The following is a 43,609-nucleotide window of genomic DNA, read 5'->3' as shown; positions in this document are numbered from 1 at the left end:
TCATCGGACTGTTCGCCCTGGCCGGCGACGCGGGCTCCTTCCGCGTCACCACGGTCCTCGGCGCCGTCGCGAGCGGCCACCTGCACCACCCGACCCTGGTCGCGCTGCTCCTGCTGGCGGGCGTGGCCGGCCACTCCGCGCGCTTTCCTCCTCCCCACCGGCTGCCCCCCCCCGCGGGCCGGCCCCCCCCCCTCCCCGCGCCGGTCCACCCCCCCCCCGATGGTCCCCCCCGCCGCCTCCCTCGCCCCCCGCGACACCCTGCTCACCGCCGGCCACGTCACCGTCGTCGGCACCGGACAGTCCGGCGCGGAGATCTTCCTCGACCTGCTGCGCCACCGTCCCGCCGGCGCCGAACGCCTCACCTGGATCGGCCGCACCGAAGCCTTCGCCCCCATGGAGTACTCCAAACTCGGCCTGGAACACTTCACCCCCGACTACACCCGCTACTTCCACGCCCTGCCCGAACCCGTCCGCGACCGGCTCCTGCCCACCCAGTGGCAACTGCACAAAGCCGTCGACGCCGACACCCTCGCCGCCATCCACGACGAGCTGTACCACCGCAGCCTGCACGGCGGCTGGCCCGACGCCGTCCTCACCCCCGGCGTCCGCGTCCGCACCGCCGGCCGCCTCGCCTCCCACACCATCGAACTCCACCTCGAACACACCCAGCAGGGCACCCGCAGCCGCCTCACCACCGACGCCGTCGTCCTCGCCACCGGCTACCGGCCCCGCCCCCTGCTGCCCCTCCTCGCCGGCCTCGACCCCTATCTGCGCCGCGATGGCAGCGACCGCCCCCGCATCGACGAGCACTACCGCCTCGTCCTCGACCCCGCCATCACCGCCACCGGCTGCCACGCCTACGTCCAGAACGCCGAACTGCACACCCACGGCGTCGGCACCCCCGACCTCGGCCTCGCCGCCTGGCGCAGCGCCACCATCCTCAACGCCGTCACCGGCACCGACACCTACCCCCTGCCCGCCCGCACCGCCTTCACCACCTTCGGCCTGCACGCACAACGGCCCCAGATCCCGTCCCTGCGCCAGATCAGGGAACTCACCCCCCTGGCCGACGGAATCTGAGGCCGCCCCGGGCCGAACCCGGAACCCCCGCAACCCGAACCGCTAGAACACCGGCACGCCGTCCCGCGTCAGCCGCCAGTCCACCGACGCGAAGTCCTTCGGATCCAGCTCACCCCTCGCCGTCACCCACTCGGCGATCCGGGTCCGGATCTCCGTCGACTCCGACCACACCTCCTTCGCCGACGCCACATACGGGAACGCGCCACCGCCGTTGGCCCGGTAGTTGTTCACCGCCAGCACGAACTGCTGCGCGTCGTCCAACGGCGCACCACCGAACGTCAGGTTCCTGATCCGCGAACCGGCCGGCCGGGCGATGTCGATGTCGTACCGCAGCCCCGACACATAGTCGTAGTTGTAGTCCGGACGGCCGTTCGCGTTCGTCAGCTTCTCCACGTCCACCGGCGCACCCGCGGCCGTCTGCACGAAGTACTCCGCCGAGTACTCCAGATACGCCCGCACCTGCGCACCCGTCAGCACCTTCGCCACCAGCGTGTTGTCGTACACGTACAGCCCCGCCAGATCCCGGATCGTCACGTTCCCCGCCGGGATCTGGGCCGTCCGCGAGACCGGCGCCGCCTGCGCGATCCCCGGCAGCGACGCGTCCGGCGTACCCGCCAGCGCCGCCTTCACCACGTCCTCCTGCACCTTCGTGATCAGGTCGATGATCGGCGCGTCCTTGTAACGGGCCTCCACCGTCGTCAGCGTCTGCGTCGCCCGGCCGACCACCTGATTGACGTACGCCACGACCTTCTTGTGCTCGTCGGTGAGCAGCGCGGTGATCTCCGGGTCGTCCGCGACCTCGTTCGAATTGCGCAGCGAAGCCGAGACCGACTCCACCTGCCACCGCCCCTTGACGAACACCAGCTCGATGTCGAACAACGACAGCCGCTCCGCGAAGCACAACGGCTCCGACAGCACCACCGTCTTCCCGGTCTTGTCGTTGACGACCTTCAGCTCCGGGATCTCCAGATGCGCGTGCCCCACCAGGATCGCGTCGATCCCCGGCACCTGCCGCGCCACGTTCGCGGCGGCATCCTCCACATACGGCAGCTGATCCCCGTAGGAGGACTGACCCGACGTACCCGAGTGCGCCGACACGATCACCACGTCCGCACCCATCGACCGCAGCTTCGGCACCCACTTCGCCGCCTGCTCCTCCAGGCCCGGGAACGCCAGCTTCCCCTGCACATACGCCTTGTCCCAGATCGCGATGCCCGGATTCGTCAGCCCCAGCACCGCCACCTTCACCGGCGGAGCACCGTGCACCCGGAACGTCTTGACCACATACGGCGCGAACGCCGGCCGCTGCGTCGTCGCGTCCACCGCGTTCGCCCCCAGCAGCGGAAAGTCCAGCTGCCGCTCGAACGCCCGCAGCGTCTCGATGCCGTAGTTGAACTCGTGGTTGCCCAGCGCCGCCGCGTCATACCCGATCGCGTTCATCGCCAGCGCCATCGGATGCACCGGACCACCCTCGGCGGTGATCGGATCCACCTTCGCGTAGTAGTACGTCAACGGCGTGCCCTGGATCGTGTCACCCGCGTCCAGCAGCAGCGTGTTCTCCCGGCCCCGCTCCGCACGGACCTGCTTCACCAGAGTCGCGATCCGGGCCAGGCCCTGCGCGTTGCCCGCCGCGTCGGAGTACGTGCCGTCCTTGAAGTAGTCCCAGTTGAAGACGTGCCCGTGCAGGTCGGTGGTGCCCATCACGGTCAGCGCGTACCGCTTCGGATGCCTGCCCGGCCCGTGCGCCGCACCGGCCCCGGCGGCCGGCCCGGCCGCTGCGGCCTGCGCCGCAGGAGCCGCCGCCGCACCCGCCAGCGCCACCCCCGCCCCCGTCACAGCGGACTCCTTCAGGAACTTCCGGCGGTTCAACGCCATGTGTGCTTCTCCTAGCGGAAGGAACGACGACGCGCGAGGACGCGGGCGCGCACAGATGTGGACGCGCGTAGATTCTGACCGGGCCATGCCGAAGCGCAACACCCCCCGCACATTGCGATCCGATCTCCGACCCCGGCACGAACCCCACCCGCCCACGTCGAACACGCGCCTCACCTGCTCGAAAGAGCGCCACCCCGCACACTTCAGCGAATGTCAACCCCCCTTCACCCAAAGGACGTTGAACAGCAACCCGACGCCACGCCCCTACCCGCCGGTAAGCCCTAGGCTCGCTCCATGCGCCGAGCAAAGATCGTCTGTACCCTGGGGCCCGCCACCGCCACGTACGACCGGATCAAGGCACTGGTCGACGCCGGAATGGACGTCGCCCGCTTCAACCTCAGCCACGGCGACGTCGCCGAACACGAGGAGCGCTACCGGCACGTCCGCAGGGCCGCCGACGAAACCGGCCGCAGCGTCGGACTCCTCGCCGACCTCCAGGGCCCCAAGATCCGCCTCGGACGCTTCCGCGAAGGCCCCGTCCTCCTCGAACGCGGCGACACCTTCACCATCACCGTCGAAGAAGGCGTCGAAGGCGACCGCCACCTCTGCGGCACCACCTACGCCGGCCTCGCCGACGACGTCACCCCCGGCGAACGCATCCTCGTCGACGACGGCAAGGTCGCCCTGAAGGTCACCGCCGTCGACGGCCCCCGCGTCCACACCGAGGTCACCGAAGGCGGCATGGTCTCCGACCACAAGGGCCTCAACCTCCCCGGCGTCGCCGTCTCCGTCCCCGCCCTGTCCAAGAAGGACGAGGACGACCTGCGCTGGGCCCTGCACACCGGCTTCGACGTCGTCGCCCTCTCCTTCGTCCGCAGCGGCCGCGACGTCCTCGACGTCCACCGCATCATGGACGACGAGGGCCGCCGCCTCCCCGTCATCGCCAAGATCGAAAAACCCCAGGCGGTCGAGAACCTCGACGACATCGTCGCCGCCTTCGACGGCATCATGGTCGCCCGGGGAGACCTCGGCGTCGAGATGCCCCTCGAACAGGTCCCCATCGTCCAGAAGCGCGCCATCAAGCTGGCCAAGCGCAACGCCAAACCGGTGATCGTCGCCACCCAGATGCTCGACTCCATGATCGACAACTCCCGCCCCACCCGGGCGGAGGCATCCGACGTGGCCAACGCCGTCATCGACGGTACCGACGCGGTGATGCTCTCCGGCGAGACCAGCGTCGGCAAACACCCGATCGCCGCCGTCCGCACCATGGCCAAGATCGTCGCCGCCGCCGAGGAGGACATCCTCGCCAAGGGCCTGCCGCCCCTCACCGAGCGCAACAAACCCCGCACCCAGGGCGGCGCCGTCGCCCGCGCCGCCGCCGAGATCGGCGACTTCCTCGGCGCCAAGTTCCTCGTCGCCTTCACCCAGTCCGGCGACACCGCCCGCCGCCTGTCCCGCTACCGCTCCCCGATCCCCCTGCTCGCCTTCACCCCCGAGCCGGCCACCCGCTCCCAGCTGAGCATGTCCTGGGGTGTGGAGACCTTCCTCGGCCCCCACGTCGACTCCACGGACGCGATGGTCGCCCAGGTGGACGAACTCCTCCTGCGCTACGGCCGCTGCGAGCGGGGCGACGCGGTGGTCATCACGGCGGGCTCCCCTCCGGGCGTGCCGGGCGCCACGAACATGGTCCGCGTGCACCACATCGGGGAGGACGACAGTCCCCGGTAGGGAGCCGTCGCGCCTCTGCGGTCAGTGCTTGGGGCCTACGTGGGCGTCCATGAGGGCCACGGAGGCTTTGCGGGCGATGGATATGGTGACCGCGGCCCGGCTCTGGTTGAGGGACTTCCACTCGACTCCGAGCTTGTCGAGGGTGCCGGTGAAGAGCCGGATGATGTCGGTCGAGGTGTTGGTGAAGAAGTACCGAGGGTATTCGTAGCGCTTGCGCTCACCACCGACGAGACGGGTCGTCCAGTTGGTGATACGGCACCCGTCGGAGTGGATGAGACCCCGGACGAACTCCCAGGGGTGCGCGTCGACGATCTCCTGCTGCCAGGGTTCGAGGGCGATGCGGCGCTCGTGTTTTTTGCCGGGGCCGTGCTGGGGGAAGAGGCAGGGCCAGTGCTTGCTGTAGCAGGTCACGTTCTGACAGTCCTGGCGCTGGACGCGGAACACCTTGTTGTCAGGGCGGATAGTCTGCATCGCGTCGGCGCACTCGTCGATCAGACCTGGCCAGGCGTCGGCGCAGGTGATGCGGAGGAAGTAGACGCCTGCGCGCAGGTAGCTGATGCAGCCGTCGCCGAGGTACAGGCCAAGGAGGTACGCGTAGGCATGGGGTTGGCCGGGCATCTCCGGTGCGTCGCGGCATCGGGGGCAGGGCCGGGCGCGGTTCCAGCGCAGAGGCTCCAGCCGTGTCTGCCATGAACGGATGGCGGCGCGCGAGATGCCGGTCTGCTTGCTGACCGAGTTCAGGCTGCGGCCCTGTGAAACCAGGGCGAGAGCTCGCTTACGTGTGCTGATGTCGTACACATGCTCACTCTGGGCGAGTCGCTGCGGCGACACGCAGCAAAAAGCGGAAGATCACTCGAACGCAATCCTCCGCTTGCGGGCCTGACCTTCGCATCGATGGAAAAGTACCCCGGGTCGGATTCGAACCGACGCTGGATGGTGTTTGAGACCATTGCCTCTACCGCTGGGCTACCGGGGCGCCCTTCAAAACGAAGATCAGCAGTTACCCGCCGTGCCCCCACCTTACCGCAGCTAGGTAGGCTCTTGGGAGCACCATCCAGCCTCCCCCGGAACAAGGAGCGCCCCCGTGACCGCCGAGTCGCCCCAGCCCGTCGACGTGCCCGACGACGACAAGTCGCACGTGCCTCCGCTGACGACCCGTGTCGTCATCGCGGAGGACGAGGCGCTGATCCGGCTGGATCTCAAAGAGATGCTGGAAGAGGAGGGCTACACGGTCGTCGGTGAGGCCGGGGACGGTGAGCGGGCCGTGGAGCTGGCCCGGGAGCACCGTCCTGACCTGGTGATCCTCGATGTGAAGATGCCGAAGCTGGACGGTATCTCCGCGGCGGAGAAGATCGCCGGGGAGCGGATCGCGCCGGTGCTGATGCTGACGGCGTTCTCGCAGCGTGATCTGGTGGAGCGGGCGCGGGACGCCGGTGCGATGGCGTATCTGGTGAAGCCGTTCAGCAAGAGTGATGTCGTTCCGGCGATCGAGATGGCCGTCTCGCGGTTCACCGAGTTGAAGGAGCTGGAGAAGGAGGTCGCGGACCTCTCCCAGCGGCTGGAGACGCGGAAGCTGGTGGACCGGGCGAAGTCGATTCTGCAGACGGAGTACGGGCTGACGGAGCCGGCGGCGTTCCGCTGGATCCAGAAGACGTCGATGGACCGTCGTATGTCGATGCAGCAGGTGGCCGAGGCGGTCATTCAGGACAACGAGGAGAAGAAGGCGGCCAAGGGCGGTAAGGGTGACAAGGCCGACCGGGCCGACAAGGCCGACAAGGGCTGACGTCGGCGCCGCCTTCCCTCCTATGGCAGCAGGGCCCGCGTTCCCCGGTCGGGGAGCGCGGGCCCTTGTCGTGGGTGCGTGCGGTGGAGGGGTCAGTCCTCGCCTAGGTATGCCTTGCGGACGGATTCGTCGTGGAGGAGGTCCTGTCCGGTGCCGGACAGGACGATGCGGCCGATCTCCATGACGTGGCCCTGGTCGGCGAGGGAGAGTGCGGCTTGGGCGTTCTGTTCGACGAGCAGGATGGTGGTGCCCTGGGCTTTCAGCTCGGCGATGGTGGACATGATCTTTTGCATCATGATGGGGGACAGGCCCATGGAAGGCTCGTCGAGCATGAGGAGTTTGGGCTGGGACATGAGGGCGCGGCCCATGGCGAGCATTTGTTGTTCGCCGCCGGAGAGGGTGCCGGCTGCTTGTTTTCTGCGTTCGCCGAGGATGGGGAAGAGGTCGTAGGCGCGCTGGATGTCTTTTTCGATGCCGTCTTTGTCTTTGCGGAGGAAGGCGCCGAGGCGGAGGTTGTCCTCGATGGTCATGCGGGGGAAGATGTGCCGGCCTTCGGGGGAGTGGGCGAGGCCGAGGGAGACGATCTGGTGGGCGGGGATTCGTTTGAGGGATCTGCCGTTGAACTTGATCTGGCCGCCGATGGGTTTGAGGAGGCCGGAGAGGGTGCGCAGGGTGGTGGTCTTTCCGGCGCCGTTGGTGCCGATGAGGGTGACGACCTGGCCGGCCTCGACTTTGAAGGTGATGCCTTTGACGGCTTCGATCTTGCCGTAGGCGACTTTGAGGTCTTCGACTTCGAGGAGTGCGGTCATCGGTCGTTCTCCTTGCCGGGCTCGGCCTCCGTGGGGGTGTCGGCCGGTGCCTCGGTCGGTGCTGGGGCCGGTGCCTCGGTGGGGGCCTGGGCCGGTGGTGCGGCGTGTGCTTCGGCGGCGTGGACTTCTGCGGCTTCTTCGTCTCCGGGGGCGCCTTCGAAGGGTTCGCCGAGGTAGGCGGCGATGACGCGGTCGTCGCCCTGGACGGTGGCGCTGTCGCCTTCGATGAGTTTTTCACCTTGGACGAGGACGGCGACGCGGTCGCAGAGGTTGAAGATGAAGCGCATGTCGTGCTCGATGACGAGGACGGCGATGCCCATGTCGCGGATGGCGAAGACGAGTTCTTCGGTGGCCCGGGTTTCCTGGGGGTTCATGCCGGCGGTGGGTTCGTCGAGCAGGAGGAGGCCGGGTTCGCTGGCGAGGGCGCGAGCGATTTCGAGTTTGCGTTGTTCGCCGTAGGGGAGGTTGCGGGCGAGGTGTTCGGCTTTGGGGGCGAGGCCGACGAATTCGAGGAGTTCCATGGCCCGGGCGCGGGAGGCGTTTTCTGCTTTGTGGAAGCCGGGGCCGCGCAGGACGGCGGACCAGAATCCTTCTTTGGTGCGGGTGTGGCGTCCGACGAGGACGTTCTCCAGGACGGTCATGTTGGAGAACAGCCGGATGTTCTGGAAGGTGCGGGCGATGCCGGCTGCGGTGACCTTGAAGGATTTGGGTGGCAGGAGGGTGCCTTTGTAGCGGACTTCACCTTCGGTGGGGACGTACAGGCCGGTGAGGCAGTTGAAGAAGGTGGTTTTTCCGGCGCCGTTGGGGCCGATGAGTCCGACGATCTCTCCGCTGCGGACGGTGAGGTCGACGCCGCGTACGGCGGTGAGGCCGCCGAAGCGCATGGTGACGCCGCGTGCGTCGAGGACGGTCCGGTCGGGGGTGGTGGCGTCGGGTGCGGTGTCCTTGGTGGTGGTGTCGGTGGTCATGGTGGTCAGGCCCCTGTCTTGCCGAGGGCCGCGGGCGCGTCGGCCTCGTCGTGGAATTCGAGCTGGCGGCGTCGGTTGGGGATGAGGCCTTCGGGGCGGAAGCGCATGAGCAGGATGAGTGCGACGCCGAAGGCGAAGAGCTGGTAGTCGCCGAGGAACTGGAGTTTGTTGGGGATGAGGAAGAGCAGTGCGGCGCCGATGAGGGGGCCGGCGATGGTGCCCATGCCGCCGAGGACGACGGCGGCGAGGAGGAAGGCGGAGTTGGGTGGGATGGCTCCGGCGAAGAGGTACTGCTCGGGTGTGACGGTGTAGGTGACGTGGGCCTGGACGGTGCCGGCGAGTCCGGCGAGGCAGGCGCCGACGGCGAAGGCGATGAGTTTGACGCGGAAGCCGTTGATGCCCATGGCGAGGGCGGCGGTTTCGTCTTCGCGGATGGCGACCCAGGCGCGGCCGATGCGGGAGTTGCCGCTGCGTCGGAAGACGAGGACGACGACGGCGGTGATGAGCAGCATCAGGAAGAAGTAGTTGGCGAAGCGCCCGATGGTGAAGCCGGCGATGTCGTGGGCGGCGCCGAAGTCGAGGCCGAGGACGTCGAGGTTGGGGATGGAGGAGATGCCGTTGGAGCCGTTGGTGAGGTCGGGTCCGGAGGTGCCGTCGAGGTTGTTGGCGGTGATGCGGAAGATCTCTCCGAAGCCGAGGGTGACGATGGCGAGGTAGTCGCCGCGCAGGCGGAGGGTGGGGGCGCCGATGAGGACGCCGAAGACGAGTGAGGCGAGGGCGCCGACGATGACGGCGGCCCAGAAGGGGAAGTGGACGTGGAAGGGGGAGCTGGGGGAGCCGGAGACGAGGGAGGCGGCGTAGGCGCCGACGCCGAGGAAGGCGACGTAGCCGAGGTCGAGGAGGCCGGCGAGGCCGACGACGATGTTCAGGCCGAGGGCGACGGTGGCGAAGATGAGGATGTAGACGCCGAGGGTGGCGTACTGGTCGTCGGTCTGGGTGAAGGGGAAGAGCGCGGCGGCGATGAAGGCGCCGAAGAGGGTGATGTTCTGGTGCCGCGCGGTGATCTGGGAGGCCTGGGCGATGAGGCCGGCTTTGTTGAGGGCGGCGAAGCCGAGGCCGGCGAGGATGAGGAAGCCGACGAAGAGTTCGTCGTAGGAGGTGCCGATGCCGTAGGTGAAGACGACGAGTCCGAGGGCGAGGATGCCGACGATGATGAGGATCTCGGCGTAGGAGGGCAGCTCGCGTACGGGGCGGGGGGTGCCGGAGGCGAAGGCGGCCTTGGTGGTGTGCCAGGCGTGGGTGAGGCGGTGGGGGGATTTCTCCCAGCCGGTGCTGTCGGGGTCGATGGGGTCGGGTTCGGGGCGCCGGAAGGGCAGGGCGAGGGCGCCGAGGAGGGTGGCGAGGCTGGTGGTGGCGACGAGGTAGCCGCCGGGTTCGAGGTTGACGACGCCGCCGAGTTCGACGCTGATGGCGAGGACGGTGTACCAGGCGGTGGCGAAGGTGGCGAGGGCGGCGAGTTTGACGGCTGCGTCGGCGCCGGCGGGGGTGAGCCGGCGCAGGCCCTTGATGTCGTAGGAGGCGAGGGCGAGGAGGGTGGTGAGGGCGCCGCCGATGAGGACGAGGACCTGCAGGCCGCCGGGGTAGCCGTAGACGGTGAGGTCGCCGGGGAAGGCGGAGGTCCAGGTCCAGGCGAGGAAGGTGGCGGCGATGGTGAGCAGGCTGCCGCCGGTGGCCAGGGCGCGGGCGGCGGGTGCGGGGATGCCGAGGAGGCCGGAGGCGCCGGGGGTGGGGGCGCCGGTGGTGTCTGGTGTGGTGGTCTGTGTGGTCATCGGTGTCACGCCCTGTCCGCGACGCGCTCGCCGAGCAGGCCCTGGGGCCTGAGGAGGAGCACGAGGATGAGGAGTACGAACGCCCAGACGTCTGCCCAGGACTGGCTGCCGAACTTGTCCATGCCGGGGATGTCGGCGATGTAGGCGGTGGCGAGGGTTTCGGCGATGCCGAGGACGACGCCGCCGATCATGGCGCCGTAGATGTTGCCGATGCCGCCGAGGACGGCCGCGGTGAAGGCCTTGAGGCCGAGGATGAAGCCCATGCGGAATTCGATCTGGCCGTACTTGAGGCCGTAGGCGGCGCCGCCGACGGCGGCGAAGGCGGCGCCGAGGGCGAAGGCGACGACGATGATGCGGTCGGTGTTGATGCCCATGAGTTTGGCGGTGTCGGGGTCCTGGGCGGTGGCTTGCATGCCGCGTCCGGTGCGGGTCTTCATGACGAAGTAGGCGAGGACGGCCATGCTGAGGGGTGCGGCGCACAGCAGGAAGATGTCGCCGGTCTGGATGGTGACGTTGCCCAGGTGGAAGGGGCCGCCGGGGATCTGGGGGAAGGTGCGGGCGGATTTGGCGTCGGGGTACCAGGCCCATACGGCCTGTTGCAGGGCGAGGGAGAGGCCGATGGCGGTGATGAGGGGGGCCAGGCGGGGGGCGGTGCGCAGGGGCCGGTAGGCGAATCGTTCCGCTCCCATGGCGACGAGGACGGCGACGATGATGGCGCCGATCAGCATGAGGGGCAGGGCGATCCACATGGAGGTGCCGTCGGGCAGGATGTACGCGTAGACGGTCAGGGCGCCGAAGGCGCCGGTCATGAAGATCTCGCCGTGGGCGAAGTTGATGAGCTGGACGATGCCGTAGACCATGGTGTAGCCGATGGCGACCAACCCGTACATGGCTCCCAGAAGCAGGCCGTTGACCAGCTGCTGCGGCAGTTCGTTCACCGCATGTCCTCCGAGCTTTCGGATGTGCGACGGATGTGACCGGATGCGAGTCCGCGCGGGGCGCCTGTGGATCGGCGCCCCGCGCGGCTGGTGGGGTGGTGGGGGCGTGGTCAGCCGGTGAAGGTGCCGGACTTGACCGGCGCGAAGGCGCCGTTCTTGACGGCGTAGACGGTGAGTTGCTTGTTGGTGGCGTCACCGTATTCGTCGAAGGAGACCTTGCCGGTCACACCGTCGAAGGAGACGTTCTGCATGGCCTCGGTGACCTTGGTGCGGGCGTCGGAGGGGAGCTTGCCGCCGTTGTCGTCGACGACCTTCTTGACGGCCTCGATGATGGCCCAGGCGGAGTCGTAGGAGTAGCCGCCGTAGGCGGAGTAGCCGTCCTTGTAGCCGGCGGCCTGGTAGTCGGCGACGAATTGCTTGGCGGAGGGCAGGGTCTCGACGGGGGCGCCGACGGAGGTGGCCAGGTCGCCGGTGGCCTCGGGGCCGGCCAGCTTGCCGTAGGTGGCGTCGTTGATGCCGTCGCCGCCGACCAGCGGGATCTTGGCGCCGGCGGCCTTGATCTGCTTGCTGAGCGGGCCGGCCTGCGGGTATTCGCCGCCGTAGTAGACGACGTCGGCGCCGGATTTCTTGACCTTGGTGGCGACGGCGGAGAAGTCCTTGGTGTCGGGATTGATGTGCTCGGTTCCGACGATCTTGCCGCCGAGCTTCTTGAACTCGTCGCTGAAGGTGGCCGCGAGGCCGGCGCCGTAGGTCTTCTTGTCGTCGATGACGAAGACTTTCCGCTTCTTGGCGTCGTTGTAGACGTACTGGGCGGCGAACGGGCCCTGGATGGCGTCGGTGGTGGCGGTGCGGAAGTAGGACTTGTACGGGCGGACCTTCTTGGTCTGCCAGTCGGGGCCCTGGGTGAGGGAGGGGCCGGTGTTGGCGGGGGAGACCTCGACCAGTTTCGCGTCGTCGAAGACCTTCTGCATGGATTCGGCGACGGAGGAGTTGAGCGGGCCGACCACGCCGAGAACGTTCTTGTCGGCGACGAACTTGGAGGCGTTCTGCTGACCGGCGGACGGCTGTGCCTGGTCGTCCAGGGCTTCGATCTTGAACGTGACGCCCTTGACGTAGTTCTTCTTGTTGGCGTTCTTGGTGGCGAGATCGGCCGAGTTCTTGATGCCGAGGCCCATGGCGGACAGGTCGCCGGTCAGCGGGGCGTCGACGCCGATGATCACGGTGGAGCCACCGCTTCCGGAGCCGGAACCCTTGGTGTCGCCGCCGTCCCGGGAGCCGCAGGCGGTCAGGGTGAGTGCTCCCGCTGCCAGCGCGGTGGTGATGGTGATGAGCGAACGTTGACGCACGGTCAGTCCTTTCCCTCGCACGGCCCTCCCCCCTGGAAGGGGCCGAGTCGCACGCCGGCCCGGAGGGATATTCCGACCGCGCGGTGACTGGCGGTGACTCTAGGCGTGTGTGAGGAACGTGGAGGAGAGCCTGACCGATGCTGTGATGCTCTTGTTATGACACGACGTAATGCAGAGCGGTACTGGGCGGGTGGAACAGTGGAACTCGGGCCGATTCGCCCGGTCCGTATTTCGAGACCTGCAGGACGCGAGGGACCGCGTTCAGGTGTCTCGACTGTTTTGGTGATTACCTGGAATCCCCGTCACAGGCGCCACTCAGGGCCTCGGTGAGCGCCTGGGCATAGCGCGGCCCGAGGATGAAACTCTGCACCTGTATTGCGCGCGCATTACGCAGCGTTACATCCAGGAAAGGGAGTCCGGCATTCAGCGGCACTGTCTCGCATTCTGTGACATGCAGGGTGACGACGATCTTGCGGGCGGACCCCGCCCCGGTCCGGAAAGGCGTGCGGGGCTGTGAGCTGAGGGAAAGTCCTGCGTAGGGCTGGCTTATCCGCATCACGGAAACCGGAGGTCCGGATTCCACACTGATCAGTAGCGCGAAACTGAAGCTCCGGCGCGGCGCGTGGGGAGGCGTGGCCGCCGGATCCAGGTAGGAGACGTCGACCACCTGCGCGGGGAACGGCGGGGCGGGGCGCGGCGGCCGGCTCTCGCCGGGCGGCGGCCCGTGCTCGCGGGTGGCGTACAGCCGGCCGCCGGCCGCGAGAAGGGCGGCGAGGGCGGCGGCCACGAGGACGGTACGGCGGTGGCGGTCGGCGAGCCGGGGCGGACGCCGGCGGCGGGGGCCGGGCCCGGACGTCTCGTCCGGGCCGAGCGCGTCCTGCGCGCGCGTGCCCTCGCCCGGTTCGAGGGGGCCGATGCCGGTCACTGCCACGGCCCCTTGCCCGGGCCGCCGCGGCGGTACCGGTCGGCGCAGCCGGCCCGGGCCCCGCGGTCGATCGACGCCTCGGCGGCCGCGGCGCCCTGACGGCGTTTCACCGTGCGCGCGGTCTCGACGACGCGGCGCAGGATCTCGTACTGCCCGTTCGACAGGCCCATCGACTGGTAGTCGCCGTAGGTGTCGCCGTCCAGCACCGCACGCGACCAGTGCGCGACGATCCGGGCGCACAACTCCTCGGGGGAGGTGGTGCGCGGCGACGGGGGCGCGGTGCCGTGTCCGGGACCGGCGCCGGACGCTCCGCCGCAGCCGGCCGTCAGCGCGCCCGCGAGGCACAGCGGCAGGAGCCAGGACCTGAGCGCCGTCGCCCCGCGCCGCGGGGCCGCCTGCGTTCCCATGCCATGACGCTAGGGCGCGGCCCGCCCGGGGGCAACGACGGTGCGGGCGGCCGGGATTGGGAGCGGGCTGTGGAAGTGGGGGAGTGGGTTGCGGGTGTTGGGTGGGCTCGGCCGGTCGCGGGAGGTTCGGGCCGGTCGTGGGCTCGGCCGGTCGCGGGAGGTTCGGGCCGGCCGTGGGCTCGGTCGGTCCCCGGGGGCGCGCCCGGCCGTGGGCTCAGCCGGCTGCCGGGGGCTGGGCGCCGTCGCCCGGGCGGACGTCGCGCAGCAGGCAGGTCAGGCGGGCGCTGCACACCCGGCGCCCCTCCTCGTCGCTGATGACGATCTCGTACGTGGCCGTGGAGCGTCCCCGGTGCAGGGGCGTGGCCACGCCGGTGACCAGGCCGGAGCGCACCCCGCGGTGGTGGGTGCAGTTCAGGTCCACACCGACGGCGATCTTGGAGGCGCCGCCGTGCAGCATGGAGCCGACGGAGCCCAGGGTCTCGGCCAGGACGGCGGAGGCGCCGCCGTGCAGCAGCCCGTAGGGCTGGGTGTTGCCCTCCACCGGCATGGTGCCCACGACGCGCTCGGCGGACGCCTCGACGATCTGGACGCCCATGCGGGTGCCGAGGTGCCCGGCGGAGAACAGGGCGGGCAGGTCGACGCCGAGCGCGGCGTACTCGTCGATGACCTCCTGCGGGAACTTCACGTGCTGCTGCTCGCCCATGGGACCGGCTCCGTTCGTCGGTGATCGGGTCGTGGCCGGTCCCTGTCGTCGGGCGCGGACCGGCCACCTCGGCTGAGCGAACGCTCAGTCGGCCGCTGATTGTTCCAGACGCACCACGACGGACTTGCTGGCCGGGGTGTTGCTGACGTCGGCGGTGGCGTCCAGCGGCACCAGCACGTTCGTCTCCGGATAGTAGGAGGCCGCGCAGCCGCGGGCGGTCGGGTAGTGCACCACCCGGAAGCCCGGCGCCCGCCGCTCCACGCCGTCCTGCCACTCGCCGACGAGATCGACGTACGACCCGTCGGCCACGCCGAGGCGCCGCGCGTCCTCGGGGTTGACCAGCACCACCCGGCGGCCGTTGCCGATGCCGCGGTAGCGGTCGTCCAGGCCGTAGATCGTGGTGTTGTACTGGTCGTGCGAGCGCAACGTCTGCAGCAGCAGCCGGCCCTCGGGCAGCTTCGGGTACTCCACCGGCGCGGCGGTGAAGTTGGCCTTGCCGGTGGCCGTGGGGAACCGGCGCTCGTCGCGCGGGGCGTGCGGCAGCGCGAACCCGCCGGGCCGGGCCACGCGCGCGTTGAAGTCCTCGAACCCGGGCACCACACGGGCGATCCGGTCCCGGATCGTGGCGTAGTCCTTCTGGAACTCCTCCCATGGCACCACGCTGTTCTCGCCGAGCACCCGGCGCGCCAGGCCGCACACGATGGCCGGCTCCGAGCGCAGGTGCGGGCTCGCCGGCTCCAGCCGGCCGCGGGAGGCGTGCACCATGCCCATCGAGTCCTCGACCGTGACGAACTGCTCGCCGCTCGCCTGCACGTCCCGCTCGGTGCGGCCGAGCGTGGGCAGGATCAGGGCGCGCGCGCCGGTGACCACGTGGGAGCGGTTCAGCTTGGTCGACACGTGGACCGTCAGCCGGGCCCGGCGCATGGCGGCCTCGGTGACCTCGGTGTCGGGGGAGGCGGAGACGAAGTTGCCGCCCATGGCGAAGAACACCTTCGCCTTGCCGTCCCGCAGGGCGCGGATGGCCCGGACGACGTCGTAGCCGTGCTCGCGCGGCGGGGCGAAGCCGAACTCCTTCTCCAGTGCGTCCAGGAACGCCGGGGCCGGCCGCTCGAAGATGCCCATGGTGCGGTCGCCCTGCACGTTGGAGTGGCCGCGCACCGGGCACACGCCCGCGCCGGGGCGGCCGATGTTGCCGCGCAGCAGCAGGAAGTTGACCACCTCGCGGATGGTCGGCACCGCGTGCTTGTGCTGGGTCAGGCCCATCGCCCAGCACACGATGGTGCGCCGGGAGGCCAGGACCATCTCCAGGGCCCGGTCGATCTCCGCGCGCGTCAGGCCGGTCGCGGTGAGCGTCTCGTCCCAGTCGGCGGCGCGGGCGGCGGCGGCGAAGTCCTCGTAGCCGTGGGTGTGTTCGCGGACGAAGTCCTCGTCCACCGCGCCCTCGGTCTCGATGATCAGCTTGTTCAGCAGGCGGAAGAGGGCCTGGTCGCCGCCGATGCGGATCTGCAGGAACAGGTCGGTCAGCGCGGCGCCGGTGGTCAGGCCCTTGGGTGTCTGCGGGTTGTGGAAGCGCTCCAGGCCCGCCTCGGGCAGCGGGTTGACGCTGATGATCTTCGCGCCGCTCGCCTTGGCCTTCTCCAGGGCGGAGAGCATGCGCGGGTGGTTCGTGCCCGGGTTCTGCCCCGCCACGATGATCAGGTCGGCCCGGTACAGGTCCTCCAGCAGGACGCTGCCCTTGCCCACGCCGATGGTCTCCGACAGGGCCGAGCCGGAGGACTCGTGGCACATGTTGGAGCAGTCCGGCAGGTTGTTCGTGCCCAGCTCGCGGGCGAAGAGCTGGTACAGGAACGCCGCCTCGTTGCTGGTGCGGCCCGAGGTGTAGAAGACGGCCTCGTCGGGGGAGTCGAGCGCGGCGATCTCCTCGGCGACGATGTCGAAGGCGCGCTCCCAGGTGACCGGCTCGTAGTGCTGCGCGCCCTCGGGCAGGTACATGGGGTGGGTGAGGCGGCCCTGCTGTCCCAGCCAGTAGCCGCTGCGGCCGGCCAGATCGGCCACGGAGTGCGCGGCGAAGAACTCCGGGGTGACCCGGCGCAGCGTGGCCTCCTCGGCGACGGCCTTGGCGCCGTTCTCGCAGAACTCCGCGGTGTGCCGGTGCTCGGGCTCCGGCCAGGCGCAGCCCGGGCAGTCGAAGCCGTCCTTCTGGTTGACCCGCAGCAGGGTCAGCGCGGTGCGCTTCACACCCATCTGCTGCTGGGCGATGCGCAGCGTGTGCCCGATCGCGGGCAGCCCCGCCGCCGCGTGCTTCGGACCGGCGACCCGCGGCGCGTCCTGCACCGGATCGCCCTTGGGCGGCTTCGTGGCCATCGCGCCCTCCCCTTCGACAGCGCTGTGAAGACGTTCGCTGCCGATCCTCCCACGCGCCACCGACAACGGGGCCGGCCCCTGTGCCGACGGCACGCGATCGCCTTGCGATCGATGGAGCCGCCCCTCCGGACCCGGGGCACGCACCACCCTCGGTCGACGGCGCCGCCCCGGCCCCATGGCACGCACCGCCCCCGGTCGACGGCGCCGCCCCCGGCCGATGGCCGCCGCGGCGGCGCACGTACCGTCGCGGCCGTCGGCACCCGGCGCGCCCCGGGCCGACGCGCCCACCGCCCCTCCAGGCGGCCGGTCGCTGTGACGGCGCTCACGTGCGGCGGGGGCGTGCGGTCCGGACTGTCAGTGGGGCGTGGCAGGATCGAGGGCGTGGCAGAGACAGCATCGAAGAAGACCGACACGACCCAGGGCGGCACCCGTCCCCGGCTGATGCTCATGGACGGGCACTCGCTGGCCTACCGGGCGTTCTTCGCGCTGCCCGCGGAGAACTTCACCACCGCGACGGGCCAGCCGACGAACGCGATCTACGGCTTCGCGTCGATGCTGGCCAACACCCTGCGTGACGAGGCGCCCACGCACTTCGCGGTCGCCTTCGACGTCTCCCGCAAGACCTGGCGCTCGCAGGAGTTCACGGAGTACAAGGCGAACCGCTCCAAGACCCCGGACGAGTTCAAGGGCCAGGTCGAGCTGATCGGCCGGCTGCTGGACGCGATGCACGCCCCGCGCTTCGCCGTCGAGGGGTACGAGGCGGACGACGTCATCGCCACCCTCGCCACCCAGGCCGAGGCCGAGGGCTTCGAGGTGCTGATCGTCACCGGCGACCGCGACTCCTTTCAGCTGGTCTCCGAGCACACCACGGTGCTCTACCCGACCAAGGGCGTCTCCGAGCTGACCCGGTTCACCCCGGAGAAGGTCGTCGAGAAGTACGGGTTGACGCCCGCCCAGTACCCGGACTTCGCGGCGCTGCGCGGCGACCCGTCGGACAACCTGCCGGGCATCCCGGGCGTCGGCGAGAAGACGGCGGCGAAGTGGATCAACCAGTTCGGTTCCTTCGCCGAGCTGGTCGAGCGCGTGGAGGAGGTCAAGGGCAAGGCCGGGCAGAACCTGCGCGACCACCTGGAGGCCGTCAAGCTCAACCGGCGGCTCACCGAGCTGGAGCGCAACGTGCAGCTGCCGAAGGCGGTCACCGACCTCGCCCGCGCGCCCTACGACCGCAAGGCCGTCGCGGCGATCCTGGACGGCCTGGAGATCCGCAACCCCTCGCTGCGCGAGCGGCTCTTCGCCGTCGATCCCGGCGCCGAGGAGGCCGAGGCCACCCCCATCTCGGCGGACGGCGTCGAGCTGGACGGCACCGTGCTGGGCACCGGCGAGCTGGCCGGCTGGCTCGCCGAGCACGGCACCGAGCCCCTGGGCGTGGCCACGGTCGACGCCTGGGCCCTGGGCGCGGGATCGGTCGCCGAGGTCGCGCTCGCCACCGCTGACGGGCCCGCCGCCTGGTTCGACCCCTCCCAGCTGGACGAGGAAGACGAGCGGGCGCTGACCGCCTGGCTGGCCGACGCCGCCCGGCCCAAGACGTTCCACAACGCCAAGGGCGCGATGCGGGTCTTCGCCGAGCACGGCTGGAGCGTCGAGGGCGTGACGATGGACACCGCCCTCGCCGCCTACCTGGTCAAGCCCGGCCGCCGCTCCTTCGACCTGGACGCGCTGTCCCTGGAGTACCTGCACCGCGAGCTGGCGCCCGCCGCGCAGGCCGACGGCCAGCTCGCCTTCGGCACGGACGACGCCGCCCAGGCCGACGCGCTGATGATCCAGGCCCGCGCGATCATCGACCTCGGGACGGCCTTCGAGGCCCGGCTGGAGGAGGTCGGCGCCGCTGACCTGCTGCGCGACATGGAGCTGCCCACCTCCGCGCTGCTCGCCCGCATGGAGCGGCACGGCATCGCCGCCGACCGCGCCCACCTCGAAGCCATGGAACAGATGTTCGCGGGCGCGGTCCAGCAGGCCGTGAAGGAGGCCCACGCGGCCGCCGGGCACGAGTTCAACCTCGGCTCGCCCAAGCAGCTGCAGGAAGTCCTCTTCGGCGAGCTGGCCCTGCCGAAGACCAAGAAGACCAAGACGGGCTACACCACCGACGCCGACGCGCTGGCATGGCTGGCCACGCAGACGGACAACGAGCTTCCGGTGATCATGCTGCGCCACCGCGAGCAGGCCAAGCTCCGCGTCACCGTCGAGGGCCTGATCAAGACCATCGCGGCCGACGGCCGTATCCACACCACGTTCAACCAGACCGTCGCCGCGACCGGCCGGCTGTCCTCCACCGACCCCAACCTGCAGAACATCCCGGTGCGCACCGACGAGGGCCGGGCCATCCGCCGGGGCTTCGTCGTCGGCGAGGGCTACGAGTCCCTGATGACCGCGGACTACAGCCAGATCGAGCTGCGCGTGATGGCCCACCTGTCCGAGGACGAGGGCCTGATCCAGGCGTTCACCTCCGGCGAGGACCTGCACACCACGGCCGCCTCCCAGGTCTTCGGCGTGGCACGCTCGGCGGTGGACGCCGAGATGCGCCGCAAGATCAAGGCGATGTCCTACGGCCTGGCGTACGGGCTGTCGGCCTTCGGCCTGTCCCAGCAGCTGAACATCGAGGCCGCCGAGGCGCGCGCCCTGATGGAGGCCTACTTCGAGCGGTTCGGCGGCGTACGGGACTATCTGCGCCGGGTCGTGGAGGAGGCGCGGGCGACCGGATACACGGCGACGCTCTTCGGCCGCCGCCGCTACCTCCCCGACCTCAACAGCGACAACCGCCAGCGCCGCGAGGCGGCCGAGCGGATGGCGCTGAACGCGCCCATCCAGGGCACGGCCGCGGACATCGTCAAGATCGCGATGCTGAACGTGGACCGGGCGCTGCGCGAGGCCGACCTGCGCTCCCGCATGCTCTTGCAGGTCCACGACGAGATCGTGCTGGAGATCGCCCCCGGCGAGCGTGCGGCGGCCGAGGAGATCGTCCGCCGCGAGATGGGCGCAGCCGTGCAGCTCAGGGCGCCGCTGGACGTCTCGGTGGGCGTCGGCCCGGACTGGGAGTCGGCCGCGCACTGAAGTCCGTCGCCGGGCGGGGGCCGTCACTCCCGTGGCCCCCGCGAAGGCGCACCCGCCACCCGCGCCCGCCAGGATGCGGGCATGGGTATACGCATGCTCAACCACCGGCCGGCGGTGTTCCGGGCAGCCGTCGATGCGGCCCCTGCCGCATCGCCCTCGCCGGTTCCGGCCCTCGCGGCCGACGCAAGCACCGCCCGCATCCCCACCGACCTCGCGGCCGTCCTGCGCCGTGCGGCGACCGGCCTGAGCCGCCGCCTCACCCCCGGCGAACAGCGTCCCTGGCGCCTGTGGACCGACCTGGCCCGGGGCTATGTGGCGCTCGCCCTCGCGCGGCTGCCGCGACCGGCCCCGACGCACACCGTCACCGTCTTCGTCGCGGCCCCGGCCCGCCCCGCCAAGGGCCCGAGCGGCCGGCCCGGGCACGAACCGCGCACGGACCGGCGGGAGCGGCCGGCCTCCGCGGGCCGGCCACCCCAGGACACATCCGCGCCGCACCAGGAACACGGCACGCGCCAGGACCGGCACTCCCGCCGGGACGAGCAGAACCGTCCGCGGCGCCGGGACCGGTAGCCCGAGCCGGCCGGAGTCGGTCGAGGTCGGCCGGAGTCGGGGGGCGGTCGGATTCCGTCCGACGGCTGCGAGCCGGCCGAGGGCGGCCGGCGGGAGGGGCCCGGGGATGGTCACGAGCCCAATTTATTGTCATGAGCGCGTAAATCATCGTCCCCTGGGTGCCGCCACACCCTGTCCGAGCAGCAGAAAGTGCGGTGCCGCGACCGGCAACAAGCGGCCAATCGGTGAAATCCGGGCACGAACGACTCCCCGCGGCAAGGAAGTTGTCGTAGGGTCACGTGCGGCGTACATCCGAAAGCCCCCACGAGGGCAACCAGTACCGCGGGTCAACCGTCACAACAGGGCGAACAGGCAGCACAGAAGGACGCTCGGACGTCCACGGGAGGGGTTCACTCCATGGCGGCGTATTTCGGCAGGAGGCTGTACAAGGGGGCGGCCACCACGGCCGTGGCCGCAGCGGCGGTCGCGGCTCTCACCGCTTCCCAGGCTCCCGGGAACACGGTCGACGGCCAGGACAGACCGACCGCCGCCGGAGCGACGCCCGCCCCCGACGACGACGGCGCCGCCACCGGCAACTCGCCGTACTACACGGACCTGCCGCCACTGAACTCCCCGAGCCCGGCGCCCAGCGCCACCGCGGGCCCCTCGACCCCGCAGACCCCGGCCGAGGCGGGCATACCCGCTACCGTGCTCGACGCCTACAAGAAGGCCGCGGCCGAACTCCGCGCCGACAAGCCCGGTTGCAACCTGCCCTGGGAACTCCTCGCCGCCATCGGCAAGGTGGAGTCCGGTCAGGCACGGGGCGGGCGCGTCAACGCCGAGGGCACCACGCTCACCCCGATCCTCGGCCCGGTCCTCAACGGCAGCGGCTTCGCCCACATCAGCGACACCGACCACGGCGCCTACGACGGCGACGCCACCTACGACCGCGCGATCGGCCCCATGCAGTTCATCCCCTCCACCTGGGCATGGGCGGGCCGCGACGGCAACGGTGACGGCAAGAAGGACCCCAACAACGTCTACGACGCGGCGCTCGCCGCGGGCCACTACCTGTGCCGCAACGGCTGGGACCTGTCGAACGCCGCCGACCTCGACAAGGCGATCCTCAGCTACAACAACTCCCGGGACTACCTCAACACCGTCCGCTCCTGGCTGGAGTACTACCGCAGGGGCACCCACACGATCCCGGACGGCACCGGCACGCTGCCCTCCGGCCGCAGCGACGACACCACCCGCACCCACCGGGCCTCGTCGTCCCCGGCCGCGTCCACGCCGGGGGCGAGCCCCCGGCCCGGGCACAGCGGCAAGGACGGCGACGGCAGTGGCGGCGGCAGCGGCAGGCCGAGCGACTCGGGAACGACCCCCGGCACCGGCAACGGCGGCGGCGGCCCGAGCCGGACGCCGTCCCCCACACCGTCGCGCTCGGCGTCACAGCCCACCATGCCGCCCACTCCCACGGACCGCGTGGACCACCTCGCGGACGCGCACACCGGCAAGCTCACCGCCATGGCCGGCGACACCTTCGCTCAGCGGATCCACACCCGGGCCGAGACCGAGGCCGGCGCGGCCGTCGCCAAGGTCCGGATCCGGTTCACGATCATCGGCGACACCGACACGACCTTCGCCGGCGGCGAGAAGGTCGCCACCGTCCTCACCGACGCCACCGGTGTGGCCGTCGCACCGGCGCTGCGGGCGGGCGAGCAGACCGGCGGCTTCACCGTCCGCGCCCTCGTCGTCGGTCGCACGGTCTCCGGCCTGGAGTACCGGGCCACCGTCACCGAGCGCGCCGCCGACACCCTGACCCGCACCAGCGACACCCCGCTGACCTGCACCCCCGGCGGCGCGTTCGCCGACCGGGTCGAGGTCAGGGCGACCTACGAGGGCGCCGCCGCGGACGGCGGGGCGCCCACCGCCACACTCGTCACCTCGGCCGACGACCCCGCCGAGAACGACAAGGGCCCCTACTTCAAGGACGCCGACGGCAAGCCCGTGCGCACCCTGAAGGACCTGCGCACCGACGACAAGGGCCTGCTGACGCTGCCGAAGCTGTACGCGGACGACACCACCGGCACCTTCCTGCTGCGCATCACCACCACCGGCGGCGCGACGCTGACCGTGGAACTGAAGGTGGCCCCCGCCGACACCTCGGCCGAGCCCTCGCCCGGCAGCTCCGCGGAGCCCTCGCCCAGCACCTCCGCCGACGCCTCGCCCAGCGCCTGAGAGTCGTCGTCCTCGTAGCCGGCGGCGGCCGAGCGGCAGCAGGCCGCCGCCGGGGCGCGAGGAGGCCCGCGGTCGTCGGCCGCCCGCCGCCGGGCCGTGCGTCCGGCGGCGGACGGCGCCTCGGCGCCGGTCAACCGCGCCTGAGCCGGGCGTTGGTGTGCCGGGTCGGTTCCGCGGCCGCCGGGTCCTCGGGCCACGGGTGCTTGGGATACCGCCCGCGCAGCTCGGCCCGTACGGCCCGGTAGCCGTCCCGCCAGAAGGAGGCGAGGTCGGCGGTGACGGCGGCGGGCCGCCCGGCGGGGGAGAGCAGGTGCACCAGCACGGGCACCCCGGCGACGACGGGCGAGTCCTGCAGGCCGAACATCTCCTGCAGCTTCACGGCGAGCACCGGCCGCTCGGGATCGGTGTAGTCCAGGCGGATCCTGGACCCGCTGGGCACGGTGATCCGCTCCGGGGCCAGCTCGTCCAGCCGACGGGCCTCGCCCGAGGCCCAGGGCAGCAGCCGCGCCAGCGCCTGCCCGGCGTCGATCCGGGCCAGGTCCGCGCGCCGCCGGGCCCGGCTCAGCTCCGGTTCCAGCCACTGAGCCACACGGGCGTGCAGCGCCTCGTCGCGCACATCGGGCCAGGGCTCCCCGAGATGCAGGTGCAAAAAGGCCAGCCGCTGCCGCAGCGCCACGGCATCCGCCGTCCACCGCAGCAGCCCGAACCCCTCCTGCCGCAGCCCGTCCAGCAGCGCCTCGCGGACGCGATCGGGCTCGGGTGCGGCCGGCGGACGCCCCGCCAGCCCCCCCGCGCCGAGCCGTTCGACCCGCCGGGCCACGACGCCGCCGTCGGCCCAGCGCCCCTCGTCCCGCTCCTCGTGCAGGGCCCCGGCCGCGAGCCGGGCGATGTCCTCGTCGACGGCCGCGGCGAGCCGCCCGCGCGCGTGCCCCGTGCCCAGCGGCCGGTCGGCCACCGCGACGGCGATCCAGGGGGACCCGCGCAGCGCCGAGTCCTCGGCCGGCTCGGCGCGCGTCCCGGACACCATCAGGTACGACCCGCCGTCGAGCCGGGCCACCCGCTCGGGGAAGGCCAGGGCGGTGACGAGTCCGACGAGCCGGTCGTCGCCGACCGCCGCGCCGGCGCCCCGCCGGGGGGCCGGCCTGCCCGGAGCGCCGGCGCCTTCCCCCTGCCGGTGCGCGTCCCGACCGCCCCGCGGTCCGGCACCGGCCGACACGGCGGCCCGCAACCGCCGCACCTCCGCCCGCCACCGCGCGGCATACGCGTCCCCACCACGCCCATGCGATGAGGCGCCACGCCTGGAGAACCGGCGGGAGGCGGCCGCCGCAGGCTGGGGGGGGGGAGAAGCACCGGCCCGGGCCCCCGGCCCGCCCCCCCCCGCCGGTCCCGGCACGGCGGACACCGCGCAGGGCCGCGGCGAGGTCGTCGCCGTACTCCCGCGGGACCTCCTCGCTGAGCAGGGCGACGACCTCGGCCACCCCATCCGGCCCGCCCAGCACCTCCGAGGCGTCGAGGAGCGCCCGGCCCAGCCGTGGGTGCACGCCCAGACGGGCCATCCGCACGCCGCGCTCGGTGGCCCGCCCGGCGGCGTCCACCGCGCCCACGGCGGTCAGGACCTCCCGCGCCGCCGCCATCGCGCCGCCCGGCGGCGGATCCAGCAGGGCCAGCCCGGAGGCGTCCGGGTCGCCCCAGCAGGCCGCCTGCAGCGCGAACGCGGTCAGGTCGGCCACCTTGATCTCCGGCGCCGGGAACCGCGGCAGCCGGCCGTCCTCGGCCTGCGCCCAGCACCGGTACACCACGCCCGGCGCCTCCCGTCCGGCGCGCCCCGCCCGCTGCCGCGCGGAGGCCTGCGACGCCCGTACCGTCGTCAGCGCGCTCAGCCCGCGGGCGTGGTCCACCCGCGGCTCGCGCGCCAGCCCGGAGTCCACCACCACCCGCACCCCGGGCACGGTCAGCGACGACTCGGCCACGGAGGTGGCGAGCACCACCCGGCGGCGCCGCCCGGGCGCCAGCACGGCGTCCTGCACGGCCGCCGGAGCCCGCCCGTGCCCCTGGAGCACCTCCACGTCACCGAGGTCCCCCAGCCGCGCCGCGACCCGCCCGATCTCGCCCACGCCCGGCAGGAAGCACAGCACGTCCCCCGTCCGCTCGGCGAGCGCCCGGCGCACCACCGACGCCACGTGCGCCAGCAGCGCGGGATCCACCCGCATCCCGTGCGGCGGGCGGACCGGGCGCGTGGGCGGCGCCCACACCACGTCCACCGGGTACGACACCCCGTGCGCCTCGACCACCGGGGCGTCGCCGAGCAGCCGCGCCCAGCCCTGCGCGTCCGTGGTCGCCGACGCGGCGACCAGCCGCAGCTCCGGCCGCAGCGTCTGCCGTACGTCCCACAGGAACGCCGCCGCCGTGTCCGCGTCCAGGTGCCGCTCGTGGCACTCGTCGAGCACCACCACGTCCACGCCCGCCAGCTCTTGGTCGCGCTGCAGGCGCTGCAGCAGCACCCCGGTGGTGACGACCTCCACGCGCGCGTGCCGCCCGACCACCCGCTCCCCGCGGACGCTGTAGCCGACGCTCGCGCCGACCTCCTCGCCCAGCAGCCACGCCATCCGCCGGGCGGCCGCCCGGGCCGCGATCCGCCGCGGCTCGGCCACCACCACCCGCCGTGCCGGTCCCTCCCGCAGCAGGCCGGCCAGGGCGAGCGGCACCAGGGTCGTCTTGCCGGTGCCGGGCGGCGCCACCAGCACGGCGGTCCCGTGGCCGTCCAGGGCGTCGTTCAGGTCGGGCAGGGCGCCGCGCACCGGCAGCGCGTCCAGGGCGTCGTCACGGATCACGCCCTCCAGTGTCCTGTCCCTCCCAGGTACGACGAACGGACCCCCACGCAGGTATGACGAACGGGTCCCCACGCGCGCGTGGGGACCCGTTCGGCGGGTGGTACTCGGGCGGGCCTCAGTCCCGTACGCAGACGAAGATCGCCGTGCCGGGGATCAGGTGGCCGCGCAGCGGGGACCAGCCGCCCCACTCGGAGGTGTTCCAGTCGGGCCACTCCGGCTCCACGAGGTCCACCAGGCGGAACCCCGACGTCACCACGTCCCGGACCCGGTCCCCCAGCGTGCGGTGGTGCTCGACGTAGACGGCGCGGCCCTCCTCGTCCTGCTCCACGTACGGCGTGCGGTCGAAGTAGGAGGCGGACACGCTCAGCCCCTCCGGGCCGGGCTCGTCGGGGAAGGCCCACCGGATCGGGTGCGTCACCGAGAACACGAACCGCCCGCCCGGCCGCAGCACCCGGCGCACCTCCCGCAGCACCAGCCGCGGGTCGGCGACGAACGGCAGCGCGCCGTAGGCCGAGCAGGCCAGGTCGAAGGAGCCGTCCGCGAAGGGCAGCACCGCGGCGTCGGCGCACACCAGGGGGAACGATCCGCCGATGCGCAGCGCGTGCTGCAGCTGGCGGTGCGAGAGGTCCAGGGCCACCGGGCGCGCCCCCTGCGCGGCCAGCCAGCGCGAGCACTGGGCGGCGCCGGCGCCGATCTCCAGGACGTCCTTGCCCTTCAGCTCCTCGGCCGGGCCGAGCAGCTCGGCCTCCACCTCGTCCAGGCCCTCGGGGCACCACACGAAGCGGTCGTCGCCCAGGAACGTGCCGTGCTCGACCTGGTACTCGTCGGCGTTGCGGTCCCACCAGCCCCGGTTGGCCCGGGCGCTCTCCGTGACACCGGCCGCACGGCGCGTGGCCTCCGGCTCGGGCGGCCGCTCGCTCACTTCCCGCTCTTGGATGATCCGCTCCCTCGTCGTACTCTTCCGTCCAGCCTGCCGGGCGGTGCGCCGTCGGGGGGACGTGCGGTGTCGGCCCGGCCTCGGGCGACCGGTGAACGGCAGGTCATTGCCGGTTATGCGGCGATCTGTCCCGGGTGGGCGGCTTCGCGCATTGACCATGTCCGGCTGCCCCCGTATGCTACAAGTTGCGCTGCGGGCCTGCGCACCTCGGACGTAGCAGGCTGCGCTCGCATCTGTTGTATGTCCCCTCGGTTGTCGAGGCGCCACCAGCTGTTTCGTGTGGCGCTTCCTTGGCTGTCCGGCTTCTGCAGAGCGAAACGGGCTCCGGCGTAAGCAGTACCTACGACTTCAATGTCCGTACCGGAGCCCTTTCCCACATGACGAGCAGCACCGAGACCACCGCCACCACCCCGCAGGTAGCGGTCAACGACATCGGTAACGAGGAAGCTTTCCTCGCAGCGATCGACGAGACGATCAAGTACTTCAACGACGGCGACATCGTCGACGGCGTCATCGTGAAGGTCGACCGGGACGAGGTCCTGCTCGACATCGGGTACAAGACCGAAGGTGTCATCCCGAGCCGCGAGCTCTCGATCAAGCACGACGTCGACCCGAACGAGGTTGTCGCCGTCGGCGACGAGATCGAGGCCCTGGTCCTCCAGAAGGAGGACAAGGAAGGCCGCCTGATCCTCTCGAAGAAGCGCGCCCAGTACGAGCGTGCCTGGGGCACCATCGAGAAGATCAAGGAAGAGGACGGCATCGTCACCGGTACCGTCATCGAGGTCGTCAAGGGTGGTCTCATCCTCGACATCGGCCTGCGCGGCTTCCTCCCGGCCTCCCTGGTCGAGATGCGCCGCGTCCGCGACCTCCAGCCGTACGTCGGCAAGGAGCTCGAGGCGAAGATCATCGAGCTGGACAAGAACCGCAACAACGTGGTCCTCTCCCGCCGTGCCTGGCTGGAGCAGACCCAGTCCGAGGTCCGCCAGACGTTCCTCACGACCCTGCAGAAGGGTCAGGTCCGCTCCGGCGTGGTCTCCTCGATCGTCAACTTCGGTGCCTTCGTGGACCTGGGTGGCGTCGACGGTCTGGTCCACGTCTCCGAGCTGTCCTGGAAGCACATCGACCACCCGTCCGAGGTCGTCGAGGTGGGCCAGGAGGTCACCGTCGAGGTCCTCGACGTCGACATGGACCGCGAGCGTGTCTCCCTGTCGCTGAAGGCGACCCAGGAAGACCCGTGGCAGCAGTTCGCCCGCACCCACCAGATCGGCCAGGTCGTGCCCGGCAAGGTCACGAAGCTGGTTCCGTTCGGTGCGTTCGTCCGCGTGGACGAGGGCATCGAGGGTCTGGTCCACATCTCCGAGCTGGCCGAGCGCCACGTGGAGATCCCGGAGCAGGTCGTCCAGGTCAACGACGAGATCTTCGTCAAGGTCATCGACATCGACCTCGAGCGCCGTCGCATCAGCCTCTCGCTGAAGCAGGCCAACGAGTCCTTCGGTGCCGACCCGACGGCGGTCGAGTTCGACCCGACTCTGTACGGCATGGCCGCGTCCTACGACGACCAGGGCAACTACATCTACCCCGAGGGCTTCGACCCGGAGACCAACGACTGGCTGCCGGGCTACGAGAAGCAGCGCGAGGAGTGGGAGCGGCAGTACGCCGAGGCCCAGGCCCGCTTCGAGGCGCACCAGGCGCAGGTCATCAAGTCCCGCGAGGCGGACGCCGCTGCCGCCGCCGAGGGTGGCGAAGCCGCCGCTCCGGCCGCGTCCGGCGGTTCGTACTCCTCCGAGGGTGGCGACAGCTCCGGCGCCCTGGCCTCCGACGAGGCCCTGGCCGCCCTGCGCGAGAAGCTGGCCGGCGGCCAGAGCTGACGCTCACCGCTGGGCAGTAAGCCCCTGGCCTGAAGCCGTGGCCCGCACCCCCACCCGGGGTGCGGGCCACGGCCGTCTCAGCACAGCGGGCGCCGGTCCGTCAAGGGGCGCACCGGAGCCCCGGCCCTGCGCGGGAATGCCTGCCCGTCGCGCCTCGTTGTACCCGTACGAACACAAGGAGGGGCGTTCACAGTGCTTGATCCGCAGGGTTTGTACGCATGGGAGCCGAAGGGTCTGGCGGTCGTCGACATGGCGCTGGCCCAGGAATCGGCCGGCCTGGTCATGCTCTACCACTTCGACGGGTACATCGACGCAGGTGAGACCGGCGACCAGATCGTCGAACGGCTCCTCGACTCACTGCCCCACCAGCTGGTGGCGCGCTTCGACCACGACCGGCTCGTGGACTACCGGGCCCGGCGCCCCCTGCTGACCTTCCGGCGCGACCGCTGGACCGGTTACGAGGTGCCCGCCATCGAGGTGCGCCTGCTCCAGGACACCACCGGCGCGCCCTTCCTGCTGCTGTCCGGGCCCGAACCCGACGTGGAGTGGGAGCGCTTCGCCGCGGCCGTGCAGCAGATCGTGGAACGGCTCGGCGTACGCCTGTCGGTGAACTTCCACGGCATTCCCATGGGCGTCCCGCACACCCGCCCGGTCGGCCTGACCCCGCACGGCAACCGCAGCGACCTCGTCCCCGGCCACCGCAGCCCCTTCGAGGAGGCCCAGGTGCCCGGCAGCGCCGAGGCACTGCTGGAGTACCGCCTCATGGAGGCCGGGCACGACGTCCTGGGCGTGGCGGCGCACGTGCCGCACTACATCGCCCGCTCGCCCTACCCCGACGCCGCGCTGACCGCCCTGGAGGCCATCACGGCCGCCACCGGCCTGGTCCTGCCGACCGTCGCCCACGCCCTGCGCAGCGACGCCCACCGCACGCAGACGGAGATCGACCGGCAGATCCGCGAGGGCGACGACGAACTCACCAGCCTCGTCCAGGGCCTCGAGCACCAGTACGATGCCGCGGCCGGCGCGCAGACCCGCGGCAACATGCTCGCCGAGCCCCTGGAGATCCCCTCGGCGGAGGAGATCGGCCGGGAGTTCGAGAAGTTCCTGGCGGAGCGGGAGGGCGACAACTGACGCCCGCCGGGCGCCCCCGCGTGGGCAGGCCCTAAGCTGCCGCTCATGCTGAAGGTAGGCCTGACCGGGGGCATCGGAGCCGGTAAGAGCGAAGTGTCCCGGCTGCTCGTGGAGCACGGGGCGGTCCTGATCGACGCCGACCGCATCGCACGCGAGGTCGTCGCCCCGGGCACGCCCGGCCTGGCGGCGGTCGTCGAGGCGTTCGGCCCGGACGTGCTCGCCGCCGACGGCACCCTGGACCGGCCCCGGCTGGGCGCGATCGTCTTCGCCGACCCGGCGAAACTGGCCGCCCTGAACGCGATCGTGCACCCGCTGGTCGGCGCCCGCTCCCGTGAACTTCAGGAGGCCGCCGCCGACGACGCCGTCGTGGTCCACGACGTGCCCCTCCTGACGGAGAACGGCCTGGCCCCGCTGTACGACCTGGTGATCGTCGTGGACGCCGCCCCCGAGACGCAGCTCGACCGGCTCGTGCGGCTGCGCGGCATGACCGAACAGGACGCGCGCGCCCGCATGGCCGCCCAGGCCACGCGGGAGGAACGCCGGAAGATCGCGGACATCGTCATCGACAACGACGTCCCGCTGGAGCGGCTGCGGCAGCGGGTGCGGGACGTGTGGGAGGAGCTCGTGCGCCGCGCGCACGCCCCTCGCCTGGCCGCGCAAGGCCCGCACGAGGCGTCGCCGGGACAGCCGTCCCAGGAATAGCCCTGCCCGGCAGGGGCGTTGAAACGTCCCAGTAAGGGAAGGACTGTGTCGTGCCCGACTCCAGTGGTTCCACCGGACGTACTCCGGAGACGCATGTCATAGACTTCCGCGCCGCCGAGCAACTGCTGGCGGCGCGGGATCCACGGGGCGCGGTGAAGCTGCTCGACGGAGTCATCGCCGCGCACCCCGAGAACACCGCCGCCCGGCTGCTGCGGGCGCGGGCCTTCTTCGCCGCCGCGCAACTCAGACCCGCCGAACTCGAGTTCAGCATCGTCCTGGAACGCGAGCCGGACAACGCCTACGCGCACTTCGCGCTCGCCCGCACCTACGAGCGGCAGGGCCGCCCCGACCAGGCCAAGCGCCACTTCCGGCTGGCCGCCGCGCTGGACCCGAACCCGGAGTACCTGCAGCGGGCCCGGTTCGACGCCTGACTCGCCGGCCGTCGCGCCCAGGGGCGTCAGGCTCCCGGGCGGGCGCACCCGCCGACGGATCCGCCCTCCAGCCGGCACGCATTCCCGAACGCGCACGCACCCCTAGTGGGTGGGCATCCCCGAGCGGGCATGTACCCCTAGTGGGTGGGCACCCCCGAGCGGGCACGTACCCCCAAGTGGGTACGCACCCCTAGCGGTCCCCGCGCTCGGGCGGCCGGTACGGCGGGACGTCGCGGCCCGGCTGGTAGTGCGGGCCCTGCCGCAGATGCCGCACGATCACCGTGAAGTCGACGGCCATCAGCAGCCACACCACGCCGCAGGCCGCCGCCCACCCCGGGTGCCCGAGCAACACGAACAGGGCGACACCGAAGATCGCCCACGCCACCCCCCACAGGCTCAGCCAGAACCGCGCCCGCAGAGCACTGCGCGCGGTCGTCGGTTCGCTGCCGGTCCGCATGGCCCATCCCCACTCCTCCTTGCACCGTACTCTCCCGTGGGGAAACGGGACAAAGGTGGAGCAAGGGGGATGTGGAGCAGTTCACCGTCCCTGCGGACGGCCTCCCGGCGCACCGGACCCGCCCCGGCCGCCCGGTCCGCCCGGTCCGGCGAAGCCGCCCACTGCGCCCACTCCGCGTACGCCGTCCACGCCGCCCGGGGCGCCCAGTCCGCGCAGGCGCTCCAGTTCGCGGCGGTCGCGCTTGGTGGGGCGGCCGGTGCCGCGGTCGCGCACACCGACGGGGGCGACGGCCTCGCGCGGCGGGGGCGGCGGGGAGTTGTCGATGTAGCACTGGGCGGCCACCGGGGCTCCCACGCGCTTGCGGATGAGCCGCTTGACGACGACGATCCGCTCCCGGCCCTCGTGCCGCAGGCGCACCTCGTCGCCGACGCGCACCGCGTGCGCGGGTTTGACCCGCTCGCCGTTCACCCGGACGTGCCCGCCGCGGCAGGCGGTGGCGCCGACGGAGCGGGTCTTGACCAGCCGTACGGCCCAGATCCAGCTGTCGATCCGCACGGTCTCGCCGTTCGCCGGGGCGGCCGCCTCCGCGGCGGCGACGGCGGCGGCGACCTTGGGATCCACGGCGGCGGACGCTTCGGCCCCGGCGCGCCCGCCGGCGTCCTGGTCACGGTCCATCTCGCGCTCGTCGTCCTGGGAAGCCATGGCTCCGACCTTAGTCTCTTCACGCATCGCACCGGAGGGACATCTCGTCTCGTGCATCGCACCGGAGGGATGTCTCGTCTTCGGGAATCGCACCGGAGGGAACGTGTCCTCTTCGCGCATCGCACCGGAGGGACTTCGTCGCACCGCCGCACCCGGCGAAACTAGGGTGGAGCCATGGACCCCAGCAGCCTCGCGGCCCTCGACCGGCGGATCACGGAGTGCCGGGCCTGTCCGCGGCTCGTGGCCTGGCGCGAGGAGGTGGCCCGTACCAAACGGGCGGCGTTCGCCGACTGGACGTACTGGGGGCGGCCGGTGCCGGGGTTCGGGCCGGCGGACGCCCGGCTGCTGATCGTAGGCCTGGCCCCGGCCGCGCACGGCGGCAACCGGACCGGCCGCATGTTCACCGGGGACCGCTCGGGCGACGTGCTGTACGAGGCGCTGTACGACGTGGGGCTCGCCTCGCAGCCCACCTCCGTCCGCGCCGGCGACGGCCTGGAACTGTACGGCGTGCGCGTCACCTCGCCCGTGCACTGCGCACCGCCCGCCAACAAGCCGACGCCCGGCGAGCGGGACACCTGCCGGCCGTGGCTGGTGCAGGAGCTGCATCTGCTGCGGCCCACCCTGCGGGCCGTGGTGGTGCTCGGCGCCTTCGGCTGGCAGGCGGCGCTGCCCGCCTTCGCCGAGGCCGGCTGGACGGTGCCCCGGCCCCGCCCGGCCTTCGCCCACGGCGTCCACGTGCCGCTGGACGGCCTCGACCTCTACGGCTGCTTCCACGTCAGTCAGCGCAACACCTTCACCGGCCGCCTCACCCCCGCGATGCTCCGGGACGTCCTGCGCACCGCGGCGCACACGGCCGGCCTCCCGACCCGCAGCACCTGAGCCCACCGGGCAGACCGAGTCACCCCGCCGGTCCGCGACGCCGCCGCAGGAGCGGGTCCGGCCGCGCCCCGACAGGAGGACCCGATGACCCAGCAGGCCCGGACGGACCAGGCCTTCCTCGACGACACCGCCGACCGGCTCGCCGCCCTGCCCGGCGTGCGGGCCGTGGCCCTCGGCGGCTCCCGCGCCCAGGGCACCCACGGCCCCGGCAGCGACTGGGACCTCGCCGTCTACTACCGCGGCCGGTTCGACCCCGCCGACCTGCGTGCCGTCGGCTGGGAGGGCGAGGTCTCCGAGGTCGGCGGCTGGGGAGGCGGCGTGTTCAACGGAGGCGCCTGGCTGACGATCGACGGGCGCCGTGTCGATGTGCATTACCGGGACCTCGACGCCGTGGAGCACGAGTGGGCGGAGGCCGAGGAGGGGCGGTTCCGGGTGGAGCCGCTGCTGTTCCACCTCGCGGGCATCCCCAGCTACCTGGTCGTGGCCGAACTCGCGATCAACCAGGTGCTGCGCGGCGAGCTGCCGCGCCCCGCCGTCTACCCGCCCGCGCTGCGCCGCAGCGCCCCGGAGCGCTGGTACGGCATGGCCGCCGCCACGCTCGCCTACGCCAAGGCCGGCCACGCGCCCAAGGGCGCCCTCGCCCAGGTCGCCGGCGCCGTGGCCCTCGCCGCGACCCAGACCGCCCACGCGGTCCTGGCCGCACGGGGGGAGTGGACCACCAACGACAAGGGCCTCCTCGCGCGCGCCGGTCTGACCGGGGTGGACGACCTCCTCAGCGGCCTGACGGCGTCGCCCGCCGACCTGCTGCGCGCGGTCACCGAGGCCGAGAACGTGCTCCGCGCGGCGGTGCACGGCTGACCGCGGAGTCCCTCGAACGTGTTCACTCTCGGTGGTCGAGTTGACGCGAGAAGTTCCCGAATGCTCCGAAAGTGTGAGGTCAGACGCATCTTCGGCGTTGAACTCGTGTCAACTAGGTCTCAGTACCGTCACTGAGTGAGGCCTTCACCCCATGCTTGGCGTTTAAATCTTTCGAGTACAGCGCTACATGGAGGTGCAGGGTGAACGGGCGAACGGTGCTCGAGCGCTTTCCCGCCGGCGGGCCGCGCGGGTCGTGGCCGGCGGAGGAGTTCGCGCATGCGCGGCGTCTGGAGGGCCTGCCCGCAGAGGTCGTCATGGACCTCGCGACGGACACGTTCCTGGTGATCGTCCGCGGCGGTGAGAACGGCGGTGACGCCACCGCCTGAGAGGCGTCGGCGCACGGTGCCGGCCCCCGCGTGCAGACGGGACGCAGAGGTGCAGGAGACGCAGATGTGAGGGAGGGGCTGCCGGACGCTACGTGCCCGGCAGCCCCTCCCTGATGTGTGCGGCCTCGGGTGCGCGCTGCACGCCTCAGCGGGCGTGCTACACGTTGACCGGGCGTGACCACGCCGGTGTCGTGCCCGTCACCCGGCACAGGGCCAGGTAGAGGGGGATCGGCGGGGTGTACGGGACCGTGCCCTCCGGCCGGTGGATGAGCGTGGGCGGCCGGTCCGGCCGGCCGCCGGGGAGGACCGCGCCGGTGGCGTAGAGCGCCGGGGCGGGCCACTGAAGGGCGTAGTCGGAGTCGGCCGGGACGATCCACCACCACGTGCTCGCATCGGCGTAGACGCAGCCCACGCGGGGCAGCCGCGGCAGCAGCTGGGGTCCGAAGTCGGCCGGCGCCGCCACCGCGTCGCAGCCCAGCGGGACCGTCATGCCGTCGGGCAGGGCCAGTCGGTACGGCGCGGCGGCCGCGTCGAGCCGCCCCGGCGCGCGCGTCTCGCGCCCCAGGCGTACCAGTGTGTCGAGGCTGCGTACCTGGCCGGAGCCGGAAGCGCCGCTCACAGCCATACGGCCCCCGTTCCTTGTGTGCGGCGCGGATGCGCCGGCTGTGGTGTGTGCGGTGTGTGCGGTGATCGTGTCACGGCCCCGGAGGGCTGCTGCTGCACGCCCGCCGGCGGCTGCCGCCTGAGCGGCGGAGTCTGCTGCACGCCCTCCGCCGACTGATGCCGGACCTGCGACGACTGCGGCTGCGGCTTGACCGGCAGCGACTGCGGCGTGACCGACAGCGACTGCGGCGTGACGTGCGACGACGGTGGCTGCGGCGTGATGTGCGACCACTGTGGCTGCTGCGTGACGTGCGACGACTGCGGCTCGGCGGGCGACGACGGCTCGGCCGGAGACGGCTGCCGGTCGGCCTGGGGTTCCTGCCGCAGGCCGGCCGGTATCTCGTGCACGCCCTGCGGGGCCGCCGGTTTCCCCCGCGAGGCGTCTCGGCCGCCCCGCGACGGGGAAGGGAGCGGCAGCGGCTTGGGGCGGGCGCCCCAGCCGAGGTCCCCTCGGGCCTCGTGCCGGGTTCCGTCCTCGGCCGCCGCCCGTGTCTTCGCCTGGGCCTCGGACCGGGTCTCCTCCCGGGCGTCGTCCCGAGTCTCCGCCCGGGCTTCGGTCCGGGTCTCCTCCCGGGCTTCCTGGCCACCGCCGCGTGGCAGTTCCGCCCACACCACCAGCCCGGAGCCGTGCTCCTGCGCGCCCCAGGCATGACAGAGGGCCTCGATGAGGAGCAGGCCCCTGCCGTGTTCCTCCTCCGGTCGCTGCGGAGAGGGATGGGGCTCGCCCGGCGCGCAGCCTTCGTCACGCACCGCGATGCGCACCCGGTCGTCGCCGTCGTGCAGTTCGCACACGATCCGGCTGCTCGCGGTGTGCACGATGGCGTTGGTGACCAGTTCGGAGATGACCAGGGCCGCGGTGTCGCAGGTGTCCTCGCAGACCGACCAGCCGGTGAGCCGGGACCTGGTGAGGCGTCTGGCCTGGGCGGGAGAACCCGGGTGTGCGGCCAGTTCGAAGCGGAACCGGCGCTCGGCAACGGCCCGCTCGGGGCCCGCTCCCGTGGCGGCACCGGAGGCGAGGGCGAAGGGACCTGCGGTGGCGTCTGTTCCTAAGGGCGGGGACGGAATCACGCTTGCCACTATCGCCCTGTCGTGAACACTTGGCAAGAGCCACTCTGAAAAATGCAGAGTGCTGTATGACGCAGTGCAAGGGCGTGGCACACTGCTCGCAACAGCACGTCGCGCGGCGCCAGTTGGGATCGCCGGAGACCTGTCCCGGTCTTCGAACGTATCTTCGAATGGCGCCGCAGGGCTGTCGGGATTCTTCGGGCCGACCCGGCCCTTCGGGGCTCCGTGACCCGGCGGAGGCTTCGGGCCTGCCGTGACTTGGTGGAGGTGGAGGGTGAGCGAACCGCGGTCCGCGCCGACCGTCGGACAGGTCGTGCTCGGCCGGCGTCTGCTCGACCTGCGGGAACGCGCCGGGCTCAAGCGCGAGGAGGCCGCCCGCGTCCTGCGTGTCGCCCCGGCCACCGTCCGCCGCATGGAAATGGCCGAGGTCGCCCTCAAGATCCCGTACCTGCAACTGCTGCTGAAGGCCTACGGCGTCCCCGACGACGAGGCCGAGGTCTTCGTGCAGCTGGCCGAGGAGGCCAACCGGCCCGGCTGGTGGCAGCGGTTCCACGACATCCTCCCGGGCTGGTTCTCGATGTACGTCAGCCTGGAGGGCGCCGCCGCGCTCATCCGGTCCTACGAGCCGCACTTCGTGCCCGGTCTGCTGCAGACCGAGGACTACGCGCGCGGCGTGCTCGAGTCGGGAGCCGTCGGCCAGACCAGCCCGGAGGACATCGAGCGCCACGTCGCGCTGCGCATGCAGCGTCAGGAGCTGCTCACCCGCCCGGACGCGCCCAGGTTCTGGGCCGTCCTCGACGAGACGGTGCTGCGCCGTCCGGTCGGCGCACCCGAGGTGATGCGCGCTCAGATCGACAAACTGCTCGAGGCGGCGGAGCTGTCCAATGTGACGTTGCAGATAGCCCAGTTCTCGTCGGGGCCGCACCCGGGCACCTACGGGCCCTTCGTGCTGTTCCGATTCGCCGTGCCCGAACTTCCGGACATGGTCTACAGCGAGTACCTGACCGGCGCCGTCTACCTGGACGCGCGCACCGAGGTGGCGACCCACCTGGAGGTCATGGACCGCATGGCGGCGCAGGCCGCTACGGCACATCGCACCAAGGAGATCCTCCGGGATCTCCGCAAGGAGTACTGAATGGATCGCACCACGTCGTCCCAGCCGCTCGGCCCGCGCACCTGCGGCCAGCGGATCTACAACGGCATGCCCGCGCGGGAACTGGGCAGCGAGGGCTGGCACAAGCCGTGGAGCGGCGGCAACGGGGGCAACTGCCTGGAGGCCATGAAGCTGGCCGACGGCCGGATCGCGGTGCGCCAGTCCACCGACCCGGACGGTCCGGCACTCATCTACACCACCGACGAGATGACCGCCTTCATCGAGGGCGCCAAGGCGGGGGTGGCCGACTTCCTGCTCTCCTGACCTGATTCCTCTGTTTTCTGATGCTCTGCGCTCAACTCGCTAAATCTGGCACGGACTTGAACGAACGCTTTCTCCTCACACGCTTACGGGGTGCCGTATGACCGGGCAGGACACGCCTCTCGACTCCGACCGGACCACCGCTGCGCCCACGGCCCAGGCGGTCCGGATCGACACCGGCACACCCCATCCCGCGCGGATGTACGACTGGTATCTCGGCGGCAAGGACAACTACCCGGTCGACGAGGAGATGGGCCGGCAGATGCTGGCCCTCGACCCGCGGGTGCCGGTGATGGCCAAGGTGAACCGGGCGTTCATGCACCGCGCCACCCGCTGGCTGGTCGGCCGGGGCGTCCGGCAGTTCCTCGACGTCGGCACGGGCATCCCGACCGAGCCGAACCTGCACCAGGTCGCGCAGCAGGTCGCCCCCGACGCCCGCGTCGTCTACTGCGACAACGACCCCGTCGTGCTGGCGCACGCCGCGGCCCTGCTGCGCAGCACACCCGAGGGTGCCACCGAGTACCTGCAGGCCGACGTCCGCGACCCGGCCACCGTCCTCGACGGCGCCCGCAAGATCCTGGACCTCACCCGGCCGGTCGCGCTCTGCCTGGTCGCGCTGCTCCACTTCGTCTCCGACGAGGACGGCGCGCACGACCTGGTGCGCCGGCTGCTCGCCGAACTGCCCTCCGGCAGCTACCTGATGATGACCCACGCCACCGCCGACTTCACCCCGGAGGAGTCCGCGGCGGCCACCGAGAAGCTGAAGGCGGCCGGCGTCACCCTCGCCCTGCGCTCCCGTGAGGAGTTCGCCCGCTTCTTCGACGGCCTGAAACTGGTCGAACCCGGCGTCGAGGTGGTCCACCGGTGGCACCCGGAACTGGGTGAGCCGGTACCGGGACAGGACGACGGGGTGATCCCGGGATACGGGGCGGTGGCCCGCAAGCCCTGAGCAAGCCCCGACAGTACGTGGCCACCGGCCATCCGGTATCCAGCAACCACCCGACGACCGGCATCCGGCCACCGGCATCCGACAACCACCCGGCGACCGGCATCGGGCAATCGGCATCCGGCAACCGGGTCCGGCTGCCCGTGGCCCGCTCGGCCAGGGCGGCCGGAGGCCGCGGATGCACGGTCATGGCGGTCGCGGGGCCCGCAGATGCACGGTCATGGCGGTCGCGGAGGCGCGGAGGCTAGACCGTCATCGGCCGGTCGTACGGACCGATCGGCGTCGGCAGCTCGGACCTGCCCGTGAGGTGGCGGTCCACCGCCGCCGCCACCGCCCGCCCCTCCGCGATCGCCCACACGATCAGCGACTGCCCGCGCGCGGCGTCCCCGGCGGCGAACACACCGGGGACGTTCGTCGCGAACCCGGCGTCCCGCGCGATCGTGCCGCGCGGCGTCAGCTCGATGCCCAGCTGGTCGATCAGCCCGTCGTGCCGGTCCGGCCCCGAGAACCCCAGCGCGAGCAGCACCAGGTCGGCCGGGAGCGTCCGTTCGGTACCCGGCAGGGGTCGCCGTCGCGCGTCCACCTCGACCAGGTGCAACGCGCGCACATGCCCGTCCGCGTCACCGGAGAAGCGCAGCGTCGAGGCGGCGAAGAGCCGCGCGTCGGCGTCCGCGGCCGGCGCCGTGCGCAGCGTGGCCGCCTCCTCGTGCGCGGCCGAGAGGCGGTAGATCTTCGGATAGGTCGGCCACGGCTCGGTGTCGTCGTCGCGCTCGGTGCCGGGCTGGGCGTAGATGTCCAGCTGGGTCACGGACGCGGCGCCCTGCCGCACCGCCGTCCCCAGGCAGTCGGCTCCCGTGTCCCCGCCGCCCACGATGACCACGTGCCGGCCCGCGGCGGACAGCGGGGAGACCTCGATGTCCCCCTCGCGCACCCGGTTCGCCGGCGGGAGGTACTCCATGGCCTGGTGCACTCCGGCCAGTTCCCGCCCCGGCACGTCGAGTTCGCGCCACGCGGTGGCCCCCGTGGCGATCACCACGACGTCGTAGCGCGCCCGCAGCTCCGCCGCGTCGATGTCCCGTCCCACCACCGTGGACGTACGGAACCTCGTCCCCTCGGCCCGCATCTGCTCCAGCCGCCGGTCCAGATGGTGCTTCTCCATCTTGAACTCGGGGATGCCGTACCGCATCAGCCCGCCGAGCCGGTCGTCCCGCTCGTACACGGCGACCGTGTGGCCGGCGCGGGTCAGCTGCTGGGCCGCGGCGAGCCCCGTCGGCCCCGAGCCGATCACGGCGACGGTGCGGTCCGACAGCCGCTCCGGCGGGCGCGGTTCGACGAAACCTTCCTCCCAGGCGCGGTCGGCGATGGCGCACTCGACGTTCTTGATGGTGACGGCCGGCTGGTTGATGGCCAGCACGCACCCCGCCTCGCACGGCGCCGGGCACAACCGGCCGGTGAACTCGGGGAAGTTGTTCGTGGCGTGCAGCCGGTCGCTCGCCGCCCGCCAGTCCTCCCGGGAGACCAGGTCGTTCCACTCGGGGATCAGATTGCCCAGCGGACAGGCCTGGTGGCAGAACGGGATCCCGCAGTCCATGCACCGGTCGGCCTGCTTGCTGATGATCGGCAGCAGCGCGCCCGGAACGTACACCTCGTTCCAGTCCCGCACCCGCTCGCCGACCGGCCTGCGCGGCCACTCCCGGCGGGGCGTGGACAGGAAACCCTTGGGATCGGCCATCGCCGTCTCCCTCGCCTCCGCGCGTCCCCGGGCGACGCCCCTGCCGCCACGATACGACGCCCCGGCCGGACCCGCAGGGCCTGCGACCCGGGCTGCGAGGGGGGGAGGAGGGGAGGAGCCGAGGCGGCCGGCGCCCACCCGGGGATGGTCGTCCGCGCCTTGGCCGGCGACACGCGTCCGTACCCGGTCAGCCGACGACGTCCGTCCGTACCCGGTCAGCCGGCGACGCCCGTCCGTACCGGTCAGCCGGCGACGCCCGTCCGTACCGGTCAGCCGGCGACGCCCGTCCGTCCCGGTTCAGCCGGCGATGTCCGTCCGTACCGTCGGCTTCGTCGCGGCCTCCGTCCCGGTGACCGGCGACTGTGCGGCTGCTGCTGTCCCCACCGCCTCGCGCCACCCCCGCAGCACCGCTTCCACGTCCGCCGCGATCCGCCGCCGGGCCTCGTGCCGTGCCACCCCGTCCATCAGCAGCCGGTCGTACGGGGTGTCCAGGTGCCGTACGGACGCGATCACCGCACACGTGACCGCGCCCTCGGACAGCGCGCGCCCCGCGGCGCTGCGCCCGACCCGCCCGCTGCCGCGCTCGGAGGCGTGCGCGGCGATGGCCCCGGCCCGGTCGGGCGGGCACCCGGGGAACAGCCGGCGGATCTGCGTCGCGAACGCCTCCGCGAACCGCGCGTCCTGCGCCGCCCGCCGCCGCGCGTCCCGGGCCCGGCGCCGACGGCGTGCCTCGGCGTCCGCCAGGCACCGGGACTCGGCCCGGGCCAGGGCCTCCTCCTCGACGAGGAGGCCCTGCCGCTCGTAGCGGCCCCTGCGCCGGTTGAACCGCACCACGACCGCCCACAGCGCGCTCTCCTCCCGCGACCTGCGGGTCAGCGCGGTGTCGCCGCGGGGGAGGAACACCAGGTGACCGAGGTCGGCGCAGGCCAGGCAGCGGGGCACGCCGTCCTCCAGGACGAGCAGGGGCAGTGGGCCGCGGCGGCACGCGGCGCAGTGCTTGCGCCGCAGCGGCTGGACGACGACAAGGCCGGCGCGCAGGGGAGACGTCGAGGGGAGGACCACGCGGGGGTGATTCCCCCGGCGCGGCTCCGGTGCACCCGGGCACGTGCCCACATCCCCGCCGCGCCTTCCCCGCCGCGCCCGCACTCCGCACGCCGCTGCACCGGGCCTGTCCGTACCCCGGGCGGCCCGGCCCCCGGTGGGCCTGGCGCATCATGGCCGTGTGCGACTCGAAGCGATCACCTGGGAGCGGCTCGGCGACCTCCTGGCCGAACGGCTGCTCGATCTGGAACCGGGCGACGGCGGTTCGTGGCCACGGGTCGCCTTCGACGGTGCCCCGGCCGCCCGCCCGGGCGACCTGGCCGGGCGCGTCGCGGAGGCGCTGCGCGTACGCGGCCGGCCGTCGCTGGTCGTCGGCGCCGAGGGCTTCCTGCGCCCGGCGTCCCTGCGCCTGGAACACGGCCACCGCGACGTGGACTCCTACTACGACGGCTGGCTGGACACCGGAGCCCTGTGGCGCGAGGTCTTCGGCCCCCTCGAACCCGGCGGTGACGGCCGTGTCCTGCCCGACCTGCGGGACCCGGCCACCGACCGCGCCACCCGCAGCTCCTACGTCCGGCTCCCGCCCGGCGGACTGCTGTTGCTGCACGGCCCGCTCCTGCTGCGCCACTGGTTCCCCTTCGACCTCACCGTCCACGTCCTGCTCTCCGCGGGCGCCCTGCGCCGCCGCACCCCCGAGGCGGAGCACTGGACACTGCCGGCCTTCGAGCGCTACGAGACCGAGACCGACCCGGCCGGCACGGCGGACGTGCTGGTACGCGCCGACGACCCGCGCCACCCGGCGTGGAGCGGCCGCACCACCGGTGAGCGATGATCGCGGCATGTCCCACGCGACTGAAGGGACCAACAGAACGAAGGGGACAAGCAGGATGTACGGGACGGAAGGGATGAGGGGGACCGACGGCACTCGCGAGACTGGTGGTACCCGCGGGGGGACTGGTGGTACCCGCGGGACCGGCGGTACGCACGGCGACGGATACCTGCTGGACAACCGGCAGACCGAGGCGGGTGAACGTTTCGACGCATTCGCCCACCTCTTCGACCCCACGACCTTCCGGCACCTGGAGGCGCTCGGCGTGGACCGTGGGTGGCGGTGCTGGGAGGTCGGCGCCGGCGGGACGTCCGTCGTCTCCTGGCTGGCCGAGCGGGTCGGCCCCACCGGTGAGGTCCTGGCGACCGACATCGACACCTCGCTGGTCGCCGCCGCCGACCGCTCACCGGTGCGGGTACGGGTCCACGACGTGGGCGCCGACGAACCGCCGGGGGAGGGCTTCGACCTCGTGCACGCCCGGCTCGTCCTGGTCCACGTGCCCGACCGGGAGCGAGCACTGCGGTCCATGATCAAGGCCCTGCGGCCCGGCGGCCGGCTCCTGCTCGAGGACGCCGACCCCGCGCTTCAGCCACTGCTCTGCCCCGACGAACGCGGACCGGCGGAGGAACTGGCCAACCGGCTGCGCCACGGCTTCCGCCGGCTGCTCGCAGACCGCGGGGCCGACCTGTCGTACGGGCGCAAGCTGCCGGGCCTGCTGCGCGCGGCCGGGCTGCAACGGGTCGAGGCCGACGCCTACTTCCCCGTCGCCTCGCAGGCCTGCGCCGCCCTGGAGTCCGCCACCGTCCGCCAGATCCGCGGCCGGCTCGTCGCCGCGGGCCTGGCCACGGACGAGGAGATCGACCGCCACCTGGCCAACGTGGCCTCCGGCACGATGGACCTGGCCACGGCACCCATGATCTCCGCGTGGGGCCTCAAGCCGTAGCCGACGCAGCCGGGGGGCACCTCATACGACGCGGGCCCTCGCGCCTCGCCCCGGCCCCGGCCCCGAAGAGTCCCCGCACACGCGAAGTCCTGCACACGTGAGTTCCGCGCGCGAGGTCCTGCACACGTCGAGTTCCGCGCGCGAGGTCCTGTACATGTCGAGTCCCGCGCACCTGAACTCCTGCACACGCCCTAGGTGACGTCGGCGGGACCTCTCGGAGGCCTGCCGCCCATCCGCTCCACCGCCAGCGCGCCCGCCCGGCAGCCCTCCGCCGCCGCGGTCCCGGGATCGGCGCCGGCCAGCAGGACGGCCAGGAACGCCCCGGTTAAGGCGTCACCGGCACCCGTCGTGTCCCTGGGCACCGCCGGTACGGCGGGCACGCGCGCCTCGACGACCCCCGAGCGGGCCACCAGCGCCCCGTCGGCGCCCTGCGTGGCCACCACCAGCGGGACGTGCCGGCTCAGCTTGGCCGCCGCGTCCGCCGGGTCGGACAGCCCCGTCAGCAGACACGCCTCGTCCCGGCTGGGCAGCAGCACGTCCACTCCCTCGGCCAGCTCCAGGAACCGCTGCACTCCCAGCCCGGCGAGGAATCCGGCCGAGGCCGGATCCAGGCTGACGGGCACATCGCGCGCCCGGGCGGAGGTGACGGCCGTGGCCACCAGCGCCCGGCCCGGCGCGGAGAACAGCAGGTAGCCCGACAGGTGCAGCCGGGCCACCCCGTCCAACAACGCCTCCGACCAGTCCGCCGGCCCAAGGCGCAGCGAGGCCCCGCTGTCGGTGAGGAACGTGCGCTCGCCCGCGTTCGCCGCGTCCACCAGGCAGACCACCGTTCCGGTGGGTGCCTCGGCGTCCACCACGAGCCGGGGCCGCACCCCCGAGGCGACCAGCTCCCGCTCGTGCCAGGACGCCGTGTCCGTGCCCACCCGGCCGAGCAGCCGCACGTCCGGGCACCCTTGATGGACCGCCCAACAGGCCACGTTGGCCCCGGCCCCACCGGGCACCAGCCGGATCGCCGCGGGCGTGTCGGTGCCGGACGCGGGCGGGCCCCGGTGCCGGGCGACGACATCGGTCACCACGTCCCCGATCACCAGCAGCCCCCGGCCCGCCGCCCTCTCCGCACCGGCCGCCGCCTCAGCAC

Annotated in this window: 35 protein-coding genes, 1 tRNA gene and 4 pseudogenes; 19 read left to right on the top strand and 21 right to left on the bottom strand. The window is 72.2% G+C overall.

From position 1 onward, the window contains the following. Together GV126_RS36310 and GV126_RS09495 are read left to right on the top strand one after the other, a co-directional pair. Window positions 1–209, top strand: a pseudogene (locus tag GV126_RS36310) (NADH-quinone oxidoreductase subunit L); the annotation flags it as partial. 22 nt (window positions 210–231) lie between these two features. Beyond that, a pseudogene (locus GV126_RS09495) lies at window positions 232–1,080 on the top strand (SidA/IucD/PvdA family monooxygenase); the annotation flags it as partial. Between the two features lie 42 nt (window positions 1,081–1,122). Here GV126_RS09495 and GV126_RS09490 read toward each other — a convergent pair. Beyond that, on the bottom strand, window positions 1,123–2,955 hold the full coding sequence (locus GV126_RS09490; RefSeq protein WP_159664411.1) for a bifunctional metallophosphatase/5'-nucleotidase: 1,833 nt from the start codon (window positions 2,953–2,955) through the stop codon (window positions 1,123–1,125). Between the two features lie 294 nt (window positions 2,956–3,249). On the opposite strand from GV126_RS09490, the gene pyk reads away from it, so the two are divergent. Continuing rightward, on the top strand, window positions 3,250–4,686 hold the full coding sequence (pyk, locus tag GV126_RS09485) for a pyruvate kinase (RefSeq protein ID WP_159664409.1): 1,437 nt from the start codon (window positions 3,250–3,252) through the stop codon (window positions 4,684–4,686). A gap of 21 nt (window positions 4,687–4,707) precedes the next feature. Here pyk and GV126_RS09480 read toward each other — a convergent pair whose 3' ends face one another. Beyond that, complete coding sequence (locus tag GV126_RS09480; protein WP_159664407.1) at window positions 4,708–5,484, bottom strand: transcriptional regulator; 777 nt, start codon at window positions 5,482–5,484, stop codon at window positions 4,708–4,710. A 105-nt stretch (window positions 5,485–5,589) separates the two neighbouring features. Continuing rightward, window positions 5,590–5,662: transfer RNA gene (locus GV126_RS09475), tRNA-Leu, on the bottom strand. 108 nt (window positions 5,663–5,770) lie between these two features. Here GV126_RS09475 and GV126_RS09470 point away from each other — a divergent pair. After that, window positions 5,771–6,469: an ANTAR domain-containing response regulator gene (locus GV126_RS09470; RefSeq protein WP_159664405.1), complete on the top strand. Its 699-nt coding sequence runs from the start codon at window positions 5,771–5,773 to the stop codon at window positions 6,467–6,469. 92 nt (window positions 6,470–6,561) lie between these two features. Here the strand turns inward: GV126_RS09470 and GV126_RS09465 are convergent, their stop codons facing one another. The 9 genes from GV126_RS09465 to GV126_RS09425 form a co-directional block, all read right to left on the bottom strand. Next, complete coding sequence (locus GV126_RS09465; RefSeq protein WP_159664403.1) at window positions 6,562–7,278, bottom strand: ABC transporter ATP-binding protein; 717 nt, start codon at window positions 7,276–7,278, stop codon at window positions 6,562–6,564. Next, on the bottom strand, window positions 7,275–8,246 hold the full coding sequence (locus tag GV126_RS09460) for an ABC transporter ATP-binding protein (RefSeq protein WP_159664401.1): 972 nt from the start codon (window positions 8,244–8,246) through the stop codon (window positions 7,275–7,277). The genes GV126_RS09465 and GV126_RS09460 overlap by 4 nt, the downstream gene beginning before the upstream one ends. 5 nt (window positions 8,247–8,251) lie before the next feature. Then, complete coding sequence (locus GV126_RS09455) at window positions 8,252–10,075, bottom strand: branched-chain amino acid ABC transporter permease (protein WP_159664399.1); 1,824 nt, start codon at window positions 10,073–10,075, stop codon at window positions 8,252–8,254. Window positions 10,076–10,080: 5 nt separating this feature from the next. Then, window positions 10,081–11,013 carry a branched-chain amino acid ABC transporter permease gene (locus GV126_RS09450; RefSeq protein ID WP_159664397.1) on the bottom strand — a complete coding sequence of 311 codons (933 nt, stop codon included), beginning with the start codon at window positions 11,011–11,013 and terminating at the stop codon, window positions 10,081–10,083. 110 nt (window positions 11,014–11,123) lie between these two features. Continuing rightward, entirely contained in the window at window positions 11,124–12,359 is a 1,236-nt protein-coding gene (locus GV126_RS09445; protein WP_185947924.1) for a branched-chain amino acid ABC transporter substrate-binding protein, read from the bottom strand. A gap of 286 nt (window positions 12,360–12,645) precedes the next feature. Further along, window positions 12,646–13,284: a Tat pathway signal sequence domain protein gene (locus tag GV126_RS09440; RefSeq protein WP_159664394.1), complete on the bottom strand. Its 639-nt coding sequence runs from the start codon at window positions 13,282–13,284 to the stop codon at window positions 12,646–12,648. Next, entirely contained in the window at window positions 13,281–13,691 is a 411-nt protein-coding gene (locus tag GV126_RS09435) for a hypothetical protein (RefSeq protein ID WP_236569932.1), read from the bottom strand. The genes GV126_RS09440 and GV126_RS09435 overlap by 4 nt, the downstream gene beginning before the upstream one ends. A 214-nt stretch (window positions 13,692–13,905) precedes the next feature. Beyond that, entirely contained in the window at window positions 13,906–14,394 is a 489-nt protein-coding gene (locus tag GV126_RS09430) for a hotdog fold thioesterase (RefSeq protein ID WP_159664392.1), read from the bottom strand. An 84-nt stretch (window positions 14,395–14,478) separates the two neighbouring features. Beyond that, window positions 14,479–16,758, bottom strand: coding sequence for an FdhF/YdeP family oxidoreductase (locus tag GV126_RS09425; protein ID WP_159664390.1), 2,280 nt, complete (start codon window positions 16,756–16,758; stop codon window positions 14,479–14,481). Window positions 16,759–17,139: 381 nt separating this feature from the next. Here GV126_RS09425 and polA point away from each other — a divergent pair, with 381 nt between their 5' ends. The 3 genes from polA (at window position 17,140) to GV126_RS09410 (ending at window position 22,656) form a co-directional block, all read left to right on the top strand. After that, window positions 17,140–19,866, top strand: a complete 2,727-nt coding sequence (gene polA, locus GV126_RS09420) for a DNA polymerase I (RefSeq protein ID WP_159664388.1) — start codon at window positions 17,140–17,142, stop codon at window positions 19,864–19,866. Window positions 19,867–19,947: 81 nt separating this feature from the next. Then, the gene (locus GV126_RS35700; RefSeq protein ID WP_185947925.1) at window positions 19,948–20,436 is read left to right on the top strand and encodes a hypothetical protein; all 489 of its coding nucleotides are present in this window, start codon (window positions 19,948–19,950) and stop codon (window positions 20,434–20,436) included. Window positions 20,437–20,832: 396 nt separating this feature from the next. Continuing rightward, complete coding sequence (locus GV126_RS09410; protein ID WP_159664386.1) at window positions 20,833–22,656, top strand: lytic transglycosylase domain-containing protein; 1,824 nt, start codon at window positions 20,833–20,835, stop codon at window positions 22,654–22,656. Window positions 22,657–22,798: 142 nt separating this feature from the next. Here GV126_RS09410 and GV126_RS09405 read toward each other — a convergent pair. Together GV126_RS09405 and GV126_RS09400 are read right to left on the bottom strand one after the other, a co-directional pair. Continuing rightward, a pseudogene (locus GV126_RS09405) lies at window positions 22,799–25,487 on the bottom strand (ATP-dependent RNA helicase); the annotation flags it as partial. A 115-nt stretch (window positions 25,488–25,602) separates the two neighbouring features. Next, entirely contained in the window at window positions 25,603–26,427 is an 825-nt protein-coding gene (locus tag GV126_RS09400) for a class I SAM-dependent methyltransferase (RefSeq protein ID WP_159673474.1), read from the bottom strand. 374 nt (window positions 26,428–26,801) lie between these two features. Here GV126_RS09400 and rpsA point away from each other — a divergent pair, with 374 nt between their 5' ends. From rpsA to GV126_RS09380, 4 genes are all read left to right on the top strand, one after another. Beyond that, a complete protein-coding gene (gene rpsA, locus GV126_RS09395) occupies window positions 26,802–28,292 on the top strand; it encodes a 30S ribosomal protein S1 (protein ID WP_028422596.1) in 1,491 nt (496 codons plus the stop codon). A gap of 192 nt (window positions 28,293–28,484) precedes the next feature. Next, window positions 28,485–29,423, top strand: a complete 939-nt coding sequence (locus GV126_RS09390) for a PAC2 family protein (protein ID WP_159664384.1) — start codon at window positions 28,485–28,487, stop codon at window positions 29,421–29,423. A gap of 45 nt (window positions 29,424–29,468) precedes the next feature. Next, a complete protein-coding gene (gene coaE / locus GV126_RS09385) occupies window positions 29,469–30,125 on the top strand; it encodes a dephospho-CoA kinase (RefSeq protein ID WP_159664382.1) in 657 nt (218 codons plus the stop codon). A gap of 50 nt (window positions 30,126–30,175) precedes the next feature. Further along, window positions 30,176–30,556: a tetratricopeptide repeat protein gene (locus GV126_RS09380; protein WP_028422599.1), complete on the top strand. Its 381-nt coding sequence runs from the start codon at window positions 30,176–30,178 to the stop codon at window positions 30,554–30,556. A gap of 190 nt (window positions 30,557–30,746) precedes the next feature. Here the strand turns inward: GV126_RS09380 and GV126_RS09375 are convergent, their stop codons facing one another. Continuing rightward, complete coding sequence (locus tag GV126_RS09375) at window positions 30,747–31,013, bottom strand: DUF6343 family protein (protein WP_159664380.1); 267 nt, start codon at window positions 31,011–31,013, stop codon at window positions 30,747–30,749. Window positions 31,014–31,094: 81 nt separating this feature from the next. Next, complete coding sequence (locus GV126_RS09370) at window positions 31,095–31,715, bottom strand: RNA-binding S4 domain-containing protein (protein ID WP_159664379.1); 621 nt, start codon at window positions 31,713–31,715, stop codon at window positions 31,095–31,097. A gap of 174 nt (window positions 31,716–31,889) precedes the next feature. On the opposite strand from GV126_RS09370, the gene GV126_RS09365 reads away from it, so the two are divergent. The 3 genes from GV126_RS09365 (at window position 31,890) to GV126_RS09355 (ending at window position 33,838) form a co-directional block, all read left to right on the top strand. Then, window positions 31,890–32,594 (top strand): uracil-DNA glycosylase, encoded by a 705-nt coding sequence (locus GV126_RS09365; RefSeq protein WP_159664378.1) that lies wholly within the window; start codon window positions 31,890–31,892, stop codon window positions 32,592–32,594. 84 nt (window positions 32,595–32,678) lie between these two features. Beyond that, entirely contained in the window at window positions 32,679–33,452 is a 774-nt protein-coding gene (locus tag GV126_RS09360; protein WP_159664377.1) for a nucleotidyltransferase family protein, read from the top strand. A 200-nt stretch (window positions 33,453–33,652) separates the two neighbouring features. After that, window positions 33,653–33,838 (top strand): DUF8839 family protein, encoded by a 186-nt coding sequence (locus tag GV126_RS09355; protein ID WP_028422604.1) that lies wholly within the window; start codon window positions 33,653–33,655, stop codon window positions 33,836–33,838. Between the two features lie 157 nt (window positions 33,839–33,995). Here GV126_RS09355 and GV126_RS09350 read toward each other — a convergent pair whose 3' ends face one another. Then, complete coding sequence (locus GV126_RS09350) at window positions 33,996–34,463, bottom strand: hypothetical protein (RefSeq protein ID WP_159664376.1); 468 nt, start codon at window positions 34,461–34,463, stop codon at window positions 33,996–33,998. 335 nt (window positions 34,464–34,798) lie between these two features. Continuing rightward, window positions 34,799–35,569 (bottom strand): annotated as a pseudogene (locus GV126_RS37620) (ATP-binding protein); the annotation flags it as partial. Window positions 35,570–35,840: 271 nt separating this feature from the next. Between GV126_RS37620 and GV126_RS09340 the strand changes: the two are divergent. The 3 genes from GV126_RS09340 to GV126_RS09330 all read left to right on the top strand — a co-directional run bounded on the left by GV126_RS09340 (window position 35,841) and on the right by GV126_RS09330 (window position 37,929). After that, window positions 35,841–36,701 carry a Sco1979 family transcriptional regulator gene (locus tag GV126_RS09340; RefSeq protein WP_159664375.1) on the top strand — a complete coding sequence of 287 codons (861 nt, stop codon included), beginning with the start codon at window positions 35,841–35,843 and terminating at the stop codon, window positions 36,699–36,701. After that, window positions 36,702–36,983 (top strand): DUF397 domain-containing protein, encoded by a 282-nt coding sequence (locus tag GV126_RS09335; protein WP_159664374.1) that lies wholly within the window; start codon window positions 36,702–36,704, stop codon window positions 36,981–36,983. A 97-nt stretch (window positions 36,984–37,080) separates the two neighbouring features. Continuing rightward, the gene (locus tag GV126_RS09330; RefSeq protein ID WP_159664373.1) at window positions 37,081–37,929 is read left to right on the top strand and encodes an SAM-dependent methyltransferase; all 849 of its coding nucleotides are present in this window, start codon (window positions 37,081–37,083) and stop codon (window positions 37,927–37,929) included. A gap of 241 nt (window positions 37,930–38,170) precedes the next feature. Here the strand turns inward: GV126_RS09330 and GV126_RS09325 are convergent, their stop codons facing one another. After that, the gene (locus GV126_RS09325; RefSeq protein WP_159664372.1) at window positions 38,171–39,658 is read right to left on the bottom strand and encodes a glutamate synthase subunit beta; all 1,488 of its coding nucleotides are present in this window, start codon (window positions 39,656–39,658) and stop codon (window positions 38,171–38,173) included. A gap of 297 nt (window positions 39,659–39,955) precedes the next feature. Continuing rightward, window positions 39,956–40,720: a DUF2293 domain-containing protein gene (locus GV126_RS09320; protein WP_159664371.1), complete on the bottom strand. Its 765-nt coding sequence runs from the start codon at window positions 40,718–40,720 to the stop codon at window positions 39,956–39,958. A 160-nt stretch (window positions 40,721–40,880) separates the two neighbouring features. On the opposite strand from GV126_RS09320, the gene GV126_RS09315 reads away from it, so the two are divergent. Beyond that, entirely contained in the window at window positions 40,881–41,531 is a 651-nt protein-coding gene (locus GV126_RS09315; RefSeq protein WP_159664369.1) for a nucleoside/nucleotide kinase family protein, read from the top strand. A gap of 73 nt (window positions 41,532–41,604) precedes the next feature. Beyond that, entirely contained in the window at window positions 41,605–42,471 is an 867-nt protein-coding gene (locus GV126_RS09310; protein ID WP_159664368.1) for a methyltransferase, read from the top strand. Window positions 42,472–42,662: 191 nt separating this feature from the next. On the opposite strand, the gene GV126_RS09305 is transcribed toward GV126_RS09310, so the two are convergent. Continuing rightward, window positions 42,663–43,565 (bottom strand): carbohydrate kinase family protein, encoded by a 903-nt coding sequence (locus GV126_RS09305; RefSeq protein ID WP_159673472.1) that lies wholly within the window; start codon window positions 43,563–43,565, stop codon window positions 42,663–42,665. Window positions 43,566–43,609: the final 44 nt, after the last annotated feature.

It is taken from the genome of Streptomyces mexicanus, assembly GCF_902506575.1.
GTDB lineage: Bacteria > Actinomycetota > Actinomycetes > Streptomycetales > Streptomycetaceae > Streptomyces > Streptomyces mexicanus.
The sequence above is the reverse complement of the archived record's forward strand: the minus strand, read 5'-3'. Positions and strand labels throughout refer to the sequence as shown.

Bases quoted from the DNA above. Each gene is read 5' to 3' on its own strand.
- coaE (WP_159664382.1), top strand. From the start codon at position 29,469: ATGCTGAAGGTAGGCCTGACCGGGGGCATCGGAGCCGGTAAGAGCGAA.
- GV126_RS09490 (WP_159664411.1), bottom strand. From the start codon at position 2,955: ATGGCGTTGAACCGCCGGAAGTTCCTGAAGGAGTCCGCTGTGACGGGG.
- GV126_RS09375 (WP_159664380.1), bottom strand. From the start codon at position 31,013: ATGCGGACCGGCAGCGAACCGACGACCGCGCGCAGTGCTCTGCGGGCG.
- GV126_RS09350 (WP_159664376.1), bottom strand. From the start codon at position 34,463: ATGGCTGTGAGCGGCGCTTCCGGCTCCGGCCAGGTACGCAGCCTCGAC.
- GV126_RS09360 (WP_159664377.1), top strand. From the start codon at position 32,679: ATGACCCAGCAGGCCCGGACGGACCAGGCCTTCCTCGACGACACCGCC.
- GV126_RS09425 (WP_159664390.1), bottom strand. From the start codon at position 16,758: ATGGCCACGAAGCCGCCCAAGGGCGATCCGGTGCAGGACGCGCCGCGG.
- GV126_RS09325 (WP_159664372.1), bottom strand. From the start codon at position 39,658: ATGGCCGATCCCAAGGGTTTCCTGTCCACGCCCCGCCGGGAGTGGCCG.
- GV126_RS09410 (WP_159664386.1), top strand. From the start codon at position 20,833: ATGGCGGCGTATTTCGGCAGGAGGCTGTACAAGGGGGCGGCCACCACG.
- GV126_RS09460 (WP_159664401.1), bottom strand. From the start codon at position 8,246: ATGACCACCGACACCACCACCAAGGACACCGCACCCGACGCCACCACC.
- GV126_RS09335 (WP_159664374.1), top strand. From the start codon at position 36,702: ATGGATCGCACCACGTCGTCCCAGCCGCTCGGCCCGCGCACCTGCGGC.
- GV126_RS09310 (WP_159664368.1), top strand. From the start codon at position 41,605: ATGAGGGGGACCGACGGCACTCGCGAGACTGGTGGTACCCGCGGGGGG.
- GV126_RS09455 (WP_159664399.1), bottom strand. From the start codon at position 10,075: ATGACCACACAGACCACCACACCAGACACCACCGGCGCCCCCACCCCC.
- GV126_RS09370 (WP_159664379.1), bottom strand. From the start codon at position 31,715: ATGGCTTCCCAGGACGACGAGCGCGAGATGGACCGTGACCAGGACGCC.
- GV126_RS09330 (WP_159664373.1), top strand. From the start codon at position 37,081: ATGACCGGGCAGGACACGCCTCTCGACTCCGACCGGACCACCGCTGCG.
- rpsA (WP_028422596.1), top strand. From the start codon at position 26,802: ATGACGAGCAGCACCGAGACCACCGCCACCACCCCGCAGGTAGCGGTC.
- pyk (WP_159664409.1), top strand. From the start codon at position 3,250: ATGCGCCGAGCAAAGATCGTCTGTACCCTGGGGCCCGCCACCGCCACG.
- GV126_RS09430 (WP_159664392.1), bottom strand. From the start codon at position 14,394: ATGGGCGAGCAGCAGCACGTGAAGTTCCCGCAGGAGGTCATCGACGAG.
- GV126_RS09435 (WP_236569932.1), bottom strand. From the start codon at position 13,691: ATGGGAACGCAGGCGGCCCCGCGGCGCGGGGCGACGGCGCTCAGGTCC.
- GV126_RS09365 (WP_159664378.1), top strand. From the start codon at position 31,890: ATGGACCCCAGCAGCCTCGCGGCCCTCGACCGGCGGATCACGGAGTGC.
- GV126_RS09465 (WP_159664403.1), bottom strand. From the start codon at position 7,278: ATGACCGCACTCCTCGAAGTCGAAGACCTCAAAGTCGCCTACGGCAAG.
- GV126_RS35700 (WP_185947925.1), top strand. From the start codon at position 19,948: ATGGGTATACGCATGCTCAACCACCGGCCGGCGGTGTTCCGGGCAGCC.